Origin of the sequence: Streptomyces sp. NPDC044571 (genome assembly GCF_040647115.1) — a bacterium.
Taxonomy (GTDB): Bacteria; Actinomycetota; Actinomycetes; order Streptomycetales; family Streptomycetaceae; genus Streptomyces.
On sequence record NZ_JBEZBN010000014.1, the window covers coordinates 57,182 to 113,410 of the forward strand.

At 72.9% G+C, this 56,229-nt stretch carries 52 protein-coding genes, 1 tRNA gene and 1 pseudogene (2 of these 54 only partly in view); 30 read left to right on the plus strand and 24 right to left on the minus strand.

The genetic code is table 11. The features are described from left to right. The 8 genes from AB0B01_RS10140 to AB0B01_RS10175 all read left to right on the plus strand — a co-directional run. Window positions 1-1,214: the 3' portion of a right-handed parallel beta-helix repeat-containing protein gene (locus AB0B01_RS10140; RefSeq protein WP_361715202.1), read on the plus strand. The gene continues 865 nt to the left of window position 1, outside the view; only the last 1,214 of its 2,079 coding nucleotides appear in the window; the start codon falls outside the window, past its left edge; the stop codon is at window positions 1,212-1,214. Between the two features lie 128 nt (window positions 1,215-1,342). Further along, on the plus strand, window positions 1,343-2,185 hold the full coding sequence (locus tag AB0B01_RS10145) for a hypothetical protein (protein WP_361715365.1): 843 nt from the start codon (window positions 1,343-1,345) through the stop codon (window positions 2,183-2,185). Window positions 2,186-2,250: 65 nt separating this feature from the next. Further along, on the plus strand, window positions 2,251-3,570 hold the full coding sequence (locus AB0B01_RS10150) for a hypothetical protein (protein ID WP_361715368.1): 1,320 nt from the start codon (window positions 2,251-2,253) through the stop codon (window positions 3,568-3,570). After that, on the plus strand, window positions 3,567-4,226 hold the full coding sequence (locus AB0B01_RS10155) for a TetR/AcrR family transcriptional regulator (protein WP_361715205.1): 660 nt from the start codon (window positions 3,567-3,569) through the stop codon (window positions 4,224-4,226). Before AB0B01_RS10150 ends, AB0B01_RS10155 begins: the two co-directional genes overlap by 4 nt. A gap of 173 nt (window positions 4,227-4,399) precedes the next feature. Continuing rightward, window positions 4,400-6,652 carry a molybdopterin-dependent oxidoreductase gene (locus tag AB0B01_RS10160; protein WP_361715208.1) on the plus strand — a complete coding sequence of 751 codons (2,253 nt, stop codon included), beginning with the start codon at window positions 4,400-4,402 and terminating at the stop codon, window positions 6,650-6,652. 73 nt (window positions 6,653-6,725) lie between these two features. Then, window positions 6,726-8,219 (plus strand): citrate:proton symporter, encoded by a 1,494-nt coding sequence (locus tag AB0B01_RS10165; protein WP_361715211.1) that lies wholly within the window; start codon window positions 6,726-6,728, stop codon window positions 8,217-8,219. A gap of 100 nt (window positions 8,220-8,319) precedes the next feature. Next, on the plus strand, window positions 8,320-9,732 hold the full coding sequence (locus AB0B01_RS10170) for an aldehyde dehydrogenase family protein (RefSeq protein ID WP_361715214.1): 1,413 nt from the start codon (window positions 8,320-8,322) through the stop codon (window positions 9,730-9,732). Between the two features lie 26 nt (window positions 9,733-9,758). Beyond that, window positions 9,759-10,838, plus strand: a complete 1,080-nt coding sequence (locus AB0B01_RS10175; RefSeq protein WP_361715370.1) for a Zn-dependent alcohol dehydrogenase — start codon at window positions 9,759-9,761, stop codon at window positions 10,836-10,838. A gap of 72 nt (window positions 10,839-10,910) precedes the next feature. Here the strand turns inward: AB0B01_RS10175 and AB0B01_RS10180 are convergent, their stop codons facing one another. Continuing rightward, window positions 10,911-11,558, minus strand: coding sequence for a TetR/AcrR family transcriptional regulator C-terminal domain-containing protein (locus tag AB0B01_RS10180; RefSeq protein WP_361715217.1), 648 nt, complete (start codon window positions 11,556-11,558; stop codon window positions 10,911-10,913). Between the two features lie 98 nt (window positions 11,559-11,656). Here AB0B01_RS10180 and AB0B01_RS10185 point away from each other — a divergent pair, with 98 nt between their 5' ends. The 3 genes from AB0B01_RS10185 (at window position 11,657) to AB0B01_RS10195 (ending at window position 13,902) form a co-directional block, all read left to right on the plus strand. Continuing rightward, entirely contained in the window at window positions 11,657-12,808 is a 1,152-nt protein-coding gene (locus AB0B01_RS10185) for an acyl-CoA dehydrogenase family protein (RefSeq protein WP_361715220.1), read from the plus strand. Window positions 12,809-12,868: 60 nt separating this feature from the next. Next, the gene (locus AB0B01_RS10190; RefSeq protein WP_361715223.1) at window positions 12,869-13,159 is read left to right on the plus strand and encodes a YiaA/YiaB family inner membrane protein; all 291 of its coding nucleotides are present in this window, start codon (window positions 12,869-12,871) and stop codon (window positions 13,157-13,159) included. A gap of 86 nt (window positions 13,160-13,245) precedes the next feature. Then, window positions 13,246-13,902: a TetR/AcrR family transcriptional regulator gene (locus AB0B01_RS10195; RefSeq protein WP_361715226.1), complete on the plus strand. Its 657-nt coding sequence runs from the start codon at window positions 13,246-13,248 to the stop codon at window positions 13,900-13,902. 18 nt (window positions 13,903-13,920) lie between these two features. Here the strand turns inward: AB0B01_RS10195 and AB0B01_RS10200 are convergent, their stop codons facing one another. After that, on the minus strand, window positions 13,921-14,382 hold the full coding sequence (locus tag AB0B01_RS10200) for a MaoC family dehydratase (protein WP_361715373.1): 462 nt from the start codon (window positions 14,380-14,382) through the stop codon (window positions 13,921-13,923). 105 nt (window positions 14,383-14,487) lie between these two features. On the opposite strand from AB0B01_RS10200, the gene soxR reads away from it, so the two are divergent. Beyond that, window positions 14,488-14,931, plus strand: a complete 444-nt coding sequence (soxR, locus tag AB0B01_RS10205) for a redox-sensitive transcriptional activator SoxR (protein WP_361715229.1) — start codon at window positions 14,488-14,490, stop codon at window positions 14,929-14,931. Here the strand turns inward: soxR and AB0B01_RS10210 are convergent. The 5 genes and pseudogenes from AB0B01_RS10210 to AB0B01_RS10230 form a co-directional block, all read right to left on the minus strand. Further along, window positions 14,912-15,121, minus strand: a complete 210-nt coding sequence (locus AB0B01_RS10210; RefSeq protein ID WP_361715232.1) for a 3-keto-5-aminohexanoate cleavage protein — start codon at window positions 15,119-15,121, stop codon at window positions 14,912-14,914. The two genes, soxR and AB0B01_RS10210, sit on opposite strands and share 20 nt — an antisense overlap. Before the next feature lie 239 nt (window positions 15,122-15,360). Further along, a pseudogene (locus AB0B01_RS10215) lies at window positions 15,361-15,669 on the minus strand (3-keto-5-aminohexanoate cleavage protein); the annotation flags it as partial. 28 nt (window positions 15,670-15,697) lie between these two features. Then, a complete protein-coding gene (locus AB0B01_RS10220) occupies window positions 15,698-16,321 on the minus strand; it encodes a hypothetical protein (protein ID WP_361715235.1) in 624 nt (207 codons plus the stop codon). 148 nt (window positions 16,322-16,469) lie between these two features. Then, the gene (locus AB0B01_RS10225) at window positions 16,470-17,870 is read right to left on the minus strand and encodes a serine-threonine protein kinase (RefSeq protein ID WP_361715238.1); all 1,401 of its coding nucleotides are present in this window, start codon (window positions 17,868-17,870) and stop codon (window positions 16,470-16,472) included. Between the two features lie 76 nt (window positions 17,871-17,946). Then, on the minus strand, window positions 17,947-19,311 hold the full coding sequence (locus AB0B01_RS10230; protein ID WP_361715241.1) for a DUF1343 domain-containing protein: 1,365 nt from the start codon (window positions 19,309-19,311) through the stop codon (window positions 17,947-17,949). 82 nt (window positions 19,312-19,393) lie between these two features. Between AB0B01_RS10230 and AB0B01_RS10235 the strand changes: the two genes are divergently transcribed. The 3 genes from AB0B01_RS10235 to AB0B01_RS10245 are packed head-to-tail and all read left to right on the plus strand — an operon-like array spanning window position 19,394 to window position 22,479. Then, window positions 19,394-20,167 carry an SDR family NAD(P)-dependent oxidoreductase gene (locus tag AB0B01_RS10235; RefSeq protein WP_361715244.1) on the plus strand — a complete coding sequence of 258 codons (774 nt, stop codon included), beginning with the start codon at window positions 19,394-19,396 and terminating at the stop codon, window positions 20,165-20,167. Beyond that, window positions 20,152-21,825: an AMP-binding protein gene (locus AB0B01_RS10240; RefSeq protein WP_361715247.1), complete on the plus strand. Its 1,674-nt coding sequence runs from the start codon at window positions 20,152-20,154 to the stop codon at window positions 21,823-21,825. The genes AB0B01_RS10235 and AB0B01_RS10240 overlap by 16 nt, the downstream gene beginning before the upstream one ends. A 48-nt stretch (window positions 21,826-21,873) precedes the next feature. Next, window positions 21,874-22,479, plus strand: a complete 606-nt coding sequence (locus AB0B01_RS10245) for a TetR/AcrR family transcriptional regulator (RefSeq protein WP_361715250.1) — start codon at window positions 21,874-21,876, stop codon at window positions 22,477-22,479. Window positions 22,480-22,541: 62 nt separating this feature from the next. Here AB0B01_RS10245 and AB0B01_RS10250 read toward each other — a convergent pair whose 3' ends face one another. The 6 genes from AB0B01_RS10250 to AB0B01_RS10275 form a co-directional block, all read right to left on the minus strand. After that, on the minus strand, window positions 22,542-23,762 hold the full coding sequence (locus AB0B01_RS10250) for an acyl-CoA dehydrogenase family protein (protein ID WP_361715253.1): 1,221 nt from the start codon (window positions 23,760-23,762) through the stop codon (window positions 22,542-22,544). 11 nt (window positions 23,763-23,773) lie between these two features. Continuing rightward, window positions 23,774-24,811, minus strand: coding sequence for a phosphotransferase family protein (locus AB0B01_RS10255; RefSeq protein WP_361715256.1), 1,038 nt, complete (start codon window positions 24,809-24,811; stop codon window positions 23,774-23,776). A 214-nt stretch (window positions 24,812-25,025) separates the two neighbouring features. Beyond that, complete coding sequence (locus AB0B01_RS10260) at window positions 25,026-25,937, minus strand: MBL fold metallo-hydrolase (protein ID WP_361715259.1); 912 nt, start codon at window positions 25,935-25,937, stop codon at window positions 25,026-25,028. Between the two features lie 445 nt (window positions 25,938-26,382). Further along, entirely contained in the window at window positions 26,383-26,703 is a 321-nt protein-coding gene (locus tag AB0B01_RS10265; protein WP_361715262.1) for a DUF202 domain-containing protein, read from the minus strand. Further along, complete coding sequence (locus tag AB0B01_RS10270) at window positions 26,700-27,098, minus strand: DUF202 domain-containing protein (protein ID WP_361715265.1); 399 nt, start codon at window positions 27,096-27,098, stop codon at window positions 26,700-26,702. Before AB0B01_RS10270 ends, AB0B01_RS10265 begins: the two co-directional genes overlap by 4 nt. Further along, window positions 27,095-27,619, minus strand: a complete 525-nt coding sequence (locus tag AB0B01_RS10275; protein WP_361715268.1) for an NUDIX domain-containing protein — start codon at window positions 27,617-27,619, stop codon at window positions 27,095-27,097. The genes AB0B01_RS10270 and AB0B01_RS10275 overlap by 4 nt, the downstream gene beginning before the upstream one ends. Before the next feature lie 86 nt (window positions 27,620-27,705). Here AB0B01_RS10275 and AB0B01_RS10280 point away from each other — a divergent pair, with 86 nt between their 5' ends. Then, entirely contained in the window at window positions 27,706-29,361 is a 1,656-nt protein-coding gene (locus AB0B01_RS10280) for an FAD-binding dehydrogenase (protein WP_361715271.1), read from the plus strand. Between the two features lie 22 nt (window positions 29,362-29,383). Here the strand turns inward: AB0B01_RS10280 and AB0B01_RS10285 are convergent, their stop codons facing one another. Then, complete coding sequence (locus tag AB0B01_RS10285) at window positions 29,384-29,818, minus strand: ASCH domain-containing protein (RefSeq protein ID WP_361715274.1); 435 nt, start codon at window positions 29,816-29,818, stop codon at window positions 29,384-29,386. Window positions 29,819-30,014: 196 nt separating this feature from the next. Here AB0B01_RS10285 and AB0B01_RS10290 point away from each other — a divergent pair, with 196 nt between their 5' ends. The 3 genes from AB0B01_RS10290 to AB0B01_RS10300 all read left to right on the plus strand — a co-directional run bounded on the left by AB0B01_RS10290 (window position 30,015) and on the right by AB0B01_RS10300 (window position 34,220). Beyond that, a complete protein-coding gene (locus tag AB0B01_RS10290; protein ID WP_361715277.1) occupies window positions 30,015-30,962 on the plus strand; it encodes a hypothetical protein in 948 nt (315 codons plus the stop codon). Window positions 30,963-31,021: 59 nt separating this feature from the next. Beyond that, entirely contained in the window at window positions 31,022-32,566 is a 1,545-nt protein-coding gene (locus AB0B01_RS10295) for an APC family permease (protein ID WP_361715280.1), read from the plus strand. Between the two features lie 217 nt (window positions 32,567-32,783). Next, a complete protein-coding gene (locus AB0B01_RS10300) occupies window positions 32,784-34,220 on the plus strand; it encodes an amino acid permease (protein ID WP_361715283.1) in 1,437 nt (478 codons plus the stop codon). 118 nt (window positions 34,221-34,338) lie between these two features. On the opposite strand, the gene AB0B01_RS10305 is transcribed toward AB0B01_RS10300, so the two are convergent. Beyond that, a tRNA-Leu gene (locus tag AB0B01_RS10305) sits at window positions 34,339-34,426 on the minus strand. A gap of 186 nt (window positions 34,427-34,612) precedes the next feature. Between AB0B01_RS10305 and AB0B01_RS10310 the strand changes: the two genes are divergently transcribed. From AB0B01_RS10310 to AB0B01_RS10320, 3 genes are all read left to right on the plus strand, one after another. Beyond that, a complete protein-coding gene (locus AB0B01_RS10310; protein ID WP_361715286.1) occupies window positions 34,613-35,938 on the plus strand; it encodes a M20/M25/M40 family metallo-hydrolase in 1,326 nt (441 codons plus the stop codon). A gap of 129 nt (window positions 35,939-36,067) precedes the next feature. After that, on the plus strand, window positions 36,068-36,301 hold the full coding sequence (locus tag AB0B01_RS10315; protein WP_361715289.1) for a chaplin: 234 nt from the start codon (window positions 36,068-36,070) through the stop codon (window positions 36,299-36,301). Window positions 36,302-36,395: 94 nt separating this feature from the next. Continuing rightward, complete coding sequence (locus tag AB0B01_RS10320) at window positions 36,396-37,223, plus strand: chaplin (protein WP_361715292.1); 828 nt, start codon at window positions 36,396-36,398, stop codon at window positions 37,221-37,223. Window positions 37,224-37,274: 51 nt separating this feature from the next. On the opposite strand, the gene AB0B01_RS10325 is transcribed toward AB0B01_RS10320, so the two are convergent. Then, entirely contained in the window at window positions 37,275-37,463 is a 189-nt protein-coding gene (locus tag AB0B01_RS10325) for a DUF5703 family protein (RefSeq protein WP_031146791.1), read from the minus strand. A 47-nt stretch (window positions 37,464-37,510) separates the two neighbouring features. Here AB0B01_RS10325 and AB0B01_RS10330 point away from each other — a divergent pair, with 47 nt between their 5' ends. Next, window positions 37,511-38,179, plus strand: coding sequence for a hypothetical protein (locus AB0B01_RS10330; RefSeq protein ID WP_361715295.1), 669 nt, complete (start codon window positions 37,511-37,513; stop codon window positions 38,177-38,179). Window positions 38,180-38,252: 73 nt separating this feature from the next. On the opposite strand, the gene AB0B01_RS10335 is transcribed toward AB0B01_RS10330, so the two are convergent. Both AB0B01_RS10335 and AB0B01_RS10340 read right to left on the minus strand, forming a co-directional pair. Further along, window positions 38,253-40,697, minus strand: a complete 2,445-nt coding sequence (locus AB0B01_RS10335; RefSeq protein ID WP_361715298.1) for a helix-hairpin-helix domain-containing protein — start codon at window positions 40,695-40,697, stop codon at window positions 38,253-38,255. After that, entirely contained in the window at window positions 40,694-41,686 is a 993-nt protein-coding gene (locus AB0B01_RS10340; protein WP_361715301.1) for an aldo/keto reductase, read from the minus strand. The genes AB0B01_RS10335 and AB0B01_RS10340 overlap by 4 nt, the downstream gene beginning before the upstream one ends. Window positions 41,687-41,786: 100 nt before the next feature. Between AB0B01_RS10340 and AB0B01_RS10345 the strand changes: the two genes are divergently transcribed. Together AB0B01_RS10345 and AB0B01_RS10350 are read left to right on the plus strand one after the other, a co-directional pair. Next, entirely contained in the window at window positions 41,787-42,836 is a 1,050-nt protein-coding gene (locus AB0B01_RS10345) for an LLM class F420-dependent oxidoreductase (protein ID WP_361715304.1), read from the plus strand. A 240-nt stretch (window positions 42,837-43,076) separates the two neighbouring features. Next, complete coding sequence (locus AB0B01_RS10350) at window positions 43,077-43,865, plus strand: ferritin-like domain-containing protein (protein WP_361715307.1); 789 nt, start codon at window positions 43,077-43,079, stop codon at window positions 43,863-43,865. Window positions 43,866-43,907: 42 nt separating this feature from the next. Here AB0B01_RS10350 and corA read toward each other — a convergent pair whose 3' ends face one another. Next, window positions 43,908-44,900: a magnesium/cobalt transporter CorA gene (corA, locus tag AB0B01_RS10355; protein ID WP_361715310.1), complete on the minus strand. Its 993-nt coding sequence runs from the start codon at window positions 44,898-44,900 to the stop codon at window positions 43,908-43,910. Between the two features lie 54 nt (window positions 44,901-44,954). On the opposite strand from corA, the gene AB0B01_RS10360 reads away from it, so the two are divergent. The 4 genes from AB0B01_RS10360 (at window position 44,955) to mshC (ending at window position 48,485) form a co-directional block, all read left to right on the plus strand. Then, on the plus strand, window positions 44,955-45,692 hold the full coding sequence (locus AB0B01_RS10360; protein WP_361715313.1) for a histidine phosphatase family protein: 738 nt from the start codon (window positions 44,955-44,957) through the stop codon (window positions 45,690-45,692). Window positions 45,693-45,754: 62 nt separating this feature from the next. After that, window positions 45,755-46,345 (plus strand): DUF3090 domain-containing protein, encoded by a 591-nt coding sequence (locus tag AB0B01_RS10365; protein WP_356849691.1) that lies wholly within the window; start codon window positions 45,755-45,757, stop codon window positions 46,343-46,345. After that, entirely contained in the window at window positions 46,309-47,145 is an 837-nt protein-coding gene (locus AB0B01_RS10370) for an SCO1664 family protein (RefSeq protein WP_361715317.1), read from the plus strand. Before AB0B01_RS10365 ends, AB0B01_RS10370 begins: the two co-directional genes overlap by 37 nt. A gap of 110 nt (window positions 47,146-47,255) precedes the next feature. Next, window positions 47,256-48,485, plus strand: a complete 1,230-nt coding sequence (gene mshC / locus AB0B01_RS10375; RefSeq protein ID WP_361715320.1) for a cysteine--1-D-myo-inosityl 2-amino-2-deoxy-alpha-D-glucopyranoside ligase — start codon at window positions 47,256-47,258, stop codon at window positions 48,483-48,485. 79 nt (window positions 48,486-48,564) lie between these two features. Here the strand turns inward: mshC and AB0B01_RS10380 are convergent, their stop codons facing one another. The 5 genes from AB0B01_RS10380 to AB0B01_RS10400 all read right to left on the minus strand — a co-directional run bounded on the left by AB0B01_RS10380 (window position 48,565) and on the right by AB0B01_RS10400 (window position 54,780). Further along, window positions 48,565-49,536, minus strand: coding sequence for a PAC2 family protein (locus AB0B01_RS10380; RefSeq protein WP_361715323.1), 972 nt, complete (start codon window positions 49,534-49,536; stop codon window positions 48,565-48,567). A 126-nt stretch (window positions 49,537-49,662) separates the two neighbouring features. Further along, window positions 49,663-51,270, minus strand: coding sequence for a glycerol-3-phosphate dehydrogenase/oxidase (locus tag AB0B01_RS10385; RefSeq protein ID WP_361715326.1), 1,608 nt, complete (start codon window positions 51,268-51,270; stop codon window positions 49,663-49,665). A gap of 39 nt (window positions 51,271-51,309) precedes the next feature. Then, window positions 51,310-52,836, minus strand: coding sequence for a glycerol kinase GlpK (glpK, locus tag AB0B01_RS10390; RefSeq protein ID WP_361715329.1), 1,527 nt, complete (start codon window positions 52,834-52,836; stop codon window positions 51,310-51,312). A 77-nt stretch (window positions 52,837-52,913) separates the two neighbouring features. Then, entirely contained in the window at window positions 52,914-53,696 is a 783-nt protein-coding gene (locus tag AB0B01_RS10395) for an MIP/aquaporin family protein (protein ID WP_361715332.1), read from the minus strand. Between the two features lie 316 nt (window positions 53,697-54,012). Beyond that, window positions 54,013-54,780: an IclR family transcriptional regulator gene (locus AB0B01_RS10400; RefSeq protein ID WP_361715335.1), complete on the minus strand. Its 768-nt coding sequence runs from the start codon at window positions 54,778-54,780 to the stop codon at window positions 54,013-54,015. A 251-nt stretch (window positions 54,781-55,031) separates the two neighbouring features. Here AB0B01_RS10400 and metH point away from each other — a divergent pair, with 251 nt between their 5' ends. Further along, window positions 55,032-56,229, plus strand: the beginning of a protein-coding gene (gene metH / locus AB0B01_RS10405) for a methionine synthase (RefSeq protein WP_361715338.1). Its footprint extends 2,315 nt past the window's final position; the window shows 1,198 of its 3,513 coding nt (coding positions 1-1,198); its start codon is at window positions 55,032-55,034; the stop codon falls past the right edge of the window.

The window sequence follows — 56,229 nt, forward strand, 5'->3', positions numbered from 1 at the left end:
ACCACAACATGGTCGGCTACTCCGGCACCGCGGGCGACTCCGTGTGGGTCCACGACAACGAGTTCGACCAGAACATGGGCGGCGCCTCGATGGACAGCGCCTTCCCCGGCCACCCCGGACTGCCGCAGAACCACGCCAAGTTCGAACGCAACCTCATCCACGACAACAACGCCGACTACTACCACCACGTCGCCGACGGCACCTGCGCCAAACCGTCGATCGAGCGCGGCTACGAGCAGGGCGTCGTATGCCCGCAGATCTCCATGCCGCCGGGCACCGGCATCATCACCGCGGGCGGCAACTGGAACGTCTACGAGAACAACTGGGTGTACGGGCACCGCCGCGCGGGCTTCTTCCTCTCGGCCGTGCCCGCCTTCATCCGCGGCGAGGAGGACTGGTCCAAGCAGGCGGACACCTCGCACCACAACCGTTACGCGGGCAACGTGCTCGGCAAGGACCGCTCCGGCGCCGCCCGCCCGAACGGCATGGACGTGTGGTGGGACGGCCAGGGCCGCGGAAACTGCTGGCAGGCCGGACCCGACGGCTCCACCCCCGGCACCCTCCCCGAGTGCGGAGCCCGCCGGGGAGCGGTGTCGGGCGGCTCGGCGCGCCTGGTGGGCGAGCCGGTGAAACTGGCCCAGCTGCTGGTCTGCGCGGACTACAACGTGCAGGCCCGCAAGCTCCCGGCCGGCTGTGACTGGTACGGCGCACGCGGTCTTGAGCGGGTGGAGACCCAGATCGCGCTGGCCGTCGCGGCGGTGCTGCTGCTGGTGGGCGGGGTGCTGTGGTGGCGCCGCCTGCGTGGCTCCCGCCTGGGCACGGCGGCGTCGCTGCTGGGCCTGGCCGGACTCGCCCTGGACGTGGGGGGCTCCACCACGCCGCTGACCGCCACCCCGGTCCCGGCGCTGGCCCTGCTCCTGCTCGGCCTGTGGTGGACGGGCGCCGGCCTCGCCCTGCGCCCCACCCGCCCCTGGCTGGCGCGGCTGACCCTGCTGCTGGCCGCCCTGACCCTGCTGGACGCCTTCGACAAGGGGGTGCTGATGATCCCCTGGACCCCGGTCGGCCCCGCCTGGATCCGCGCGGTGGTGGCCGTCGTGTGGACCCTGTGGGCCGTCATCGCTTCGGCCCGCCCCGGCGACCCCTCGGGCGACCGCAGCCCCGTCCCGGCCGACCCCACCCCGCCCCAGCACGCCGAAGCCGGAGGCCCGCAGTGACGAACCGGCCCGCCCCCCGCGCCCCCCGCGAGCCGACCCCGACCCCGCCCGGCCCCGGCGGGCCGGCCCCGGCGCCGCGTCGTGGCCGCCGGAGCGCCGGGTCGCGACGGGCGGCCCGGGCCGCCGCCCTGCTCGGGCTCGTTCTGCTGCTCGTGGGCGGTGCGGCGGCGGGCTGCGGCGGGCGGGCCACCACCCACCACAAACCCGGCACCACCCACGAGCAGGCCACCGGCACCGCGGGCACCCTGCTCGACACCCGCGATGGCGCCGGCCACCGGCTCCGCGAGATTCCGGCCGAGGGCGCACCGGAGATCCAGCTCGCCGCCCGCCCCGACTCCGAGGACGGCTGGAACCTCAGACTGACGGTGAAGAACTTCCGCTTCACCCCCGACAGCACCGGCGGCGCCGCCCTCCCGGGCGCGGGCCACGCGCACCTGGAGCTCGACGGCCGCACCCTGGCCCGGCTGTACGGCCCTTGGTTCCACCTGCCCGCGGCGCAGGTTCCCGAGGGCGCGCACACCCTGACCGTCCGCCTCTACGCGGACGACCACACCGCCTGGGCCGTCGCCGGAATGCCGGTCGAAGCCGCGACCGGACTCACCGCCGCCGCCGGCGCGGGCCCCAGTACCGGCGCGGCCCCGGGGGCGGACCACAGCCCCGCCCCGCCCGCCTCCCCGGAAGCGCAGGTCCCGTCCCCGGAAGCACGGGCCGACCGCAGGGTCACCCTCGCCGTCCGCGACGGCAAGGTCACCCCCGCCCCCGGCCGCACCGAAGTGAAGCGCGGCGAGCGCGTGGCCCTGCGCGTCACCAGCGACCGCGCCGACACCCTGCACGTCCACGGCTACGACAAGGAACTCGCCCTGCCCGCAGGCCAGGAGGCCACCCTGGTCCTGACGGCCGACCGTACGGGTCTCTTCGAGGTCGAGACCCATGAGTCCCACCTCGTCCTGACCCAGCTCCTCGTCCGATGAGCCTGCCGGCGCCGATCCCCGCCGGGGCCGCCCCGGGCGTCGGGGGCGGTGGCGGCGGCCAGGGCGTGGTCCTTCACCCGGCCGATCCGCTCACCGTCCTCGCGCACGGGATCGGCTCCCAGCACGATCTGCCCATCTCTCCCTTCTACGCATTCGCCGGTGCCTTCGCCGCCCTGTTCGTCTCCTTCCTTGCGCTCGGCCTGCTCTGGTCGTCCTCCCGTTTCCGCGGCGACCGCGCCGGTCGCCCCCTGCCCGCCGTCCTCCAGCGCGTGGCCGACGCGCCGGCCACCCGCACCGCCCTGCGCGGCCTGGGCCTGGCCGCCGCGCTCGCCGTCCTCCTCCACCTCCTCCTCGGCCCCGACGACCCCGCACGCAACCCCGCTCCCGGCGCCGTCTACGTCCTCCTCTGGGTCGGTCTCGTCCCCGCCTCCCTTCTGCTCGGCCCTGTGTGGCGGCTGCTCAACCCGCTCCGGACACTGCACCGCCTGTCGTCCCGCCTGGTGCGCCGCCTGCCGTCCCGCCGCCGGCCTGCGGCTGCGCGCCCCCTTCCCCTCCGGCTCGGGCAGTGGCCTGCCGCCGCCGGGCTGTTCGCCTTCACCTGGCTGGAGCTCGTCGCCCCCGATCCCGCATCGACCACCACCCTCCTGATCGCCCTCGCCGTCTACGGAACCGCCCACCTCGCGCTCGCCGCCCGCTTCGGCGAGCGCTGGTTCGCCGAAGCGGACGCCTTCGAGGCGTATTCCGCCCTCTTCGCCCGGCTCTCCCCCCTCGGCCGCCGCAGCGACGGCCGGCTCGCCCTGCGCAACCCCTTCGACGGACTCGACGCGACGCCCGAGCGGCCCGGACTCGTCGCCAGCGTCTGCGTCCTGCTCGGCTCCACCGCCTACGACGGCTACTCCGACAGCCCGTCGTGGATCAACACCATCCAGACCTCCCCTCTCGGCCGCACCCCCACGGCCACGCTCGGGCTCCTCGGCTCCATCGCCCTCGTCGCCACCCTGTACTGCCTGTGCGCGGCGGCCACCCGCCTCGCCTGCGGCCCGCTCCCCGGCCCACTGACCGCCTTCGCGCACTCACTCGTGCCGATCGCGCTCGGCTATCTCACCGCTCACTACTTCTCCCTTCTCGTCACCGAAGGACCACGCACAGTCATCATGGCACTGGGCACTGACAACGCCCCCCAACCCTTGCCCCCACTGGGTCCCGGGGGTCTCGCCACCCTCCAGGTCCTCGCCGTCGTCACCGGTCACGTACTCGGCGTGATCGCCGCCCACGACCGCTGCGTACGCCTCTTCCCACCCGCCAAGGCCGTCGCAGGCCAGCTGCCCCTGCTGGCGCTGATGATCATTTACACCCTCGGAGGCATCGGCCTCCTGCTGAAATGAGACCGGCTGCTGGACCACGACGCCAGGACCGGCATGATGGACCCGTGCCCCCCGCCCACCCCTTGCGCCGTACGCCGATCCAGCAGCGCAGCGCCGACCGGCTCGCCCGGATCCTCGACGCCTGCGCCGAACTCCTCGACGAGACGGGCTACGAGAACCTCAGCACGCGGGCCGTCGCCCTGCGCGCCGGCGTGCCGATCGGCTCCGTCTACCGCTTCTTCGGCAACAAGCGGGCCATGGCACTCGCCCTCGCCCACCGCAACCTCGACCGGTACGTCGAAGGCATCACGGACCGCCTCGCCGCGCTCCCCGCCACCGACTGGCGGCCCGTCGTCGACGCCGTGCTCGACGAGTACCTCGCCATGAAGCGCACCGTCCCCGGCTTCGCCTTCATCGACTTCGGGGTGCCCGCACCGCCCCCCGAAGGCCCCGGCGCCGACCCCAACCGGCTGGTGGCCGTACGCCTCACCGAACTGCTCGCTGCGCACCTCGGGCTGACCCCCGACCCCGCCCTGGAACGCGCCGTCCTGGTCGCCGTCGAGGCCACCGACGCCCTGACGAACCTGGCCTTCCGGGCCGACCCGGCCGGCGATCCCGGCATCGTGGCCGAGACGCGGGCGATGATGCACGCCTATCTCACCCGCGTCCTGGACTGACCGGCCACGTGCCGACCGGCCGCGGACCGACCGTCACCGGCTGACCGGCCACGCTCCCGCCAGGGCCGGCCCCGCGCACTCGGAGGCGCGCACCCCCTCCCCTCCGTGCCTACCGGTCGGTATGCTCAGGGCGCCCGCGTGTCCGTGCCGCAGCCTGCCGCCCTGGAGGGCCCATGCCCCGCACCGCCCTGCGCATCTGCCCCCTTTGCGAAGCCACCTGCGGCCTCACCCTCACCATCGAGGGCAGTGTCGTCACCGGCGCCCGCGGCGACCGGCAGGACGTGTTCAGCCGCGGCTTCATCTGCCCCAAGGGAGCCGCCTTCGGGGCGCTCGACGCCGACCCCGACCGGCTGCGCACCCCCCTCGTCCGCCGCGACGGCGAACTCCGCGAAGCCACTTGGGACGAGGCCTACGAGGCCATCGCCTCCGCCGTCCCCGCCCTCGTGCAGGAGTACGGCAATCAGTCGGTCGGCGTCGTCCTCGGCAACCCGAACGTCCACACCATGGCCGGAGCCCTCTACCCCCCGCTGCTCCTCAAGGCCCTCGGCACCCGCAACCTCTTCACCGCGAGCACCCTCGACCAGATGCCCAAACACGTCTCCAGCGGGCTCCTGTTCGGCGACCCCTTCGCCGTCCCGGTGCCCGACCTCGACCGCACCGACTTCCTGCTCCTCCTCGGCGCCAACCCGGTCGAGTCCAACGGCTCCCTGTGCACGGCCCCCGACTTCCCGGGCCGGCTCAAGGCGCTGCGGGCCCGCGGCGGCACGCTGGTCGTCGTCGATCCGCGCCGCACCCGCACCGCCCGCCTCGCGGACCGCCACCTCGCACCGCGCCCCGGCAGCGACGCCCTGCTGCTGGCCGCCCTGGCACACACCCTGCTCGCCGAGAAGCTCGCCGCCCCCGCGCACCTGGAGGAACAGACCGAAGGGCTGGGGGAACTCGGCCAGGCCCTCGCGCGTTTCACTCCCGAGGCCGTGGCCCCCGCCTGCGACCTCCCGGCCGCCGAGATCCGCGACCTCGCCCGCGCCCTCGCGGCCGCGCCCACCGCCGCCGTCTACGGACGGATCGGCAGTTGCACCGTCGAGTACGGCACCCTCGCCAGCTGGCTCGTCGATGTCCTGAACATCCTCACCGGCAACCTCGACAAGCCGGGCGGAGCCCTCTTCCCGCTGCCCGCCGCCGGTCCGCGGCCACGCCCCGCCGGGCCCGGCAAGGGCTTCGCCCTCGGCCGCTGGCGCAGCCGGGTCGGCGGCCACCCGGAGGCCAAGGCCGAACTGCCCATCACGGCCCTGGCCGAGGAGATCGAGACCTCGGGGGAGGGGCGGATCCGCGCCCTGATCGCGATCGCGGCCAATCCGGTGCTGTCCGCCCCCGACGGCCGACGCCTCGACGCGGCGCTGGCCGGGCTCGACTTCATGGTCAGCGTCGACCCGTACCTCAACGAGACCTCGCGCCACGCCCACGTCGTACTGCCTCCGCCCCCGCCTTCGCAAAGCGCCCACCACGACTTCGCCTTCAACGGCTTCGCCATCCGCAACCAGGCGCGCTACACCCGCGCCGCCGTGCCCCTCGAAGCCGGCCGGCTCGACGAGTGCGAGATCCACGCCCGGCTCCTGCTGGCCGTATCCGGCACGCACGGCACCACCGCCGAGGCGGCCGCCGCCGTCGACGAGTCGGTCATCCGCGCCACCCTCGCCAAGGAGACCGCCGATCCGCACTCCCCGCTGCACGGGCAGGACCCGGCACGCCTCGCCGGGCTCCTCACCGGAGACAGCGGCCCCGAGCGGCGGCTCGACCTGATGCTGCGACTCGGCCCGTACGGAGACCGGTTCGGCGCCGAGCCCGCCGCGGAGGGGGCGGAGGCGGCGCTCAGCCTGGAACAGCTGCTCGCGCACCCGCACGGCATCGACCTGGGCCCGCTGCGGCCCCGGCTCCCGGGCGTGCTGAGGACGCGCAGCGGCAGGATCGAGCTGCTGCCGGACCCGATCGCGGCCGAGCTGCCCAGGCTGCGCGCGGCGCTCGCCGACCGCCCCGCCTCGCTGGTGCTCGTGGGCCGCCGCCACCTGCGGTCCAACAACAGCTGGTTGCACAACGTCCCGGCCCTCACCGGAGGTTCCAACCGCTGCACCCTCCAGGTCCATCCCGAGGACGCGGACCGGATCGGCCTCACCCAGGGCGGCCGGGCCCGGATCACCGCTGACGGCGGCAGCCTGGAGGTCCCCGTCGAGGTGACCGACACCGTCCGGACGGGCGTGGTGAGCCTCCCGCACGGCTGGGGCCACGACCGCGACGGCGCCCGGCTCTCGGTGGCCTCCGCCGACCCCGGAGTCAACGTCAACCAGCTCATCGACGGCTCGCGGCTCGACCCGCTGTCGGGCACGGCGGTGCTCAACGGCTTCCCAGTGGAGCTGACACCCCTCTCCTGAGCTGGGGTTTTGCTCGTATTGCTCATGGCTCGACGTCTTGTTGGCGGGGAACGGAGGCACCTACGTTCCCTGCATGCTGACCTTCCTCGGCTTCGCCATGATCGCCACCTTCCTGGTGCTGATCATGATGAAGAAAATGTCGCCCATCGCGGCGCTCGTCCTGATCCCCGCGCTCTTCTGCGTCTTCGCAGGAAAGGGCGCCCACCTCGGCGACTACGTCATCGACGGGGTCGGCAAACTCGCGCCGACCGCCGCCATGCTGATGTTCGCCATCGTCTACTTCGGCGTGATGATCGACGTCGGTCTCTTCGACCCGATCGTGCGCGGCATCCTGCGCTTCTGCAAGGCCGACCCGGTGCGGGTGGTGGTCGGTACCGCCGTTCTCGCCGCCATCGTCTCCCTCGACGGCGACGGATCGACCACCTTCATGATCACCGTCTCCGCGATGTACCCGCTCTACAAGCGGCTCGGCTTGAGCCTCGTCGTGATGACGGGGGTCGCCGCCACCGCCAACGGTGTCATGAACACCCTGCCCTGGGGCGGCCCCACGGCCCGTGCCGCCACCGCCCTCAAGCTGGATGCCGCCGACATCTTCGTCCCGATGATCCCGGCCCTCGCGGTCGGCCTGGTCTTCGTGTTCGGCCTGGCGTACGTCCTCGGCCTCAAGGAGCGCCGCCGCCTGGGCACGCTGGTGCTCCCGGAGCAGGCCCCGGAGTCGGCGCAGGAGAACCTCGTCGCCGCCGGTTCGGGCACGTCCCCGGCCACTGCCACTGCCACTGCCACTGCCGCGGGTGCCGGGGTCGGGGCCGAGGCCGGTTCGGGTGCCGGGCCGGGCACCGGCGCCCGTGCGGACGCGGGCGCCGGCACCGCACCGGCCGTCCCCGTCCCGGCCCCCGCGGAAGAGGGGTCCCGGGGCGAAGAGGGGTTCCAGGGTCTCGACCCCCGGCGCGCCACGCTCCGGCCCCGGCTCTACTGGTTCAACGCCGCCCTGACCGTCGCCCTCCTGACCGCGATGATCATGGAGCTGCTGCCCATCCCGGTGCTGTTCCTCCTCGGCGCCGCCCTCGCCCTCACCGTGAACTTCCCCCACATGCCGGACCAGAAGGCCCGACTCGCCGCCCACGCCGACAACGTCCTGAACGTCGCCGGCATGGTCTTCGCCGCCGCCGTCTTCACCGGCGTCCTCGGCGGCACCGGCATGGTCAAGCACATGGCCAACTGGCTCGTCGGCGCCATCCCCGACGGCATGGGCCCGCACATGGCCCTGGTCACCGGCCTGCTCAGCCTCCCGCTCACCTACTTCATGTCCAACGACGGCTTCTACTTCGGTGTGCTGCCCGTCCTGGCCGAGGCGGGCGCCGCCCACGGCGTGTCCCCGCTCGAAATCGCCCGCGCCTCCCTCGTCGGGCAGGCCCTGCACATGTCCAGCCCGCTGGTTCCGGCCGTCTACGTCCTGGTCGGCATGGCCAAGGTCGAGTTCGGCGACCACACCCGTTTCACCGTGAAATGGGCGGCTCTCACCTCCCTCGTCGTCCTGGGGGCAGGGATGCTTTTCGGCATCATCTGATGCCCGGGACCCCTGGCGGGCCGAAAACTACCGACGCTAGTTTGTAGGGTGTTCACGCGAGGTCAGGTCTACGCGCTCGTGCGTGCTCGGGAGGAATGCCATGAAGGCCCACGACGGGATGTACATCGGCGGCGCATGGCGGCCCGCCGCCGGACGCGACCGGATCGAGGTCGTCAACCCGGCCGACGAACAGGTCATCGCCGGGGTCCCGGCCGGCAGCGCCGACGACGTGGACGCGGCGGTACGCGCGGCCCGCGCGGCCCTCCCCGGCTGGGCGGCCACCGCCCCGGCCGAGCGGGCCGCCCGGATCGCCGCGCTGCGCGATGTGCTGGTGGCGCGCAAGTCCGAGTTCGCGGAGACCATCACCGCGGAACTCGGCTCCCCGCTGGGCTTCTCGGAGATGGTCCATGTCGGGGCGCCGATCGCGGTGTCCTCCTCCTTCGCCGAGCTGGCCGCAACGTACGCCTTCGAGGAGCGGATCGGGAACTCCACCGTGCTCCTGGAGCCGGTCGGCGTGGTCGGGGCCATCACGCCCTGGAACTACCCGCTGCACCAGATCGTTGCCAAGGTGGCGCCCGCTCTCGCCGCCGGCTGCACCCTCGTCCTCAAGCCGGCCGAGGACACCCCGCTGACCGCACAGCTCTTCGCCGAAGCCGTGCACGAGGCGGGGGTCCCGGCCGGAGTCTTCAACCTGGTGACCGGGACCGGCCCGGTCGCCGGCCAGGCGCTGGCCGCGCACGAAGGCGTCGACCTCGTCTCCTTCACCGGCTCCACCGCGGTCGGCAAGCAGATCGGTGCCACGGCCGGTGCCGCCGTCAAGCGCGTCGCCCTCGAACTGGGCGGCAAATCGGCCAATGTCATCCTGCCCGGCGCCGACCTGCCCAAGGCCGTCGCCGCAGGCGTGGGCCACGTCATGAACAACTGCGGTCAGAGCTGCAACGCGCTCACCCGGATGCTCGTCCACCGCGACCAGTACGAGGAGGCCGTCGAGCTGGCGGCGGCCGCCGTCGCCAAGTACCCCTCCGGCGACCCCCGCGACCCGGGCACCCGCCTCGGCCCGGTCGTCAACGCCAAGCAGCGCGACCGCGTGCGCGGATACATCGCCAAGGGCGTCGAGGAGGGCGCGCGCCTGGTCGCGGGCGGCCCCGACGCACCGCACGAGCGGGGATACTTCATCGCCCCGACCGTGTTCGCCGACGTCACCCCCGACATGGCCATCGCCCAGGAGGAGATCTTCGGCCCCGTGCTGTCGATCCTCCCGTACGAGGACGAGGACGACGCCCTGCGCATCGCCAACGGCACCGTGTACGGGCTCGGCGGCGCGGTCTGGGCGGCGGACGAGGCCACCGCCGTCGCCTTCGCCCGCCGCATGGACACCGGCCAGGTGGACATCAACGGCGGCCGTTTCAACCCGCTCGCCCCCTTCGGCGGGTACAAGCAGTCCGGAGTCGGCCGCGAACTCGGGCCGCACGGCCTCGCCGAGTACCTCCAGACCAAGTCCCTGCAGTTCTGAGTTCCGAGTTGACGGAGACGACGACCATGGTCCGCGCCGCCATTCTGCCCGCCGTCGGAGCACCGCTGGAGATACGGGAGATCGTGCTGCCCGATCCCGGCCCCGGGCAGGTCCGGGTGCGGCTCGCCGCAGCCGGGGTCTGCCACTCCGACCTCTCCCTCACCGACGGCACCATGCGGGTCCCCGTCCCCGCCGTCCTCGGCCACGAGGGCGCCGGCACGGTCCTCGCCGTCGGTGAGGGCGTCACCCACGTCGCCCCCGGCGACGGCGTGGTGCTCAACTGGTCCCCGTCCTGCGGGCAGTGCCACCACTGCTCGATCGGCGAGGTCTGGCTCTGCGCCAACGCCCTCACCGGGGTCGGCGCGGTCTACGCCCACGACACCGAGGGAACGCCCCTGCACCCGGGACTGAACGTGGCAGCGTTCGCCGAGGAGACGGTGGTCGCGGCCAACTGCGTGCTGCCCGCGCCCGCCGGAATCCCGCTGGCCGAGGCCGCCCTCCTCGGCTGCGCGGTCCTCACCGGCTACGGCGCCGTCCACCACAGCGCCCAGGTCCGCCCCGGCGAGTCCGTCGCCGTCTTCGGGGTGGGCGGGGTGGGCCTGGCCGCCCTCCAGGCCGCGCGGATCGCCGGGGCCGGCCCGATCGTGGCCGTCGACGTCTCACCGGCCAAGGAGGACCTCGCCCGCGCGGCCGGGGCGAGCGCGTTCGTGCTCGCCTCCGACACCACCGCCAAGCAGATCCGCGCGCTCACCGGGGGCCACGGCGCGGACGTGGCCGTCGAATGCGTCGGCCGGGCGCAGTCCATCCGCGGAGCCTGGGACTCCACCCGGCGCGGCGGCCGCACCACCGTGGTCGGCATCGGCGGCAAGGACCAGCAGGTCGCCTTCCACGCGCTGGAGATCTTCCACTACGCCCGCACCCTCACCGGCTGCGTGTACGGCAACAGCGACCCCGCCCGCGATCTCCCGGTGCTCGCGGAGCACGCCCGCGCGGGCCGCCTGGACCTCGCCTCGCTGGTCACCGACCGCATCACCCTGGACGGCATCCCGGGCGCCTTCGAGGCCATGCTGGCAGGCAAGGGCGGCCGCTCCCTCGTCGTGTTCTGATCCGCTCCCGGCTCCCGCACGCCCCCGTTCTCCGCGGGGTGCGCGTGGGGGCAGGCGAGCCGCCACGTCTCGTCAGGCCGTTTCCTTCAGGGCCTCGTACTGGAGGGCCAGCCCGTCCAGGAGGGCGGCCAGGCCCGTCTCGAAGGCACCCTCGTCCACCTCGCGCTGACGCTCGGCCAGCAGGTGGGCCTGGCCCAGGTGCGGATAGTCCGAGGGGTCGTACGCCGCTTCGTCGTCCACGAAACCGCGGGCGAACGAGCCCACCGCCGAGCCCAGGATGAAGTACCGCATCAGCGCGCCGATCCGGGTCGCCTGCGCCGGGGGCCACCCGGCCGCCGTCATCGCACCAAACACGGCGTCGGCCAGCCTCAGACCCGCCGGCCGGCGCCCCGGACCCCGCGCCAGCACCGGCACGATGTTCGGGTGGTCGGCCAGCGCGTCCCGGTAGGAGTGCGCCCAGTCGTGCAGGGCACCCCGCCAGTCCCGCCCCGCTCCCGCCTCGAACATCGACAGGTCGACCCGCGCGCTCACCGCGTCCGCGACCGCGTCCAGGATCTCGTCCTTCGTGCGGAAGTGGTTGTACAGGGAGGGCCCGCTGACCCCCAGTGCAGCGGCCAGCCGCCGCGTCGACACCGCCTCCAGCCCCTCCGCGTCCACCAGCGCGCCCGCCGCCTCGACGATGCGGTCTCTGCTCAGGAGGGGCTTGCGCGGTCTGGCCATGCGCCACATAGTAGGGCCTGGCCCGAATAAACTACCGGTGCTAGTTAAAGCGCCCGGCCGCCGCCCGTCCCGTCCCCCGTCCCGCCCGGAGGTGCCCGGTGAATCTGGAGCTCAGCGAGGAGCAGACCGCGGTACGCGACCTGGCCCGCGCGTTCACCGAGCGCGAGGTGGTCCCGTACGTCGCCGCGTGGGACCGCGCCGAGAGCGTGGACCGGGCCATCGTGAGGAAGCTCGGCGCGCTCGGCTTCCTCGGCCTGACCGTCCCCGAGGAGTACGGCGGCTCCGGCGGCGACCACCTGTCCTACGTGCTCGCCACCGAGGAGCTCGGACGAGGCGACTCCGCGGTGCGCGGCATCGTCTCCGTCTCCCTCGGCCTGGTCGCCAAGTCCATCGCGGCCTGGGGTAACGAGGAGCAGAAGCACGGCTGGCTGCCGCGCCTCTGCTCCGGCGACGCGCTCGGCTGCTTCGGCCTCACCGAGCCCGGTACCGGCTCCGACGCCGCCGGCCTCACCACCCGCGCCGTGCGCCGGGGAGACGCGTACGCCCTCAGCGGCAGCAAGATGTTCATCACCAACGGCACCTGGGCCGATGTGGTCCTGCTCTTCGCCCGCACGGGCGAGGAGCCCGGCCACCGCGGCATCTCCGCCTTCCTCGTCCCCACCGACACCCCCGGGCTCACCCGCCGCGAGATCCACGGCAAGCTCGGCCTGCGCGGCCAGGCCACCGCCGAGATCACCCTCGACGACGTGCGCGTCCCCTCCTCCGCCCTGCTCGGTCCTGCGGGCAAGGGCTTCTCGGTGGCCATGTCCGCCCTCGCCAAGGGCCGGATGTCGGTCGCCGCCGGGTGCGTCGGCATCGCGCAGGCGGCACTGGACGCGGCCGTCTCGTACGCCGCCCAGCGCGAGCAGTTCGGCAAGCCCATCGCCCACCACCAACTGGTCCAGGAGCTGATCGCCGACATCGCGGTCGACGTGGACGCGGCCCGGCTGCTGACCTGGCGCGTCGCCGACCTCATCGACCGCGGCAGGCCCTTCGCCACCGAGTCCTCCACCGCCAAGCTCTTCGCCTCGGAGGCCGCCGTGCGCGCCGCGAGCAACGCCCTGCAGGTGCACGGCGGTTACGGCTACATCGACGAGTATCCGGCCGGCAAACTGCTGCGCGACGCCCGCGTCATGACCCTGTACGAGGGCACCAGCCAGATCCAGAAGCTGCTCATCGGCCGCGCCCACACCGGGGTTTCCGCGTTCTGAGTACGCGCCTGAGTACCTGCGCGGATGTGGCGCCGGTCACTGCGGCCCGATGCTGGGGCCATGAACGAGACACCGGTCAAGCAGAAGAACACGGGGGCGTACTACGGCCAGGCCGTGGCCTCCTTCGCCATCGCGATCGGCGCGGTGGCCGTCGGGATCTACCAGTTGGAGGCCGACGGCTGGGTCCGCGCCTTCCTCGGCATCGCCGTCCTCTACCTCACGACCTCGGCCTTCACCCTGGCCAAGGTGATCCGCGACCGCCAGGAGCTCACCCAGATCGTCACCCGTGTCGACCAGGCCCGGATGGAGAAGATCATGGCCGATTACGACCCCTTCCAGCCGAAGGTCTGACCCGAGGGAGCGTCCAGGTCCTCTAAGCGCTTGCTCACCCTCCGGTAAGGTGTGCATTCCTACAGGATGGAGAGGGTGAGCGAGCGATGGACACCGCGGGAGAGGCGACCGGCGGCTACCAGCCGTGGTCGGAGGTCACCCCCGACGCGGCGCGACGGCTGCTCGTCGCCGCGGTCGACGCGTTTGCGGAGCGCGGGTACCACGCCACCACCACACGTGACATTGCAGGGCGCGCCGGTATGAGCCCCGCGGCGCTCTACATCCACTACAAGACCAAGGAAGAGCTGCTCCACCGGATCAGCCGGATCGGCCACGACAAGGCCCTCGACATCCTGGAAAGTGCCGCCTCCGGCCCCGGCGGCGCCGCCGAGCGGCTCGACGCGGCCGTACGGTCCTTCGTGCTCTGGCACGCAGCGCACCACACCACGGCACGGGTGGTCCAGTACGAGCTCGATGCTCTCGCTCCGGAGCACCGCTCCGAAATCGTGGCGCTGCGCCGCCAGAGCGACGCCGCCGTACGCCGCATCCTCGCCGAAGGGGTCGCGGCGGGGGAGTTCGACGTGCCGGACGTGCCCGGCACCACCCTCGCCGTCCTGTCCCTGTGCATCGACGTGGCCCGCTGGTTCAGGGTGGACGGCCGACGCACCCCCGACGAGGTCGCCGCCCTCTACGCCGACCTCGTGCTCCGCATGGTGGGCGCGACTCCCGCCGCCGTACCGGCCCCCGACGTCCCGCAGGGGTAGAGCCCGGGAGGCCCGGGCTCAGAAGTAGTACCGGGACACCGACTCCGCCACGCACACCGGCTTCTCGCCGCCGTCGCGCTCGACGGTCACCGTCGCCGTGACCTGCACGCCGCCACCCGCCTCGGTGACGTCCGTGATCACGGCGGTGGCCCGCAGCCGCGAGCCGACCGGCACCGGAGCCGGGAAACGCACCTTGTTCGTCCCGTAGTTGATGCCCATGCGCATGCCTTCGACCCGCATGATCTGCGGCACCAGACTCGGCAGCAGTGAGAGCGTCAGATAGCCGTGCGCGATGGTGGAACCGAAGGGTCCGCCCGCCGCGCGCTCCGGGTCCACGTGGATCCACTGGTGGTCGCCGGTCGCGTCCGCGAACAGGTCGATCCGCTTCTGGTCCACCTCCAGCCAGTCGCTCGGGCCGAGCCGGGTGCCGATTCCGGCGCGCAGCTCCTCGGCGGATGTGAAGATCCTCGGCTCGGCCATGCGTCTCCCTCTCCCTGGCGCTCCGACGAATAAGCGCTTGCTCAGCATGCTGGGGCCGTATCTATCTGTCAACGGATGTCGGACCGGCCGACTACCCTCGGCCTCGTGCCGCAGATTCCCGAGAACATCCACGAGCTCAGTGTCGGCCAGCTGTCCGCCCGCAGCGGCGCGGCCGTCTCCGCGCTGCACTTCTACGAGGCCAAGGGCCTGATCAGCAGCCGCCGCACCTCCGGCAACCAGCGCCGCTACACCCGCGAGGCGCTGCGCCGGGTCGCCTTCGTACGCGCCGCCCAGCGCGTCGGCATCCCGCTCGCCGCCATCCGCGACGCGCTGGCCCAGCTCCCCGAGGGCCGCACCCCCACCCGCGAGGACTGGGCGAAGCTCTCCGAGGCCTGGCGCACGGAGCTCGACCAGCGGATCAACCAACTGATGAGGCTGCGCGACCACTTGACCGACTGCATCGGCTGCGGCTGCCTCTCGCTGAAGAACTGCGCGCTGTCCAATCCGGACGACGTCTTCGGCGAACAGCTCACCGGCTCCCGGCTGTAGCGGAGCCGGCTCCGGCCGCCTGCGCCGCCGCCTCCCGTACGGCGGCGGCCACCAGCTCCGCATTCGACCGCGCGGGCCGTCCGTCGCGCAGGTGCAGTACGTCGCCCACCCCGATCCGCATCCCGGTACCGCGCCGAGCCGCCAGCCGCAGCACCGGCCAGGCCGCGGCCTCCCGCCCGAACAGCAGCACCTGCCCCGGAGCCCACCGACCCGGGACCGGGACCGGTTCCGGCCCCCGACCCCACCCCGGCCCCCGTCCCGCCCCCGGGCCGGCCGCCGGGACTCCACCACCAGCCGCACCCGCGGATCCCGCGGCACCGGCCCGGCGTCCCACCCCGCCGGAACCACCGCGTCCACCGCCACGCCCCGCTCCAGCAGAGCCCGTACCAGCTCCGTGGCCCCCGGCTCCACCCAGTGCACCGCCGCCCGCTCCGGCAGCACCACCCACGACCGCACCCGCGCCGCTCGCCCCGCCGGATCCGGTTCGGCCGCGATGCTCGCGCACACCGAGAGCGGTACGGGGACCCCCGCGCCCCGCAACGCCTCCAGCACCGGCCCCACCACCCGCGGCGACAGGCTCTCCCGGCCGCACGGAGTCCGCGGATGCACCAGCACCTCCCCGGCCCCCGCGGCGACCGCCCCCAGCGCCGCCTCCGCCAGATCCCGCGGGCTCATGGGCACGGCAGCACCGTCCGCGGCCACCCGCGCCCCGTTCAACGACACCTGGATCAGCCTCACGCGGGCCCCGCCCCGTCCCCGGGCAGCCTCACGCGGCCCCCGCCGAGAGCGACGGGAAGACGGTGGGCTCCGCCAGAGCCGGTCTGGGCACGACGATCCCGCAGCCCGCGCACACCGGCCCGTCCCAGGCCCAGGCCCCCTCCCAGGGCCCGTGTCCCGCCCGGCGCCCCCGTCTCGGGCCCGGCGCCGGCGCCCGCCAGTGCAGCTCCTGCTCCCCGCACACCGGACAGCCCGTCCCCGGCTCGGACTCCAGCGCCGTCACGAGGCGCCGCAACACCTCGCCCAGGGTGCCCTCGGGGCGCACGCCGGGATCCGCGCACCGCACCACCGCGTCCCCGCTGCCGCCCCACGCCCACTCCGGCCGGCGCAGCCCGTGGTGCTTCTCGCGGCGGCGCCGCTCCGCGAACTGGCGCTCGTACTCCAGCCAGACCGCCCGCGCCTCCTCCAGCTCCTCCAACGCCGCGACCAGCCGCTGCGGATCCGCCGCCCGGTCCTCGGGAGCGATCCCGTGCCGGTCGCACAGATGCCACCACGTCGCCCGATGCCCGTACGGAGCGAACCGCTCCAGGCAGCGGCGCAGCGAATGGCGCCGCAGGGCACGGTCATTGCGTGCGTCCCGCACCTGGTAGGCCAGACTCCGAAACCCCGCCATCACACCTTCACCTCCGTCGCGCCACGCCGGCATCAGCGCGTCGTACTGGATCGAACGACGACGCACCGTGAGATGTGCCCAACATGCCCGGCCAGGTGCGGGCGCATGCGGGGGCGGTCGAGGCGTGTGGGTGGCACATGGCCGAAAGTCAGCGCCCCATGCGCCCCGCAGAAACCACGACGCGGGCCAGCTCCTCGTGGCAGACGTCGCTGTGCGCCCCCGAGGGCGGACCCCCGCGCCGCACCACCGATCCGGCGTCCACGCTGACGCAACCGGCCGCCGGGACCCCCTCGCGCAGCGCCGCGTCCAGGGTGAGGCGCGCGGCGCCCGGCACCGCCTGCACCCCGTCGTGGCCGATCGCGCCCCACCGCTCGTCGAAGCCGAGAAGACCGGCTGAATCCCCTGCCATCCGGGAGGCCAGCGGGTAGAAGACCGCGAGCGCGGTGTCGTGCGGGGAGTGGCAGGCCACCACCGGGCCGTCGACCCTGCGCTGCATACCGCGCAGGGCGCCGCCGCTGTTCCCGGCGTGCGGGAGCCGGTCCGCGAAAGCGTAGTGCGAGAAGGCGCCTTGCAGCAGGGTCGCGGACTTCACGTACCGGGAGCCGTCCGGGACCGCACGCAGCGCGAAGGACACCACCCGCGCGCCGAAGCTGTGTCCGACCAGGTGGATCCGCAGCCCCGGCCGGCGTCCGGCCAGATCCGCCAGCACCGGCCCGAGGCCGTGCTCGCCGACGACCCCGGCGCGGCGCTTCATCTGGTAGTACGTGGCCTGGCGCAGCAGTTCCTTGGCGCCGTTCCACAGGGACTGCGGGTCGCCCGCGCCGGAGGAGGGGGCCTGCACGCCGGCGCTGCCCGCGGGGCTCGCGCCGACCGGTGCGCCGGCCCGGGCGAGCGCGTCGGCGAAGGCCCGGCAGACCTCCAGCACGTCCCGCGTGAAGATGGCGGGCACCTCCGCCGAGGGCACCGCGCCCGGCGTCCCGTCGGCGACGGCCACTCCCGCCACCTCCCTGACCAGCGCGCCGAATTCGACCAGGGCCGCCGTCGAACGGGGCCGCTCCCGCAGCAGTTCGGCGATCCGGTCGAGCTCCTCCTCGCGGCCCGGCCAGAACTCCCCGAGAGCCCGCCGGGTTTCGGTGTCCAGTCCCGCCGCGGCGGCGTCCCCGGCCAGTGCGGCGGGAAGCTCGAAGTCCGGGATCGGCTCGTCCGAGAACCGGATCGAGGGCCATACGACCCCGACGTAGCCGAGCCGTATCCGCGGTCCCGCCAGTTGGGGGAAGGGGGCGTAGAAGCGGTCGAAGAGGCGGGTGGAGGTGGACCGGTCGCTGTTCCACCCGTGCGCGAAGACCAGCAGGTCGGTGGCCTCCATCGCGGCCACCGCCTCCCGCGTGGCCCGGTCCGCGTCGCCCTCGGCGTCGAAGGTCAGCTCCGCGTACGGCCGGACGCCGACCCCGGCCGCGGCGGCGGTTCTGCGCCCGCCCCCGCCCCCGCCCCCGGCCCCGCTCCCGTCACCGCTCCCGCTCCCGCCACCCGCAACCGTTCCGTCCGACATGGGGTCCCCCTCCGTGCCGCGCCTCCGGTGCCGTCCAGCATCCTGCTGCGCCCGCCGCCCGGCCAGACCCGTGCGCCTACGGATACAGCAGGTACTTCTCCCGCACCGTCGCGAACCGCGCCAGGCCCGCTGCCCAGTCGGCCGCGATCTCCTCGGCTCCCGCCCCCGCGTCCACCATCCGCCGGACCCGGTCGGAGCCGGTCAGCCGGTCGATCCAGTGGTCGGTACGCCACGCGAAGCCGCTCCACGTCCGCCGCGCGGTGACCAGCAGCCCGACCCCGGTCAGGACCGGATCGAAGGCCTCCGGGTCGTGCACGAGCAGCCGGACGCCGCCGCACACCTTCCCGGCGTGCTTGGAGGAGGTCGGCGTGAAGTACGCCTCCCGGATCCACACCCCCGGCAGCCCCAGGGCGTCGGCCGCCTCCGCCCACCGCCGGTCGATCCCCTCCGCGCCGAGCACCTCGAACGGGGTGGTCGTCCCGCGCCCCTCGGACAGGTTGGTGCCCTCGAACAGGCAGGTCCCGGCGTACGCCAGGGCCGTGTCGGGGGTGGGCATGTTCGGGCTCGGCGGCACCCAGGGCAGGCCCGTCGAGGCATGGAGGCAGCCCCGGCTCCAGCCGGTCATCGCCACCGTGTGCAGCCGCACGGGCCGGGCCGCCAGGAACTCCCCGTTGAACAGCAGCGCCAGCTCGGCGGCCGTCATCCCGTGCGCGAGCGCGATCGGCTCCCGGCCCACGAAACTCGCGTACGGCCGCTCCAGCACCGGCCCGGCGGCCCGCCTGCCGCCCACGGGGTTGGGCCGGTCCAGGACCACCACCGCCTTGCCGGCCAGTGCCGCCGCCTGCATGCAGTCGTACAGGGTCCAGATGTAGGTGTAGAAGCGGGCCCCGACGTCCTGGATGTCGAAGACGACGGTGTCGGCGCCGGCCGCGGTGAACACGTCCGCGAGCTGCTGCCCGCTCTTGCCGTACGTGTCGTACACCGGGAGCCCGGTCGCCGGGTCCCGGCCGGCCCCCTCGGAGCCGCCGGCCTGGGCCGTCCCGCGGAAGCCGTGCTCGGGGCCGAATACGGCGACCAGGTCCACCCGCGGGTCCGCGTGCAGGACGTCCACCAGGTGGCGGGCGTCCGCGGTGATCCCGGTGGGGTTGGTGACCACTCCGATCCGGCGGCCGGCGAGCAGCCCGTACCCGTCCGCCGCGAGCTGCTCGAAACCGGTGCGCACCCGGTCGGCGCGCGGCGCCGCCGAGGCCGGACCCGCGGGGGCCCGCGCCGCCCGGGCCGTGCCCGCGGGGGCCCGCGCCGCCGAGGCCACAGCCCCACCCGACGCAGCCGCACCCGACGCAACAGCATCCGCCGGAACCGCACCCGCCGGGCCCGCTGCCACGCCCAAGGCCCCCGCCGTCCCCACCAGTCCCAGCAGCCCCCGTCGCGACAGACTCATCGCGCCACGCTAGCCGTCGGCCCCCTTCCGCCCCGACATACCGACCGGTTAGTCTGCCCGGATCCGCAGCAGGCCACGAAAGGTGATCCCCGTGAGCGCGTACCAGGACCAGCGAGTCGTCGTCACCGGCGCGGGGGGCGGCATCGGCGCCGCCCTCGCCCACCGCTTCGCCGCCGAGGGTGCCACGGTGGTGGTCAACGACCTGGACCCCGCCAAGGCCGTGGCCGTGGCGGGCGAGATCGGCCACCGCGCGATCCCCGTCCCCGGCGACGCGTCGTCGGTCGTCGAGGCGGCCCGCGAGGCCCTCGGCGGGACGGTGGACGTCTACTGCGCCAATGCGGGCCTGGCCTCGGGCGGCGACGCGTCCGCCGACGAGGCCGTCTGGGAAGCGGCCTGGGACGTCAACGTCATGGCGCACGTACGGGCCGCGCGGCTGCTGTTGCCGGACTGGCTGGAGCGGGAGAGCGGGCGTTTCGTGTCCACCGTCTCGGCCGCCGGGCTGCTGACCATGATCGGGGCCGCGCCGTACAGTGTCACCAAGCACGGTGCGCTCGCCTTCGCGGAGTGGCTCTCGCTGACCTACCGCCACCGCGGCGTCCAGGTCCACGCCATCTGCCCGCAGGGGGTCCGCACCGACATGCTGACGGCCGCGGGCTCGGCGGGCGAACTCGTCCTCGCGCCGACCGCGATCGAGCCGGAAGCGGTTGCTGACGCACTGTTCGACGGCATGGAGAAGGGCCGGTTCTTGATCCTCCCGCACCCCGAGGTGGCGGACTACTACGCGGCCCGCGCCACTGAACCGGACCGCTGGCTGAGCAGCATGAACCACCTCCAGCAGAAATGGGAGACCAGGTGAGCGCGGCCCCCTCCCGCTACGCCGCCCAGCCGTGGCTGGGGCTGCTCAGCCCCGCCCAGCGCACGCCCGTCTCCCCGCCGCCCACCGTGCTCCACTGCTTCCGCGCGGCGGCCGCCCGCGCCCCCGGACGCACGGCGCTGGCCTACTTCGACGGCCGGATCGGCTACGCCGAGGCCGACGCCCTGTCCGACTCCCTCGCCGGCCACCTGGCCGAGCAGGGCGTCGGCCGGGGCGACCGGGTCGCCGTCATGCTCCAGAACACCCCGCACTTCGTGCTCGCCGTCCTGGCCGCGTGGAAGGCCGGCGCGGTCGTCGTCCCGCTCAACCCGATGTACAAGGCCGGCGAGGCCGGGCACATCCTGCGCGACTCCGGCGCCGTCGCGCTCGTCTGCGACGACCGGGCATGGACCGCGTACCTGCGCGAGGCCGCGCGGGGGACCGGCGTACGGGCCACCCTGACCGCCCGCGACACGGACTTCCAGACCCGCAACGACGTACGGGTCCTCCCCGTCGGGCCGGATCCGGACCCGGGCGACACCGCCGACCTCGCCACGGTGGCCCGCCAGGGCCGCCCGGCGCCCCCCGATCCCGCCCTCACCGCCGCCGACACCGCGCTCATCAGCTACACCTCCGGCACCAGCGGCACCCCCAAGGGCGCCATGAACCCGCACGGCGCGCTCACCCACAACGCAGTCCGGCAGGTCACCGCCCACCCGCTCCCCGAGGGGGCCGCCTACTTCGCCCTCGCACCGCTCTTCCACATCACCGGCATGGTCTGCGAACTCGCCGCCTGCTTCACCAACGCCGGCACCCTCGTGCTCGCCCACCGCTTCGAAGCCGGCGTCGTCCTCGACGCCTTCCGCGAGCACCGCCCCGCCTACGCCGTCGGCCCGGCCACCGCCTTCATGGCGCTCGCCGCGCACCCCGAGGCCACCCCGGACCACTTCACCTCGTTCCGCGTGCTCTCCTCGGGCGGGGCCCCGCTGCCGCCCGCACTCGTCGAACGCCTCCGCGCCGGCTTCGGCTTCTACCTGCGCAACGGCTACGGCCTCACCGAGACCACCGCCGCCTGCGCGTCGGTCCCCCCGCACCTGGAGGCGCCGGTCGACCCCGCCTCCGGCACCCTCTCCGTGGGCGTGCCCGGCGCGGACACCGTCGTCCGCATCCTCGACGAGCGCGGCGCCGAAGTGCCCTTCGGCGAGAGCGGTGAGATAGCCGTCCGCGGCCCCCAGGTCGTGCCCGGCTACTGGGGAATGCCCGCGGACACCGCCAAGGCCTTCCCGGACGGCGAACTGCGCACCGGCGACGTCGGGTTCATGGACCCGGACGGCTGGCTCTACGTCGTCGACCGCAAGAAGGACATGATCAACGCCTCCGGCTTCAAGGTGTGGCCGCGCGAGGTCGAGGACGTGCTCTACACCCACCCGGCCGTGCGCGAGGCGGCGGTGGTCGGCGTCCCGGACCCCTACCGCGGGGAGAGCGTGAAAGCGTACGTGAGCCTGCGCCCCGGCGCCCTGGCGGATCCCGGCGAGCTGTCCGCGTACTGCGCCGACCGCCTCGCCGCGTACAAATATCCGCGCCAAGTGGAGATCCTGCCTGTTCTCCCGAAGACGACGAGTGGCAAGATCCTGCGGCGGGAACTGCGCGACCGCGGCTGAAAACGACCGGTCGAGCGATCAGGAAACACGGAAGGGAAGGTCAGCGCCATGGCTGCCAGGACCACGGAGCCCGAGGGCACGCACGAGACCCCGGTGCCGCAGCGGCTGCTGGCCGTCGCCACCCGGCTCTTCGCCGAGCGCGGCTACGACCGCACCTCCGTCCAGGAGATCGTCGAGGCCGCCGGGGTCACCAAGGGCGCGCTCTACCACTACTTCGGCTCCAAGGACGACCTCCTGCACGAGGTGTACGCGCGGATGCTGCGCCTCCAGCAGCAGCGGCTGGACGCGGTCGCCACGTCCGACGCCCCCGTCGAGGAGCGGCTGCGCGCCGCCGCGGCCGACGTCGTGGTCACCACCATCGAGAACCTCGACGACGCGGCGATCTTCTTCCGTTCGATGCACCAGCTCAGCCCGGAGAAGTTCAAGCAGGTCCGGGCGGAGCGCCGGCGCTACCACGAGCGCTTCCGGGCACTGATCGAGGAGGGCCAGCGCGCCGGCGTGTTCTCCACCGCCACCCCCGCCGACCTGGTGGTGGACTACCACTTCGGTTCCGTCCACCACCTGTCCACCTGGTACCGGGAGGACGGTCCGCTCACGCCGCAGCAGGTCGCCGACCACCTCGCCGACCTGCTGCTGCGTGCGCTGCGGCCGTAACGCCCCACCGGTCCCCGGGCCGGGGGCCCCGTTACCCCTGGCGGTGGCGCTTCAGCCGCCGGTTACACCTGGCGATAGCGCTTCAGCTCCCGGTGCGCCAGCGAGCGCTGGTGCACCTCGTCCGGCCCGTCCGCCAGGCGCAGGGTCCGGGCCGCCGCCCACAGTTCGGCCAGCGGGAAGTCCTGGCTCACCCCGCCCGCGCCGTGCAGCTGCACCGCGTCGTCCAGGATGCGCACCACCGCCCGCGGGGTCGCGATCTTGATGGCCTGGATCTCGGTGTGGGCACCCCGGTTGCCGACCGTGTCCATCAGCCAGGCCGTCTTGAGCACCAGCAGCCGCAACTGCTCCACGGTGACCCGGGCGTCCGCGATCCAGTTCTGTACGACGCCCTGCGCGGCCAGCTCCTTGCCGAAGGCCGTACGCCCCACGGCCCGCCGGCACATCAGCTCGATGGCCCGCTCCGCCATGCCGATCAGCCGCATGCAGTGGTGGATCCGGCCCGGGCCGAGCCGGGCCTGGGCGATGGCGAAGCCCGTGCCCTCCTCGCCGATCAGGTTCGCCGCCGGGACCCGGGCCCCGTCGAAGACCACCTCGGCGTGGCCGCCGTGGTCGTGGTCCTCGTACCCGTACACGGTCATGGCCCGGCGGACCTCGACCCCCGGGGTGTCGCGCGGGACCAGGATCATCGACTGCTGGCGGCGCGGATCGGAGCCGTCCGGATCGGTCTTGCCCATCACGATGAAGATCTTGCAGTCCGGGTTCATCGCCCCGGAGATGAACCACTTGCGGCCGGTGACCACGTACCCGTCGCCGTCGCGCTCGATGCGGGTCTCGATGTTCGTCGCGTCCGAGGAGGCCACCTCCGGCTCGGTCATGGCGAACGCGGAGCGGATCTCCCCGGCCAGCAGGGGGTGCAGCCACTGCTTCTTCTGCTCCTCGTTCCCGAACTGGGTCAGGAGCTCCATGTTCCCCGTGTCCGGGGCCGCGCAGTTGGTCGCCGTGGGCGCCAGGTGCGGGCTGCGGCCGGTGATCTCGGCCAGCGGGGCGTACTGGAGGTTGGTCAGGCCGGCGCCGTATTCCGCGTCCGGCAAGAACAGGTTCCACAGACCCTGACGGCGCGCTTCGGCCTTCAGTTCACCGAAGACGGCCGGGGTGTCCCAGGGCGAGGCCAGCCGTGCGCGCTGCTCGGCGGCGAGGGGCTCCGCCGGGTAGACGTACTCCTCCATGAACGCGAGCAGCCGCTCGCGGAGTTCCTCGGTCCGGGCGTCGAATGCGAAGTCCATGCGGGTGTGCCTCAGCCTTCCTGGAGGGTGGTCAGACCGTGCTCGATGAAGACCGGGACCAGTTCGCCGATCCGGTCGAAGCCCGCGCCGACGGTCTGCCGGAGCGTGTAGCGGTAGTGGATGCCTTCGAGGATCACCGCGAGCTTGAACCAGGCGAAGGCGGTGTACCAGGCGATCGCCCCGGTGTCCCGGCCCGAGCGGGCGGCGTACCGCTCGATCAGCTCGGCCGGTGCCGGGTGGCCGGGTGCGGCGCTCGTCGTGCTGACCGGCGAGTCCGTCAGCCCCAGGTCCGAGCTGTACATCACCAGCAGCCCGAGGTCCGTCAGCGGGTCGCCGAGGGTGGACATCTCCCAGTCGAGCACCGCCCGGATGGTGTCGTCCGGGCCGCCGATCAGCACGTTGTCGAGCCGGAAGTCCCCGTGCACCACCGTGGGCGCGGGGGAGTCGGGCAGGGCCCGGCCGAGCGAGCCGTGCAGCTCGTCGATCCCGGCGAGCTCCCGCCCCCGGGAGGCCGCGAGCTGCTTGCCCCAGCGGCGCAACTGCCGGTCGAGGAAGCCCTCGGGCCGGCCGAAGTCGCCCAGACCGACCGCCTGCGGGTCCACCGCGTGCAGGTCGACCAGCGTGTCCACCAGGCCGAACACCGCCCGCCGGGTGCGTTCGGGACCGAGCGCGGCGAGCTGGGCGGCGCTGCGGTACGGGACCCCGTCCACGTACTCCATGACGTAGAACGGCGCCCCGAGCACCGCCTCGTCCTCGCACAGCAGCACCGGCTCCGGGACGGGTACGGCCGTGCCGTGCAGCGCCTCGATGACCCGGTGCTCGCGCCGCATGTCGTGGGCGGTGGCCAGGACGTGGCCGAGGGGCGGGCGGCGCACCACCCAGCGCGCGGACCCGTCGGTGATCTCGTACGTGAGGTTCGACCGGCCGCCCTCGATCAGCCGGCCGCGCAGCGCCCCGGCCACGAGCCCGGGCCGCTCGCGGTCGAGATGGCCGCGCAGCCGCTCCAGGTCGAGGCCCCGGGGGTCGGCTGAAGCTGACGCTGAGGTCATGGTGCGCTCCTCCGTGCGGAGTGGGTGTGGGTGTGGGTGTTTGGGTGTCGGTGTCGGTGTCGGTGTCGGTGTCGGTGTGGGGTGGGGTGGGGGTGGGGGTGGGGAGGGGTGGATGGGCCGGCAACGAGAGACATCATGCCGACCAGTCGGTATGTCGTCCAGTGGGCGGGGCGGTGAATGCGGGCCGATGGGGGAACCCACCGGCCCGCCGGGCTCACGCGTGGCAGAGGATCGGCGTCCCGCCGTTCATCACCGTCATGTCCTGTAGCACTGCCAGGATGTCCAGCGGGGCGCCCTCCGGCTCACCCGCGAGCTCCGCGTACGCCCGGTGCAGGTTCGCCACCAGCCGCTCGCTCTCCCGCCAGGCCGCGAACTCGCCCAGGTCGGCCTGGCGCGCCACCTCCAGCGGGGTCTGCCCCTTCGCCCTGCCGTCGCGGGCGATTTCCTCCACGTACCGCAGGTAGCGCTCGGTGGACGCGTAGGCCGACGGATCCGTCAGGGGCCCGTGGCCGGGCACGACGGTCTCCGCGTCCAGCGAGCGCAGCAGCTCCAGCGCCCGCAGCGACCCCGCCAGGGAGCCCATGGCGAGGAACGGCGTGCCCTCGGCGAAGACGAGGTCGCCCGTGAAGACGACCCGCTGCCCGGGCAGCCACACGATGGAGTCGCCGGTGGTGTGCGCCACGCCCGGGTGGATCACCTGCACCTCCGTGCCACCGAGGTGCAGGGTCATCCGCTCGCTGTACGTGAGGTCCGGGGCGGTGATCTCTATCGCCCCGAAGTCGGTGGCGGGCCAGATCACTTCGAGCTGGTGGCCGGCGGCGAGCTGTTCGGCGCGGGAGTTGTCGTGCCCGAGGATGAGCGCCTCGGGGGCGAACACCCCGTTGCCGTACGTGTGGTCGCCGTGGTGGTGGGTGTTCACCACGATGTGCGGCAGCGGCACCCCGGCGCCCTGGACCGCGGCGCGCAGGGCGAGGGCGCGCCGCTCGGTGGCCGCGGTGTCGACGAGCAGCGTCCGGCCGCCGTCGCTCACGAAGCCCGCGTTGTTGAGGCACCAGCCGCCGTCCGGCTGGACGTAGGCGTAGACCCCGTTCGCGGGCTGGACGAGGTACGGCTCTTCGACGGTCATCTGCGCTCTCCCCGGGTCGCTTTGACGGGCGCTCGGCATCCTGCCAGCCGCGGGGCGCGCGGGGGAGAGTGGGGTGGCGGGGTGGTGTGTTGCGGCGGGGTGGTGGGTTGGCGGGCGTTGCGGGGCCGGTCGTCTGTTTGGTGCGGGGCGGTGATGGTGGTGGTTTCGGTGGGCCGGTACCGGTGGAGTGCGGGGCGTGCCCCCGGCGGGCAGGGCCTGCAGCCGCCCCTGCCTGCCGGGCCCGATGCCGGACGCGGCCTGCGGCGCGTCGTCCCTACCGGTCAAGACGCCCCCACCGTCGTCCCGCTCCCTGTGCCCTTTCCCTGCGGCTCCGGGCCGGCGGTGCGGCACGGCCCGCACGGCTTCCGCCCCCGGACTCCGGGCCTGCGCCGCGGCGGGCTCGCGGGGCTTTCGGCGCGGGCTGCGGGTCCGCGGGGTGGCCGGGTTAGAGGATCACCGCCAGCGCGAACACCGACAGTGCCACCGTGCATGCCACCGCCGCCGCGGCCGCGCGTGGCGCGAGGGCCGGCGGTCTGGGTGAGGCCAGTTGCCGGACCCGCCGGTGCGCCACCCACAGGAAGGCCAGCCAGACCAGCGCGATCGCCGCCGCCCCGCCCACCTCCACCGACGAGCCGGAGCCGCGTGCCGCCTGCCGCAGCGCCAGCACCGCCGCCACCGAGCACGCCAGCGTCGTACGCCGCCACGCGAGCCGGGTCCGCTCCGGCTGGAGCCCCGCGTCGCGCTCGGCCCGGGGGGAGCCGGTCACCGCCCGCGGGTCCAGCCGAACAGGACGACCACCACCATCGCCGCCGCCACCAGCCCCACGCCCAGGCTCAGCACCACGGGGAACCGGGACAGCGGCAGATCGGCCCCTCGCCGCATCGCCCGCTCGCACCGCACCCAGTGGTTGACCGCCCGCAGCGCACACGCCGCCCCCACCGCGAGCAGCGCGAAGGCCATCCCGATGCGCACCCCCCACCGCAGGTCCGGCAGGAACTGGTCCACCGCGAAACCGCCGCCCACCAGCGCGAGCGCGGTGCGGATCCAGGCCAGGAAGGTCCGCTCGTTGGCCAGTGAGAAGCGGTAGTCGGGGGTCTCGCCCTCGTCCCGCAGCCGCTGCGGTGCGAACCAGAGGCGCACGTCCTTGACGAAGTCGATCACCCGGCCAATCTACGGCGGAACTCCCGCAGCCGCCGGTAGGCCTCCAGCCCGTCCGGCACCCACGGCCACTCCCCGCCCGCGACCCGGGCCTCCAGCTCCTCCTCCGCCAGCCACGCGTGCCAGGCCACCTCGGACTCCTGCGGCCGCACCGGCAGCGCGCAGCGCACCTCGTGCACGTACGACCACCACGCCCCGCCGGGGCCCTCGTACAGGAACTTGAACAGTGGCTCCGGCTGCGCCAGCCCGGCCACCCCCAGTTCCTCGCCGGCCTCGCGCAGCGCCGCCTCGGCGTAGCCCTCGCCCGCGCCCAGCACCCCGCCGACGAACATGTCGTAGTGCGAGGGGAAGACCAGCTTCGAGGCCGTCCGCCGGTGGACGAAGATCCGCCCCTGCGCGTCCTTGGCCTGCACGAACACACACCGGTGGATGAGCCCGCGCGCGTACACCTCGCCGCGTGGGGCCTGCCCCGTCACCCGGTCCTCGCGGTCCACCACGTCCAGCACTTCATCAGCAGCACTCACACGGCTCATCCAACCACCGCTGTTGACGGGTTACCGCTCCGTAGCAAAGGATCTGCCCCACCACCGACCCGAGGACGAGGCAGCGCATGACGTACGACGCAGACGTGATCGTGATCGGTGCGGGGCTGGCCGGCCTCGTCGCCACCGCCGAGCTCGTGGACCGCGGCCGCAAGGTCATCCTGATCGACCAGGAGCCCGAGCAGTCGATCGGCGGCCAGGCCCACTGGTCCTTCGGCGGCCTGTTCTTCGTCGACTCGCCCGAACAGCGCCGCATGCGGATCAAGGACAGCCGCGAACTCGCCCTCCAGGACTGGTTCGGTACCGCCGGCTTCGACCGCGAGGAGGACGCCTGGCCGCGCCGTTGGGCCGAGGCGTACGTGGACTTCGCGGCCGGCGAGAAGCGGCCCTGGCTGCACGCCCGGGGCGTCCGCTTCTTCCCGGTGGTCGGCTGGGCCGAGCGCGGTGGCTACGACGCGAACGGCCACGGGAACTCCGTCCCCCGCTTCCACATCACCTGGGGCACCGGCCCGGGCCTCGTCGCCCCCTTCGAGCAGCGGGTGCGCGCCGGGGCGGCCCGCGGCCTGGTCGACCTCCGGTTCCGCCACCGCGTCACCGGCCTCTCCCGCACCGCCGGAGCCCTGGACACGGTGACCGGGGAGATCCTCGCGCCGTCGGACGCCGTACGGGGGACCGCGAGCAGCCGGGAGGCCACCGGCGCCTTCTCCCTGCGCGCCCAGGCGGTGATCGTGACCAGCGGGGGCATCGGCGGCAACCACGACCTCGTGCGCGAGCAGTGGCCGGCCCGGCTCGGTACGCCGCCGCAGCGGATGCTCTCCGGCGTCCCGGCGCACGTGGACGGCCTGATGCTCGGCATCGCGGAGGAGGCGGGCGCCAGCCACATCAACAAGGACCGGATGTGGCACTACACCGAGGGCATCGGGAACTGGAACCCGATCTGGGCCCGGCACGGCATCCGCATCCTGCCCGGCCCGTCCTCGCTCTGGCTGGACGCCACCGGCAAGCGGCTGCCCGTACCGCTCTTCCCCGGCTTCGACACGCTCGGCACCCTCGACCACATCATGAAGACCGGGCACGACCACACCTGGTTCGTGCTCAACCAGCGCATCATCGGCAAGGAGTTCGGCCTCTCGGGATCCGAGCAGAACCCGGACCTGACGGGCAAGTCGATCCGCGACGTCATCGACCGCGCACGACAGGCCGTACCCGGCCCGGTGAAGGCCTTCATGGAGCAGGGCGCGGACTTCGTCGTGGAGCGCGACCTCGCGTCCCTGGTGCGCGGGATGAACGCGGTCACGAAGGAGGACCTGCTGGACGAGGAGACCGTCCGCCGGGAGGTCGTGGCCCGGGACCGGGAGATCGCCAACCCCTTCACCAAGGACCTCCAGGTCACGGCGATCCACGGCGCCCGCAGGTACCTCGGCGACAAGCTGATCCGCACCGCCGCCCCGCACCGGATCCTGGAGCCCAAGGCGGGGCCGCTGATCGCGGTCCGGCTCTCGATCCTCACCCGCAAGTCGCTGGGCGGCCTGGAGACCGACCTGTCCTCCCGGGTCCTGACGGCGGCCGGGGAACCGCTGCCGGGCCTGTACGCGGCGGGTGAGGCGGCCGGTTTCGGCGGCGGCGGCGTCCACGGCTACCGGGCGCTGGAAGGCACCTTCCTGGGCGGCTGCATCTTCTCGGCCCGTACGGCGGCCAGGGCGGCGGCCGGCGCGGTGGGCTGAGGGCCGCCCGGCCGAAGACGGCTTACGACGGCTCGGGCAGAGCGGTCACCACGCGGAACCGCTCCGCGACCACCAGCGTGTCGTCGTCCACCGTGTACTCCGGGTCGCCGAGCGCCGCCCGGACCGGCGGGCTGTGCCAGAACCGCTCGTGCGAGGCGCGCCATTCGGCCACGGAGGCGTACCCCTCGCCCTCGTCCAGCGCATGCTGGAGGTCCACCTCGGCCAGCCTCAGCACCCGGACCTCGGTGACCTCCACCACCGCCACCGCCCGCTCCTGCGAGTCCACCAGCACACTGCGCGCACCCGGCACCCGCAGCGGCTCGCCCTCGGCCTCGTACTCGGGCAACAGCCCCGTCGTCGCGGTCTTCGCGCCGCTCAGCACCGCTGCCACCAGCGTGTCGCGCAGGGGCCCGGGGAAGCCCAGCAGATACGGGGGGAGGTCTTCGTACGTGGTCATCCCGCCACCCTACGGGCCGGGCCGCCACGGCGCCGAACCGGATGAACCCCACCAACTCACCTCACGGTGAGACCAGTTGAAACCCGCCACGCAGTGGACTGGACCTTGACGCGGAGCTGTGCCTACCGCTTTGCTGTGCGTGATCATCCAAGTCGAACCGTCCGCCCGCGCCCGTGTCATGGAGGGAATCCCGCGGATGTCCCCGCCTCCGCCGCCCCTCGGCCGCGCCCGCAAGCGGGACGCCCAGCTCTTCGACCCGGCCCTGTGCGACGTCGAACTCGTCGACGTGCGGTCCCAGTTCACCCAGGGCCGGTGGGCCACGGCCCGGTCCCTCCTCGTCGCCACCGGCGACGACTGGGACCGCCGCGGCCACCGCGTCACCGTCCTCGCCGAAACCCCGGCCGCCACCGCCTGGGCCCGCGAATGGCTGCTGGCCGAACCCGACAGCGCCGACGCCGCCACCCTCCTCGCCTGCGCCGCCGTCTTCACGGCCCTGCGCCGCAAGGGCACGCCCGAGGCGGCCGAGGAGGCCTGCCGTCGGGCCGCCGCCCTGCTCCCCGCCGATCCGACCCCGTGGCTGGGGCTGCTCATGCTCTCCCGCGTCTACGGGACCGAGGAGGAGTTCAGCCGCCACTTCGACCAGGTCCGTGCCCGCCACCGCGAGCACCACCACGCCCACCACCTGATGGTCGCCAAGCTGGCCGAGCACACCCCCGCCGCCGGCCACGACCCGCTCCACGAGGTCTACGACTTCGCCGCCTGGGCCGCCGAGGAGTCCCCGGCCGACTCCCCGCTCGCCGTACTCCCCGTGATCGCCCACGCCGAGCGCTACCGGGTGCTCGCCGCCACCGAGGGCCGTACCCCCGACAGCGCCGCCGCCCACTGGTCCAGCCGCCGGGCCCGCCAGGTCCTGCGCTCAGCCTTCGACTGGTGGCTGGAGTGGGAGCGCGAGGACCACCCCCGCAACCGCGTCGACCTCAACTTCCTCGCCCACGCCAAGCTCTGCGAGGGCCGCCCCGCCGAGGCCGCCGCCCTCTTCCACCGCATCGGCCGCCATGCCACCCGCGCCCCCTGGTCCTACCCGGACCTCGACCCGCACAAGGCCTTCCTCGCCGCGCGCAACGCCGCGCTCGGCACCGCTTGACGCACCGCCCCGCACCCCGCTCGACCCTCCGCTCGCCCTTCCCGAAAGGACCCCCCGCCATGCCGACGGGCAGATCCACCACGCTCACGGACCCGGCCGAGATCCGTACGTACAAGGGCCAGGACCGGGCCCTGCGCGCCGACCGCCTCGGCACCGCCGGCCTGCTGCTCTCCGTCCTCGCCGCCAGCGCCCCCCTGATGGTGGTCGCCGGCGTGATGCCCACCACCTTCGGTGTGATGGGCATCGTCGGCCAGCCCCTGCTCTTCGTCATCCTCGGCGCCGTGCTCGCGCTGTTCAGCATCGGATACGCCGAGATGAGCCGGCACGTCCACAACGCCGGCGCCTTCTACGCGTACATCGCCCGCGGCCTCGGCCCCACGGCGGGCGCCGGCGCCTCGTTCGTCGCCCTCGTCGCGTACAGCGCCATGCAGGCCGGCGTCTACGGCATCCTCGGCTTCGAGATCTCCGGCCTCTTCGCCACCTACCTGGACACCGAGCTCGCCTGGTGGATACCGGCCCTGATCGCGGTCGCCGTCACCGGCGCCCTCGGCTGGCTCAAGATCGACCTCAACGCCCGGGTCCTCGGCGTCCTGCTCCTCATCGAATGCGTGCTCGTCGTCGCCTTCGACGTCGCCGCCCTCGGCGACCCCGGCCCCCAGGGCCTGTCACTGCACGCGTTCAACCCCGCCACCCTCGGCGGCGCCGGCCTCGGCACGGCCCTCTGCTTCTGCATCGCCGCCTTCGTCGGCTTCGAGCAGTCCCCGGTCTACGCCGAGGAGACCAGCAAGCCGCACATCGTCGTCTCCCGCGTGATGTTCCTCGCCGTCGGCTTCGTGGCCCTCTTCTTCGCCCTCAGCGCCTGGGCCCTCACCGTGGCCACCGGCCCCTCCGAGGTCATCAAGACCTCCGCCGAAGCCGGCCCCGGGCTGCTGTTCCAGCTCACCGAAGGGCTCCTCGGCGCCGCCTTCACCGACGTCCTGCACGTCCTGTTCGTGACCGGCATGTTCGCGGCCATGCTCAGCTTCCACAACGTCGTGGCCCGCTACGCCTTCGCCATGGGCCGCGAAGGCCTGCTCCCGGCCGCCTTCGGCCGCACCAGCGCGGGCACCGGGGCCCCCGCCACCGGCTCCCTCCTCCAGACCGTCATCGCCACCCTCGTCGTCCTCGCCTTCGCCCTCACCGACAGCCACCCGGCCGGCGACCCCACGGCGCCCGTCCTGCACCTGTTCACCTGGATGGGCAGCGTCGGCGCCCTCGGCGTGACGCTCCTCATGGCCGCCGCCTCCTTCGCGGTGATCGCCTTCTTCGTCCGCCGCGGCACGGCCGGCGCCCAGGTCTGGCGGTTGCTCGCCGCCGGGGCCGCCGGCGTCGCCCTGCTCGCCATCGCCGTCTACACGGTCAAGGACTTCGGCGTCCTGGTCGGCGCCGAGAAGGGCTCCGCCCTCAGCTGGGTGCTCCCCGGGGTCATCGCCGCCGCCGCGGCCTGCGGCCTGCTCCACGGGGCCCTCCTGCGCCGCAACCGCCCCGAGGTGCACGCCCGCATCGGCCTGGGGAACGAGGCCTTCCGCCTCGATCAGGCGGCGAGCACCACCCCTAGCGACTGAGGCGCGTCCCTCGCTTTCATGCCCCTACGAGGCCCCGGGCGCCCGTTTCCATGGTCGCCGGGGGCCTCTGTGTGCAGAGACCGGGTTTGGGCCGGTGGCGGAGCTCGTGGTCTCCTGTGTCGACAAAACCACCGGCCCACCCGCACAGGTGACACCACCCAGCTCCCCTGCGCGGCGCCCGGACCTGCCTGTCCCACCCACGAAGGCGAAGTCCTACATGAGTGACCGCACCCTGACCGAGGCCACCGCCCCGGCGCCCTCCCGCCATGTCGACGCCGGCGACGAGGGCTACAGCAAGGACCTCAAGTCCCGCCACATCAACATGATCGCGATCGGCGGAGCGATAGGCACCGGCCTGTTCCTCGGCGCGGGCGGACGGCTCGCCAACGCGGGCCCCTCGCTCGCCATCGCCTACGCGGTGTGCGGCATCTTCGCCTTCTTCGTCGTGCGGGCCCTGGGCGAGCTCGTGCTCTACCGCCCGTCCTCCGGCGCGTTCGTCTCGTACGCGCGCGAGTTCATGGGGGAGAAGGGCGCCTACACGGCCGGCTGGCTGTACTTCCTGAACTGGTCGACCACCACTGTGGCCGACATCACGGCCGCCGCGACCTACGCGCACTTCTGGTCGATGTTCACCAGCGTCCCGCAGTGGGTCCTGGCCCTGATCGCCCTCGCCGTCGTCCTCACCGCGAACCTGATCTCGGTGAAGTACTTCGGCGAGATGGAGTTCTGGTTCTCCCTCGTCAAGGTCGCCGCCCTTGCGGTCTTCCTGGTCGTCGCGATCTACCTCGTCGCCACCAGCCACGACATCGGCGGCCACACCCCGGGCCTGTCCACCATCACCGACAACGGCGGCATCTTCCCGTCCGGGGTCCTGCCGATGCTCCTGGTGGTCCAGGGCGTCGTCTTCGCCTACGCCTCCGTCGAGCTGTGCGGCGTCGCCGCGGGTGAGACCGAGAACCCCGAGAAGATCATGCCGAAGGCGATCAACTCGATCATGTGGCGCGTCGGCCTCTTCTACGTCGGCTCCGTCGTCCTGCTCGCGATGCTCCTGCCGTACACCGCCTACTCCGGCGACCAGAGCCCCTTCGTCACCGTCTTCGACAAGCTCGGCATCCCCGGCACCGCCGGCATCATGAACCTGGTCGTGCTGACCGCGGCCCTCTCCAGCCTGAACTCCGGCCTCTACTCCACCGGCCGCATCCTGCGCTCGATGGCCATGTCCGGCTCCGCGCCGAAGTTCACCGCCCGCATGAACAAGGGCAAGGTGCCCTACGGCGGCGTCCTGTTCACCGCCGCCTTCGGCCTCGCCGGCGTCGGGCTGAACTACCTCATGCCGAAGGACGCCTTCGAGCTCGTCCTCAACTTCGCCTCGCTGGGCATCCTGGGCACCTGGGGCATGGTCATGCTCTGTTCCCTCCACTTCTGGCGCCGCGCGCAGCAGGGCAGCCTGGAGCGCCCCGCGTACCGCCTGCCCTGGGCCCCGTACACCCAGATCATCACGCTGGCGTTCCTGCTCACCGTGCTGGTCCTGATGTGGTGCGACGGCGGCGTCGGCCGCACCACGGTGCTGTGCGTCCCCGCCATCGCCGCCGCACTGGTCGGCGGCTGGTTCCTGGTCCGCGGCCGGGTCGCGGAGATCGCCGCCCGCCGCTGACCCCCGCGCTCATGAGAAAGGACCCCGCCACGGCGGGGTCCTTTCCGTCGGCCCGGACGGGCCGGGTCAGGCCTGGGCGCAAACGCAGAAAACCCCACATGATGTGGGGTTCTCTCGCTGGTGTCCGAGGGGGGACTTGAACCCCCACGCCCGATAAAGGGCACTAGCACCTCAAGCTAGCGCGTCTGCCATTCCGCCACCCGGACAAGGTGTCTGTCTCGCGGCCCTGGGCCGTTCCGACGTGGAAAACATTACCAAACATTCCGGGGTCCTCGATCACACCCCCCTCCGGGGCCCGGCAGCCCCCGGCGGCCGGGGAACGCCCTTGGGGTCGGCGGCCCGAAGCGGGAGGATGGGGAGGCAGTCGGCACCGATCAGTGGGAGGAAGCAGCGTGAGCGATTCGAGCGCGGGCAGGACCGTCTCCGGCGAGGACGAGGTCGTCGACCTCTGCCGGGACCTCATCCGGATCGACACCAGCAACTACGGGGACCACTCCGGCCCGGGCGAGCGCAAGGCCGCCGAGTGGGTCGCCGAGAAGCTCGCCGAGGTCGGGCTGGAGCCGCAGATCTTCGAGTCCCACAAGGGGCGCGCGTCGACCGTCGCCCGGATCGAGGGGGAGGACCCCTCGCGCCCGGCGCTGCTGATCCACGGGCACACCGACGTGGTGCCGGCGAACGCGGCCGACTGGACGTACGACCCCTTCGCGGGCGAGATCGCCGACGGCTGCGTGTGGGGCCGCGGCGCCGTCGACATGAAGGACATGGACGCGATGACGCTGGCCGTCGTACGCGACCGGCTGCGCAGCGGGCGCAAGCCACCCCGGGACATCGTGCTGGCCTTCCTCGCCGACGAGGAGGCGGGCGGCATCTACGGCGCCCGGCACCTGGTGGACAAGCACCCGGAGCTGTTCGACGGGGTCACCGAGGCGATCGGCGAGGTGGGCGGCTTCTCGTTCACCGTCAACGAGAACCTGCGGCTCTACCTGGTGGAGACGGCCCAGAAGGGCATGCACTGGATGCGGCTCACGGTGGAGGGCACCGCGGGCCACGGCTCGATGACGAACAACGACAACGCCATCACGGAACTCTGCGAGGCCGTGGGCCGGCTCGGCCGCCACCAGTGGCCGGTGCGCGTGACCAAGACCGTCCGGTCCTTCCTGGACGAGCTCTCGGACGGCCTGGGCACCCCCCTCGACCCGGACGACATGGATGCGACGCTCGCCAAGCTCGGCGGCATCGCCAAGATGGTCGGCGCGACCCTGAGGAACTCGGCCGCCCCGACGATGCTGGGCGCCGGCTACAAGGTCAACGTCATCCCCGGCCAGGCCACCGCGCACGTGGACGGGCGCTTCCTGCCCGGTTACGAGGACGAGTTCTTCGCCGACCTCGACCGGATCCTCGGTCCGCGGGTGAAGCGCGAGGACGTGCACGGGGACAAGGCCCTGGAGACGGACTTCGACGGGAGGCTCGTGGACGCCATGCAGGGCGCCCTCAAGGCGGAGGACCCGATCGCGCGCGCCGTTCCGTACATGCTCTCGGGCGGCACGGACGCCAAGTCCTTCGACGACCTGGGCATCCGCTGCTTCGGTTTCGCGCCGCTGCAGCTGCCACCGGAGCTCGACTTCGCCGGGATGTTCCACGGGGTGGACGAGCGGGTGCCGGTGGACGGCCTCAAGTTCGGCGTGCGGGTGCTCGACCGATTCATCGACAACTGCTGAGATTCGGGAAGGTGTGCGCATTCCACTGAGAAGAGTGAATGCGCTCATACGCTCGTAGCCCTGGTGATCCTTCCTCGTTACAGGTGGTGCGGTCCGCGGCTGGGACCGCATTGCCAACTAGGAGGAACAATGCTCAAGAAGGTTGTCGCTGCTGCGGCCGCCACCGGTGGTCTGGTTCTCGCAGGTGCGGGCATCGCCGCCGCCGACGCGGACGCCTCGGGTGTGGCCGCCGGCTCCCCCGGTGTCCTGTCCGGCAACGTCGTCCAGGTTCCGATCCACATCCCGATCAACGTGTGCGGTAACACGGTGAACGTGGTCGGCCTGCTGAACCCGGCCTTCGGCAACGTCTGCGTCAACCACTGACGTACCTGAAGTCTTCGGCCCCGGAGCGCACTCCAGCGCTCCGGGGCTGCCGGGCTTTGGGGCCCGGTTCTTACACAGCAGGGGGATCACACACATGCGACGACACGCAGCCGGCACCACCAGGAAGACCCTGATCACCATGGCGGCCGCAGGAGGTGTTCTCGCGCTGGGCGGAGGGTACGCACACGCGGATTCCGGCGCCTCCGGCCATGCCGCGAACTCCCCGGGCGTGCTGTCCGGGAACAACGTGCAGGCTCCGGTGGACGCGCCGGTGAACGTCTGCGGCAATTCGGTCACGGTGGTGGGAGGCCTGAACCCGGCCTTCGGGAACCGCTGTTCGAACGGCTCCCACGGCCCGGACCGCACGGACCACCCGGGCAATCCGGGTACCCCCGGTCACCCGGGTACTCCCGGTCACCCGGGTACTCCCGGTCACCCCGGTACTCCCGGTCACCCGGGTACTCCCGGTCACCCCGACACTCCCGGGCACCCGGGTCAGCCGGGCGGGCCCGACGGGCCGGACGAGCCGTGCGACGAGGACCACCCGGGCAACCCGGGCACGCCGGGTCACCCCGAACACCCCGGCAACCCGGAGCACCCCGGCCGGCCCGGCACCCCGGGCCACCCCGGCGGCGGGCAGCACCCCGGCCATCCGGGCACCCCCGGCCAGCCGGGTACTCCGGGTCAGCCGGGTACTCCGGGCACCCCCGGCCAGCCGGGTACTCCCGGCGGGCCCGGTACGCCGGCTACCCCCGCCTCCCCCGGCCAGGGGCCCGGCACGGGGTCCGGGATCGCGCCCGGGCAGCGCGCGGGTCTTGCCGCGACCGGTGCCGGTGACACCCTCGGCGTGGCCGTCCCGCTCGCCGGCGGCTTGCTGCTGGCCGGAGCCGTGCTCTACCGCCGGTCCCGCAACGCGGCCTGACGGACTGTCAGGACAAGTGTCCCCGTACGGCACGTCCGTACGGGGACCGCGTCACCAGGTCGCCCGGACCTGGCGGATGATCCGGCGGCGCAGTCGCACGCGGCGGCTGCCGTCCCGGTGCAGGGTCAGGCGGTCGAGCTCCCAGTTCCCGTACTCGGCATGGTCGGTCAACAGGCGGGTCGCCTCCTTGCGAGGGACGCCGCGGGGCACGTACACGTCGACAAATTCGTATTCCGGCATCGCATCTATTGTGCGGGCACACGCCTGCTACGGATAGCGTCTGCACTATGTCTGATGCCGCTCTGCCCACTGTTGCCGAGGTACGCGCCGCCGCCGAGGCGGTCAAGGCCGCGCTCGACCGTCACCTCGCCGCGGTCGAGAGCAGGATCGGGGACGAGGACCCGGCCGTCTACGCCGCATTCAACGAACTCGCCGCAGCCGCCGAGGAGTACGACGAACTCCTCTACGACCGGTACGACGAGGTCACCCCGTTCGAGATCCCGACGCCCGAGGACGGAGTCCCGTACACCGGCCCCGCCGAGCCCACCGCCTTCAGCGTGCTCATCCGCCGCGACTACGCCGTCGTGGAACCGCAGAGACTGGTCGCCCAGGCCCAGCGGGTGGCTGCGCACGACCGGGACGCCGAGCCCGTGGAGGACTCGGCGGGCGCGCTGGGCGTGCTCTTCGGGGAGTACGAGCCGGACGAGATCGCCTCCCGCTACAAGGAGTTCGGCCTGGAGGAAGGGGATTCCACCCTCTGGATCGCCGCCGCCGAGGACGTCCCGGAACCGGGGGAGTGGCTGGGCTCGCCCTTCGGCGACATCGACCAGGAGGACGTGCTGCACCGCTTCGACATCAGCTCCGTCTTCGACGACGAAGAAGTCGACGAGCACGAGGTGGACGACGAGGAAGAGGACGACGAGGCGACGGAGCTTCCGGGGCTGGCCCCGGCCTGATCCGCCCCGGCCTGAGCGCCCCCGCTGCCGGTCCTGCGGCCCCGTCCCCTCGCGGGACGGGGCCGCAGGCGCGCTACTCCGGCTGCTCCTGCGCCGCCACGAGGGCCCGCAGCAGACCCGTCAGCCGGGTCGTACGCGGCTTCGGCAGCTCCTGCGCGACGGCGTGCGCCAGTGCCTGGTCGACGCCGTGCACCACGGACAGGTGTCGCTCGGCCCGGCCGAACGCGGTGTACACCCAGTCCCGCGACAGGGCCTGGGCCGCGTCACCGGGCAGGACGACGACCACCGCCGGCCAGCGCGCGCCGACGGCCTGGTGCGCCGTCACCGCCCAGCCGTGCCGCACCTGCGACTCCACCTGCTCCCTCGGTACGAGGATCCGCCCGCCCGCGGCGTCCAGGTGGAGCCCCTCCGCGTCGGCCGAGACCACCGTCGCCGGCACGGCCCGCCCGGGCGAGGGCACCTGCACGACCCGGTCGCCGGGGTCGAAACCGCCGAACCGGCCGGGGCCGGGGTTCAGCCGTTCCTTGAGGGCCGCGTTCAGGGCGCGGGTGCCCGCCGAGCCGCCGTGGCCCGGTGTGATCACCTGGACGGCCTCCGCCGGGATCCCGAAGGCGCGTGGCACCGACTCGGCCACGAGCTGCACCGTGCGGTGCACCGCTTCCCCGGCGTCGCGCACGGGCACGATGACGACCTCCTTGCCGGGGGCGTCGACCTGGTTCAGCTCACCGATCCCGATCCCGGAGACGAGCTCCCCGAGGGGGCCGGGGTCGGGGGTGCGGGAGACCGGCTGCGGGAAGGCGCGGGCCGCCAGCACATCGGCGAACACCCGGCCCGGTCCGGCGGATCCCAGGACGCCCGGGTCCCCGGACAGCACCAGGCGGGCCCCGTCGGGCACGGACTCGACGAGCGCGGCCGCGGTCTCCACGTCCAGCTGCGGCGCGTCCAGCACGACGAGCAGGTCCAGTGCGAACTGCCCGTCGGCGTCCCGGCCGGGCCCCTGCGACCCGGCGAGCAGATCCGCCACGGTGACGGACCCGGGCGCGGGCGCGTGCGCGGCGAGGCAGACGCGCAGGCCCAGCTCCCGGGCGGCCGCCACCAGGGCCAGCGGCTCGGCGCGGGCGGCCTCGCCTCCGGTGTGGGTGACCAGGCCGTGGGCGGCGACGGCTCGGATCAGCTCGGCGCCCGGGCCGGTGGCGGCCTCGTCCCAGTCGGCGGGGGCGTCGAAGGTGTTGGCGAGCCGGGCCAGGCCGTCGGCCAGGCTCTCCTCGGCCAGGGCGTATCCCTCAAGGCCCACGAGGATCCGTACGGGCGCTTCCTCACCCTCTGCGGGCGGCGGGCCGAGCGGTTCGTGGAAGACCAGCACCGCGCCGTCGCCGATGGCCTCCTCCAGGGCGTGGTCGGGGTCCGGCACGCCGTACTGGGCGAGGGCCGACCGCAGCACCGGCGCCTCCAGGGCGGTGTGCCCCTTGAGCGCGGCCTGCTCCAGGAGCCAGCCCACAAGGGCGGCGGCGCGCCGCTCGTCCCCGGGCCCGGCCTCGGGGCCGAGGAGGGCGCGGGCGAAGCCGTCGGCCTGCGTGGGGCGGATGCCGGCGAGCGCGAGGAGCCGCCAGGGGTTCTCGGTGAGCTGCTCGGCGGCGTCCTCGCCGAGGGCGGTGGCAGCGGGTCCGGCCAGGGCCTCCGGGGCGCCGCCCCGGGCGAGCACGCTGCGCACGCCCTCGACGGCCGCGGGGCTCGCCGGGGGAGCGGGCCTGGACGGCGCGGGGGGAGCCACCGGGGCGGCGGGGGCGGCCGGGGCCGGCTTGCGGGGTGCGGTCGGGGCCTCGTCGAAGTAGCGCGGGGCCGGCTTCTCGCCGCTCTCCACGGCCCGTACGGCGGCCAGCAGGTCGGCGGCCTTGCCGCTGAGCTTGCCGCCCGCGTCGACCGGGGCCTGCCGCTCCGCCTTGCGCCGGGCGATGCGCTCCCGCTCGATCTTCTGCGCGGCCAGTTCGGCCTCGGCCTCGCTGAGCACCGGTGCCGCGGCCGGGTCCTCCGCGCCTGTGTCCGACCCTGCGGGGCCTTCCCCCACCCCGCCCCTTCCCGAAACCGGGGGCTCCGCCCCCGGCCCCCCGCTTCCGTCCTCGCCGTGCCCGGCGGAGCCCGCGCCTTCGGCCCCCGGGCGGCCCGCTGCCCCGTCCGGGGCCTCGGCCCCCGTGTCCCCGGCTCCGCCGCGCACGGGCTCGTCCCCGTCCCCGGCTTCGCCGTGTGCGGGCTCGGCTTCGCCCGCCGCTTCGTCGTGCGCGGGTTCGGCCTGGGCCCCGGCTTCGCCCGTCAAGGACTCGGCCCCGTCCTCGGCTCCGTCATGTGCGGGCTCGGCTCCCGCGTGCGCGGGCTCCGCCTCGGGCCCCGCTTGGGCGGACGACGGGGCGGGGTCGGGCTGCGGGTCGGGTGCGGCCGCGGGTTCGCCGTGCGGGGCCTTGTGGCCGGCCGCGGCGTCGGGGGCCGGTTGGTCCGCGGCAGCGGCGTGGCGGTCCGTACTCACAGCGTGCTCCAGTCCTGATCGGGATAGCGGTGCACGGGCGCCGACACATCGTCCAGCGCCCGGCAGATCTCCTCCGGAAGACTAAGGGCCTCCACCGACAGAGCCGCCCCGAGCTGCGCGGACGTCCGCGCACCGACGATCGGCGCGACCACCCCCGGCCGGTCTCTGACCCACGCCAGGGCGACCTGCAGGGGGGTCACCGCGAGGCCGTGGGCCGCCGTGGCCACCGCGTCCACGATCCGGCTCGCCGCATCGTCCAGGTACGGGTCCACGAAGCCGCCCATCGCGGCCGAGGCGCCGCGGGAGTCCGCCGGGATGCCGTCCCGGTACTTGCCCGTCAGCACCCCGCGGCCCAGCGGCGAGGAGGGGAGCAGGCCGACACCCAGGTCCAGGGCGGCCGGGAGGACCTCCCGTTCCACGCCCCGCTGGAGGAGGGAGTACTCCATCTGGGTCGAGGCGAGCCGCGTCCGCACCCCCGGCGCCGCCAGTTGCCAGGTCGCCGCCTTCGCCAGCTGCCAGCCGCTGAAGCCGGACACGCCCGCGTACCGGGCCCGGCCGCTGCTCACCGCCAGGTCCAGCGCCTGGAGGGTCTCCTCCAGCGGGGTCGACGGGTCGAAGGCGTGGACCTGCCACAGGTCCACGTGGTCCGTGCCCAGCCGCGCCAGGGAGTCGTCGAGCGCGGCCAGCAGATGGCCGCGCGAACCGTCGAAGCGCCGCTCGGGATCCGGCACGCTGCCCGCCTTGGTCGCGATGACCAGGTCCCGGCGGGGCACGAGCCCGCCGATGAGCTGCCCGAGGATGTACTCCGCCTCCCCGCCCCCGTACACGTCGGCGGTGTCGACGAGCGTCCCGCCCGCCTCCCAGAACGTCTTCAACTGCTCTGCCGCGCCCGACTCGTCCGGTCCCTCCGCGGACCGGCCCCAGGTCAGGGTGCCGAGGCCGAGCCGGGACACGCGCAGTCCGGTGCGGCCGAGATGCCTCTGCTCCATGAACGCTGAGACTACTGGGGCACTGCCGCCCCGGAGCCGGGCACGCTACAGTCCCGGCACACGAACGTTACTGATCGGTAAACCGGTAAGGGGACGACACATGCGGCTCGGCATCAATCTCGGCTACTGGGGCGCTGGCATGGACGCCGACAACCTGGCCGTCGCCCAGGAGGCCGACCGCCTCGGCTATGACGTCTGCTGGGCCGCCGAGGCCTACGGCTCGGACGCCCCCACGGTGCTGGCCTGGGTCGCGGCCCAGACCGAGCGCATCGACGTCGGCTCGGCGATCATGCAGATCCCGGCCCGCCAGCCCGCGATGACGGCCATGACGGCCGCCACCCTGGACTCGCTCACCAAGGGCCGCTTCCGGCTCGGCCTCGGCGTCTCCGGCCCCCAGGTCTCGGAGGGCTGGTACGGCGTGAAGTTCGACAGGCCGCTCGCCCGGACGCGGGAGTACGTGGAGATCGTCCGCAAGGCGATGACCCGTGAGCGGCTGACCTACGAGGGCGAGCACTGGACCCTCCCGCTGCCCGGCGGCCCCGGCAAGCCGATCAAGCTCACCGTGCACCCGGAGCGCGAGCACATCCCGCTCTACATCGCCGCCATCGGCCCGAAGAACCTGGAGCAGACCGGCGAGATCGCCGACGGCGCCCTGCTGATCTTCCCGGCCGCCGAGCACCTGGAGGCCACCGCCCTCACCCACATCCGGGCCGGCCGCGAGAAGGCCGGGCTGACGATGGACGGCTTCGACGTGTGCCCGACGGTGCCGCTGGCCGTCGGCGAGGACGTCGGCGCCCTGGCCGACATGTTCCGCCCGTACACCGCCCTGTACGTCGGCGGCATGGGCAGCCGGAAGCAGAACTTCTACAACCAGCTCGCCCAGCGCATGGGCTACGAGAAGGAAGCCGCCGAGATCCAGGACAAGTACCTGGCGGGCGACAAGACGGGCGCCGCCGCGGCCGTCCCGCATGCGCTGATCGACTCCACCACCCTGCTCGGCTCCGTCGAGCGGATCGCGGACGGCATGCGGGCCTACGCCGAGGCCGGGGTCACCACGCTCACGCTCGCCCCGGCCGGCTTCACCCTGGAGGAGCGGATCACCGCCCTGCGCACCGGATCCGAAGCCCTGGAGCGCGCCGGCCTCGCCTGACCGCCGGCCCGGGCCGACGCGCGGTCTCCGGCCGACCGCCGAGCAGGGCCGGCGCGTGGGCGGGAAGCCTGCGGCCGTGGTGGGGGCTCGGGGGTCTTCCCCGCCACGGCCGACACCCCGCACAACGCGTGCGGGGCCCGCCGGGTTACGCCCCGGGCCCCGTCCGCCGTACTCGCTCATTCGGCCGAGCGGCCCCGCCATCCGGTTGCCCGCTCCCGGAATCGGCCCTTGACTCGATGCATGCTCTCTGCCCGCAGCCTGTTCCAGGAGATCGTCGACCACGACGACTCCTTCCAGCTCTTCTGCTCCATCGCCGCCAGCGGGGAGTCACAGGGTGGCTGGGAGAACGCCAGGATCGCGGCCCTGGTGCCCGACAGCATGCGCGACCTCGCGCCCAAGATCACCCGGCACGGAGCCGACGAGGACAAACACGGCCGGATCTTCCGGGCCCTGCTGCGCAAGAGGGGCCTGCCGGCCGTCCCCGTACCGCCCGAGACCGACTACACCATGCTGCTGGAGCGGCGCGGCATCGGCCTCACGCACGAGAAGCTGCGCCGCGACGAGCCGCTGACCGAGGAGGACATCGTCGTCTACCTCGCGCACAGCCGGGTCACGGAACAGCGCGCCGCCGACCAGATGACCATGCTCGTGAAGCACTTCGGGGACCACCCCGAGGTCGGCAGGGCCATCCGCAAGATCAGCCACGACGAGGACAACCACCTCTCCTACTGCCACGAGGAGTTGCTCCGCCTCGCCCGCGAGGGACACGGGCGGACCATCCACCGGGTGCTGCGCGAGAGCGCCCTCGTCGAGATCGTCGTCTACCGCGACGTCAGCCTCGCCGTCATGGACCACATGGGCCGGCTGCTGCACTGGCCCGCGGCCAAGTCCGCCGCCCTGGCCACCGGCATCCGCGGGACGTACGCGTACGAGCGGTTCGCCGGCTGGCACCGGATGATCAGCCTGCGCCTGCCGGAGCGGCTGGGCGCCCTGGACGGCGCCCCCACCGGCGTTCCCGGACTCGCCTGAGCGGGATTCGCCCCTCGCAGCCATCCCGGGCGGGAGCGGCGCTCAGAGCCAGCCGCGGCTCTTGAACAGCCGGTACAGGCCCAGGCACGCCACGGCCATCACCACCAGCACCCCCGGATACCCCCAGGCGTGCCGGAGCTCCGGCATGTGGTCGAAGTTCATCCCGTAGATCCCCGCCACCATCGTCGGGACCGCCGCTATGGCCGCCCAGGCCGAGATCTTGCGCATGTCGTCGTTCTGCCGGACGCCCATCTGCGCCAGGTGCGCGGCCAGCGCGTCGGAGAGCAGCCGGTCCAGGCCCTCGATGTACTCGTTGGCCTTGGTGAGGTGGTCGGCGACGTCGCGGAAGAACGGCAGCGCGTGCTCGTGCACGAACGGCACGTTCCCGAAGGCCAGCCGGTCCATCGGCTGGAGCAGGGGGCTCGTCGCCCTGCGGAACTCCAGTACCTGCCGCTTGAAGCCGTAGATCCGGGCGGCGGTGTTCTTGGTGTCCGTCGCGTGCGGGGCGAAGACCTCCGCCTCCAGCTCCTCCAGGTCCGCCTGGAGCTCGGCCGCCACCTCGATGTAGTGGTCGACCACCGCGTCCGACACCGCGTACAGCACCGCCGTCGGGCCGTGCCGCAGCACCTCCGGCTCCTGCTCCAGCCGGTGGCGTACGGCGGCCAGCGCCGCCCCTTCGCCGTGCCGGACCGTGACCACGAAGGAGTCGCCGATGAAGACCATCAGCTCGCCGGTGGTCACCGTGGCCGCGTCGTCGTCGTACACCACCGGCTTCAGGACGACGAACAGCGAGTCGTCGTACACCTCCAGCTTGGGGCGCTGATGCGCGGTCAGCGCGTCCTCGACGGCCAGCTTGTGCAGCCCGAACTCGCGGCTGACGTGCTCGAACTCCTCCTCCGTCGGCTCGTGCATGCCGACCCAGAGGAAGGCGTCACCGGTCGCCCGCGCCTCGTCGAGGGCGTCCGAGAAGTCCCCGGGCGCAGGGGAGCGGCGGCCGTCCCGGTACATCGCGCAGTCGACAATCACGCCGGGCATTCTCCCCTGTCCGCGCCCAGCCCGCACAACGGCACCAGCGCTTAGGCTTGCGCCATGGCCACGCTGATCCTCGTACGACACGGGCGGTCCACCGCCAACACCGCAGGGCTGCTCGCCGGATGGACCCCCGGGGTGGCGCTCGACGAGCGCGGCGCCGAGCAGGCCGCCGCACTGCCCGGACGGCTCGCCGAGGTGCCGATCGCCGCCGCAGTCACCAGCCCGCTGCAGCGCTGCCGGGAGACCCTGGCCCCGCTGCTCGCCGCCCGGCCGGAGCTGGCGCTGCACACCGACGAGCGGATCGGCGAGTGCCACTACGGCGACTGGTCGAACCGCAAACTCTCCGAACTCTCCGACGAACCCCTGATGAAGATCGTCCAGCAGCACCCCTCGGCCGCCGCGTTCCCGGGTGGCGAGTCGATGCGCGCCATGCAGGCGCGCGCCGTGGACGCCGTACGGGAGTGGAACGCGCGGGTCGAGGAGCAGCACGGCAGCGACGCCGTCTTCCTGATGTGCTCGCACGGGGACATCATCAAGTCCCTTGTCGCGGACGCCCTCGGCATGCACCTGGACCTCTTCCAGCGCATCCACGTGGACCCCTGCTCGGTCACCGCCGTCCGCTACACGCCGACCCGGCCGTTCCTGCTCCGCCTCGGCGACACGGGGGACTTCGGCTCGCTCACCCCGCGGCCCGCACCCGCGCCGGACGCCGCTGCCGCCGACACCGCCACGTTCGAGAGCGCGACCGAGGACGGCGGGAACGCGGTCGTGGGAGGCGGCGCGGGCGCGGCCTGATCGAACGGCGCAGTAGGGTGGATGGGCCTACACAACCCGCCGCCGAGACTTGGAGACTGGACGTGCCCCGTCAGGTGTTCCTCTACGACCCGCCGGACCGCTTCGTGGCCGGCACGGTCGGTCTGCCGGGACGCCGTACGTTCTTCTTGCAGGCCTCCTCCGGCCCCCGCGTCACGAGCGTCTCCCTGGAGAAGACCCAGGTCGCCGCGCTGGCCGAGCGGATGGACGAGCTGCTGGACGAGGTCGTACGGCGCACCGGCGGCAACGCGCCGGTCCCCGCCGTCGCCCCCGCCGAGGCCACCGACACCGCGCCGCTGGACGTCCCGGTCGACGAGGAGTTCCGCGTCGGCACCATGGCCCTCGCCTGGGACGGCGAGGAGCAGCGGATGATCGTGGAGGCGCAGGCCCTCGTCGAGCTGGAGGTCGACTCGGAGGAGGATCTCGCCGAGGCGGAGGAGCGGCTGCTCCAAGACGAGGAGAACGGCCCGCCGATGCTGCGGGTCCGCCTCACCGGCGCGCAGGCCCGCGCCTTCGCCAAGCGGGCCCTCGACGTGGTCAACGCCGGCCGCCCGCCGTGCCCGCTGTGCAGCCTGCCGCTGGACCCCGAGGGCCACGTGTGCCCCCGGCAGAACGGCTACCGGCGCCAGGTGTGACCGCGACGGGGGAACGCGAGGAGCTGCTCACCAAGGGTGAGCTCACGGTCGTCGGACGCATTCGCGAGGCGTCCAACGCCGTGCTGCTGTGCACGGTGGCGTACGAGGGCGTGAGCACCGACTGCGTCTACAAACCGGTCAAGGGCGAGCGCCCGCTGTGGGACTTCCCCGACGGCAGCCTCGCCCAGCGCGAGGTCGCCGCCTACCTGGTCTCCGAGGCCACCGGCTGGGGCCTGGTGCCCCCCACCGTGCTGCGCGACGGGCCGTACGGGGAGGGCATGGTCCAGCAGTGGATCGAGGCGGGGCAGGCCCCCGGGGCGGAACTGCTCGCACTGGTGGAGGGCGAGGAGGCCGGTGAGGGCTGGAAGACGGTCGCCCTCGCAGAGGTGGGGGACGGCCGCACGGCCCTGCTCGTGCACGCCGACGACCTGCGGCTGCGCAGGCTCGCCGTACTCGACGCCGTGATCAACAACGGCGACCGCAAGGGCGGCCACCTGCTGCCCGCCGCCGACGGCCGGCTCTACGCCATCGACCACGGGGTGACCTTCCACACGGAGGACAAACTGCGGACCCTGCTGTGGGGCTGGGCGGGCGAACCGCTCACGGACGAGGCGCGCGAGGTGCTGGGCTCCCTGCGCTCCCGGCTCGCCGAGGGGGAACCGCTCGCCACCCGGATGGCCCAACTCATCACGCCGGTCGAGCTGGCCGCCGTACGGGCGCGGGTGGAGCGGCTGCTGCTCACCGGAGTGCATCCGCAGCCCTCCGGGCAGTGGCCGTCGATCCCCTGGCCGCCGGTCTGATCCGGCCACGGCCGGGACGCACAGAACCGGCCAGACCGCAAGAGTGCCGATCAAGCCAACAGTGCAGGTCCGGTTCGTTTCCGGAACACGCGTCCGGTTAGGCTCGACACATGCATGCCTGGCCCGCTTCTGAGGTCCCCGCCCTGCCCGGCAAGGGCCGCGACCTCCAGATCCACGACACCGCGACCCAGGGGACGATCACCCTCGACCCCGGTCCCGTCGCCCGTATCTACGTCTGCGGCATCACCCCGTACGACGCGACCCACATCGGTCACGCGGCGACCTACAACGCGTTCGACCTCGTACAGCGCGTGTGGCTCGACACCAAGCGCCAGGTCCACTACGTCCAGAACGTCACGGACGTGGACGATCCGCTGCTGGAGCGGGCGCAGCGCGACGGCCACGACTGGACCGCGCTCGCCGAACGCGAGACGGCCCTGTTCCGCGAGGACATGACCGCCCTGCGGATCCTGCCCCCGCAGCACTACATCGGCGCGGTCGAGGCCATACCGGGCATCGTGCCGCTGGTGGAGCGGCTGCGGGACGCGGGAGCGGCGTACGAGCTGGACGGCGACGTCTACTTCTCGGTGGAGTCCGACCCCCACTTCGGCGCGGTCTCCCGCCTCGACGCCGAGGCGATGCGGCTGCTGTCGGCCGAGCGCGGCGGCGACCCGGAGCGCCCGGGCAAGAAGAACCCGCTGGACCCGATGCTGTGGATGGCCGCCCGCCCGGGCGAGCCGAGCTGGGACGGCGGCACGCTGGGCCGTGGCCGGCCCGGCTGGCACATCGAGTGCGTCGCCATTGCCCTCGACCACCTCGGCATGGGCTTCGACATCCAGGGCGGCGGCTCCGACCTGGCCTTCCCGCACCACGAGATGGGCGCCTCGCACGCCCAGGTCCTGACGGGCGAGTACCCGATGGCCAAGGCGTACGTCCACGCGGGCATGGTCGCCCTGCACGGCCAGAAGATGTCGAAGTCGAAGGGCAACCTGGTCTTCGTCTCGGCGCTGCGCAGGGCCGGGGTCGACCCGGCGGCCATCCGCCTCGCGCTGCTCGCCCACCATTACCGGGCCGACTGGGAATGGACCGACTCCGTGCTGGAGGAGGCGGTGGCCCGCCTGGACCGCTGGCGCGCGGCCGTGTCCCGGCCCGACGGCCTCCCGGCCGACGCCCTGGTCGAGGAGGTCCGGGCGGCGCTGTCGAACGACCTGGACGCCCCGGCGGCGCTCGCGGCCGTGGACCGCTGGGTCGAGCAGCAGCTCGCCTCCGGCGGCGAGGACGAATCCGCCCCGGGCCTGGTCTCCCGCACGGTCGACGCCCTGCTGGGCGTGGCCCTCTAGCGCCTTCCGCCCGCTGCACCGATGCCCCCGCGGCCCCTTCTTCGGGCCCGGGGGCATCGGCGTGCCGTCCTGCTGCGTCCTACTGCTCGGGGGTGTCGTCCTCGTCCGGGGCGGCGGGCTCTTCCCCGGAGGGGTCCGGCTTGCGCTTCGGAGGGCGCGTCAGACCGCTCGCCGTGTCCCGCAGGTACGAGCCGTCGCCGGCTTCCGCGGCCGGGTCGCGCCGGCGCAAGTACCGTTCGAACTCCCGGGCGATGGCGTCCCCGGAAGCCTCCGGAAGGTCGGCCGTGTCCCGCGCCTCCTCCAGCGTCTGGACGTACTCCGCCACCTCGCTGTCCTCGGCGGCGAGTTGGTCCACGCCCAACTGCCACGCCCGTGCGTCCTCCGGCAGTTCGCCCAGCGGGATCCTGAGGTCGATCAGATCCTCCAGCCGGTTCAGGAGGGCCAGCGTCGCCTTCGGGTTCGGCGGCTGCGAGACGTAGTGGGGGACCGCCGCCCACAGCGACACCGCCGGGACACCCGCATGCGTACAGGCCTCCTGGAGGATGCCCACGATGCCCGTCGGGCCCTCGTACTTGGTCTCCTCCAGGTCCATGGTCCGCGCCAGGTCCGGATCCGAGGTCACCCCGCTCACCGGCACCGGCCGGGTGTGCGGCGTGTCGCCCAGCAGCGCCCCCAGGATCACCACCATCTCCACGCCCAGCTCGTGCGCGAAGCCCAGGATCTCGTTGCAGAACGACCGCCACCGCATGGAGGGTTCGATGCCCCGTACGAGCACGAGGTCACGCGGCTTGGAGCCGCCGATCCGGACCACCGACAGGCGCGTCGTCGGCCACGTGATCTTCCGTACCCCGTTGTCCAGCCACACCGTCGGCCGGTTGACCTGGAAGTCGTAGTAGTCCTCGGCGTCCAGCGCAGCGAAGACCTCTCCCTTCCATTCCCGGTCCAGGTGCGCGACCGCACCGGAGGCCGCGTCACCCGCGTCGTTCCAGCCCTCGAACGCGGCCACCATGACCGGGTCGATCAGCTCGGGCACGCCCTCAAGCTCGATCACCCAGGTCTCCTTCCGAAGTTCCCTTGTGTACGTGGCTCAGCCTAATCCTTGTGGGGACACCAGCCACAGCCCACGACAGAGGGGCGGTTCCCCCGGAACCGCCCCTCTTCCCCACCTGCGGGAGAGCTATGCCTTACGGCTCAGCATCTCTTCGACCCGGGCCCGCACGGAGGCGTCGTCCAGGCCGCGGACCACCACCGTCGTCCGGCGGCGCAGCACGTCGTCGACCGTCTCGGCCCACTCGTTGTCCCGGGCGTACGCGACCTGCGCCCAGATCTCCGGCCCGTCCGGGTGGATCCGCTCGGCCAGCGCCGGGTCCTCGTTCGCCAGGCGCGCGATGTCGAAGGCGAGGGAGCCGTAGTGCGAGGCCAGGTGGCGCGCGGTCAGCGGGTCCATCCGGGTGCCCGGCTCGCGGTCCACCAGCAGTCGGTGCGCCACCGCGTTCGGGTTGGCGACACCGGGCAGCGGCACCCGGCGTACCAGCGACTTCACCGGCTCCATGTCCTCGGTCAGCGGGCTGCCCGGGAGCTTGGCGAGCTTGTCCATGACCACGCGGCCGATGTGGCGGTACGTCGTCCACTTGCCGCCGGCCACCGACAGCATGCCGCCGGCGCCCTCGGAGACGACCGTCTCCCGCTTGGCCTTCTCGACCCCGCCGGGACCGCCGGGCAGCACCCGCAGGCCCGCGAAGGCGTACGTCATCAGCGAACGGTCGAGGTCGGGGTCCTTGATGGAGAACGCGGCCTCGTCCAGGATCTGCTGGATGTCCTTCTCGGTGGCGCGCACGTCCGCCGGGTCGCCCTCGTAGACCTCGTCGGTGGTGCCGAGCAGGAGCTGGTCCTCCCACGGCAGGGCGAAGGTGATGCGGTACTTGTCGATCGGGGTGGCCATGGCGGCCTTCCAGGGCGACTTGCGCTTCATGACGATGTGCGCGCCCTTGGACAGGCGGATCGACGGCATGCAGTGCTTGTCTTCCATGCGCCGCAGGTGGTCCACCCACGGGCCGGTGGCGTTGAGCACGACGCGCGCGTCCACCCCGAACTCGGTGCCGTCCAGGCGGTCCTTGAGCTCGGCTCCGCTGACCCGGCCGCGCGTGGTGCGCAGTCCGGTGACCTCGGCGTGGTTGAGGACGACGGCACCCGACTCGACGGCCGCGCGGACCGTCATGACGGCGACGCGGGAGTCGTTCATCTGGTGGTCGTAGTAGACCGCGACGGCCTTCAGGTTGTCCGTCTTCAGGCCGGGGTTGTCGGCGACGGCACGGGCCGGGGATATGACCTTGCCCATGCCGTCGCCGAAGGCCGAGAGGGCGGAGTAGGCGAAGACGCCCGCGCCCAGCTTGGCCGCACCCACCGGACCGCCCTTGTAGACCGGCAGGTAGAAGGTGAGCGGGTTGACCAGGTGCGGGGCCACGTCCTTGGCCAGCACCCGCCGCTCGTGGTGGTTCTCGGCGACCAGCTTGACCGCGCCGGTCTGCAGGTAGCGCAGGCCGCCGTGGACCAGCTTGGAAGAGGCCGAGGAGGTGGCGCCGGCGAAGTCGCCGGCGTCCACCATGGCAACCCGCAGACCCGACTGCGCGGCGTGCCAGGCCACCGAGGTGCCCAGGATTCCACCGCCGATGACCAGCAGGTCGTACGTGGCCTTCGCCAGCTGCTCACGGGTCTCGGCACGGCTCGCGTTCGAGCCGGCGGTCGGGTGCGAACCCAGTGCGGGAACGCTCTGCAGGGTGCTCATATCTTTTAGCTCCTCGTCGATTGACTCAGCTGAATGCGGTCAGCTGGCGTCTTCGTCGTCGATCCAGCCCATGGACCGCTCGACGGCCTTGAGCCAGTTCTTGTACTCGCGGTCCCGCTGCTCTGCGGGCATCCGCGGGGTCCACTCCGCCGCGCGGCGCCAGTTGGCGCGCAGGGCGTCGGTGTCGGGCCAGAAGCCGACGGCCAGGCCGGCGGCGTAGGCGGCGCCGAGGCAGGTGGTCTCGGCGACCATCGGGCGCACCACGGGGGCGTCCAGGAAGTCCGAGAGGGTCTGCATCAGCAGGTTGTTGGAGGTCATGCCGCCGTCGACCTTGAGGGCCGTGAGCTCGACGCCCGAGTCCTTGGTCATGGCGTCGGTGATCTCGCGGGTCTGCCAGGCGGTGGCCTCCAGCACGGCACGGGCGATGTGCGCCTTGGTGACGTACCGGGTCAGGCCGGCGATCACACCGCGGGCGTCGGAGCGCCAGTACGGGGCGAACAGGCCGGAGAAGGCGGGCACGAAGTAGGCGCCGCCGTTGTCCTCGACGGAGGAGGCCAGCGTCTCGATCTCGGCCGCGGACTTGATCAGGCCCATCTGGTCGCGCATCCACTGGACGAGCGAGCCGGTGACGGCGATGGAGCCCTCCAGGGCGTAGACCGGCTTCTCGTCGCCGATCTGGTAGCCGACCGTGGTCAGCAGCCCGCTGTAGGAGTTGATGATCTTGTCGCCGGTGTTCATCAGCATGAACGTGCCGGTGCCGTACGTGGACTTCGCCTCGCCCTCGGAGAAGCAGGTCTGGCCGAACAGGGCGGCCTGCTGGTCACCGAGCGCCGAGGCGACCGGGACACCGGCGAGCACGCCTTCCTTGACGTGGCCGTAGACCTCGGCGGAGGACCGGATCTCGGGGAGGACGTTGAGCGGGACCTCCATGGACTCGGCGATGCGCTCGTCCCACTCCCGCGTGTGGAGGTTCATCAGCATGGTGCGCGAGGCGTTGGTGACGTCGGTGACGTGCACACCGCCCTGGACGCCGCCGGTCAGGTTCCAGATGACCCAGGAGTCCATGGTTCCGAAGAGGATGTCGCCGGCCTCGGCCCGCTCGCGCAGGCCCTCGACGTTGTCGAGCAGCCAGCGGACCTTCGGACCCGCGAAGTAGCTCGCCAGCGGCAGGCCGGTCTCGCGGCGGAAGCGGTCCTGGCCGACGTTGCGGCCGAGCTCCTTGCACAGGGTGTCGGTGCGGGTGTCCTGCCAGACCAGCGCGTTGTGCACCGGCTCGCCGGTGTTCTTGTCCCACAGGAGCGTGGTCTCGCGCTGGTTGGTGATGCCGACGGCCTTGACGTCGGCCGCGGTGATCTCGGCCTTGGCGATGGCCCCGGCGACGACCTCCTGGACGTTGGTCCAGATCTCGGTGGCGTCGTGCTCGACCCAGCCCGGCTTCGGGAAGATCTGCTCGTGCTCCTTCTGGTCGACGGCGACGATGCGGCCGTCGCGGTCGAAGACGATGCAGCGGGAGGACGTGGTGCCCTGGTCGATCGCGGCGATGAAGGGGCCGGTGCTGCTGGTCATGGTGGCTGCTCCTGGCAGGTGTCGAAGTAGGCGGAATCAGTGTGACGGTGCGGATCTTGCGATCGTGCCGGTTCTGATCAGGCGAACGCGATGTTGTACAGACCGCCGGCGACGACGGCACCGACGAGCGGGCCGACGACCGGGATCCAGGAGTATCCCCAGTCCGAGCCACCCTTGTGGGGCAGCGGCAGCAGGGCGTGGACGATGCGGGGGCCGAGGTCGCGCACCGGGTTGATGGCGTAACCGGTCGGTCCGCCGAGGGAGAGGCCGATGCCGACGACCACGAAGGAGGTGATCAGGACGCCGATGACGCCGAGGCCCTTGCCGTCGTCCTGGAGCCCCTGGGTGAGGATCGCCAGGATCAGGACGGCGGTGCCGATGATCTCGGTGAGCAGGTTCTGGACGACGTTGCGGATCTCGGGTCCGGTGGAGAAGATCCCGAGCACCGGGCCGGCCACGTCGTGCGGGTGCGGGTCTTCGGGGCCGAGCTTGGCGTCACGGATGTGCTCCGGGTCCGCCAGGTGCACCCGGAACTGTCCGTAGTACGTGGCCCACATCAGGACCGCGCCGATCATGGCGCCGAGCAGCTGGGCCGCGAGGTAGACCGGCACGTCGCCCCACTCGCCGGTCTTGACGGCTATGCCGACGGTGACCGCGGGGTTGAGGTGGGCGCCGGAGAGGGGCGCGGACACGTACGCGGCGATCAGGACGGCGAAACCCCAGCCGAAGGTGATCGCGAGCCATCCCGCGTTGCGGGCCTTGGAGCTCTTGAGCGTGACGGCGGCGCAGACGCCACCGCCGAGCAGGGTGAGCAGGGCGGTACCGATGGTCTCGCCGATGAAGATGTCGGAGCTGGACACCCGCGACTCCTTTGTCTTACGTCCAGGGGGTGGGCGGACACCGGGTCCCTCCGGTGGTCCACCGCACTCGGTGAGTGCTGCACCGGTCCTTGGCTTGTCACACCCTAGCGCGTATTGCCGGTAGGTGTTCGACAATGCCGACCGATGAACGGCAGTTTTCCGCCCTGGTGAAGAACGCGTCAAGGGTTGGGCAGGTCACAGATCCGGATCGTTACCGCTCGGTGCGATCGCCCAAATTCAGCCAATTGCCGATCGAAAAATGGCCAAGTGCAACCAGATGGCGACCAGAGTCGCCCTGGATGCACTCAAAGCAAGGTCAGAACCGGCCTGCACCGAGGTCGCGCGAAACCGACCGCGCACAATCCCGCACCGACGCGACCAGGCTCGCCCGGGGCTCCCCGCCCTCCCCGCAGACCCGCTCCACGGCCCCCGCGACCGCCACCGCGCCGACCGGCATCCGCCGCCGGTCGTGGATGGGGGCCGCCACCGAGGCGACGCCCTCCCACGTCTCCTCCACGTCGGAGGCCCAGCCGCGCGCCCGGGTCAGGTCCAGGATCTCTTCGAAGCCGGCGGCGTCCGTCACCGTGCGGGGCGTGAACGCCTCCCGCTCCACCTCGACCGCCTCCGTGTGGGCGACGGGATCGTACGCCGACAGCACCTTGCCCAGGGCCGTGGAGTGCAGCGGCTGCATGGCGCCCACCTCCAGCACTTGGCGGCTGTCGTCCGGCCGGAAGACGTGGTGCATGATCAGCACCCCGCTCTTGTGGAGCACCCCCACGTACACGCTCTCGCCGCTCGCCCGCGCCAGGTCGTCCGTCCACACCAGCGCCCGGGCCCGCAGCTCGTGCACGTCGAGGTAGCTGTTGCCCAGGCGCAGCAGCTCCGCGCCCAGCTGATAGCGGCCGGAGGCCGGGTCCTGCTCCACGAAGCCCTCGGCCTGGAGGGTGCGCAGGATCCCGTGCGCCGTCCCCTTGGCGAGCCCCAGCGCGCCGGCCACGTCCGACAGACCCAAGCGGCGCTCACCGCCCGCCAGGAGCCGCAGCATCGCAGCGGCTCGTTCGAGCGACTGGATGTTCCGTGCCATCGTGCAGCCTCCTGCTGACGTAGTTCGACAATGCTGAACACTATCGGCCGATGTCGACTCTGTGCATGGTTGGGCGCGCGTTCAGCCCGCCGACGGCCGGGAGACCTCTTGCGGACCCCGCGCACAGAATGCAGTCCGCCACGTGGGACGCCCCCACCGGGGCCGGGGCCGCGCGGTTACCCTGACCGCGTGCACCCTTGACACAGCGGGGGTGCAAAGCCGACAGCCGTCGCATCCCAGGGAGCTCAACCATGGCCTCGTTGCCGAACCCGCCCGCAGACACCCAGACCCGGGCCGATGCCCTCCGAGAGGCGCTCGCCACCCGAGTGGTCGTGGCCGACGGGGCGATGGGGACGATGCTCCAGGCGCAGGACCCCACGCTGGAGGACTTCCAGCAGTTGGAGGGCTGCAACGAGGTCCTGAACGTGACGCGCCCCGACATCGTGGCCAACGTGCACCGGGAGTACTTCGCGGCCGGCGTCGACTGCGTGGAGACCAATACGTTCGGCGCGAACTTCGCCGCGTTGGCCGAGTACGACATCTCCGACCGCAACTTCGAGCTGTCGCAGTCCGGTGCGCGGATCGCGCGTGAGGTGGCGGACGAGTTCACGGTGTCGACGGGGCAGCAGCGGTGGGTGCTGGGTTCGATGGGTCCGGGCACGAAGCTGCCGACGCTGGGTCACATCGACTACGCGACGATCCGGGATGCCTACCAGGTCAACGCCGAGGGGCTGCTGGCGGGTGGTGCGGATGCGCTGCTGGTGGAGACCACGCAGGACCTGCTGCAGACGAAGTCGTCGATCATCGGTGCCCGGCGGGCGATGGAGGCGCTGGGTGTCTCGGTGCCGCTGATCTGCTCGGTGACGGTGGAGACGACCGGCACGATGCTGCTGGGCTCGGAGATCGGTGCGGCGCTGACGGCGTTGGAGCCGCTGGGCATCGACATGATCGGTCTGAACTGCGCGACCGGCCCGGCGGAGATGAGCGAGCACCTGCGCTACCTCGCCCGCAACGCCCGGATCCCGCTGTCCTGCATGCCCAACGCGGGCCTGCCCGTCCTGGGCAAGAACGGCGCGCACTACCCGCTGTCCGCGCCGGAGCTGGCCGACGCCCAGGAGACCTTCGTGCGGGAGTACGGGCTCTCGCTGGTGGGCGGCTGCTGCGGCACCACGCCCGAGCACCTGCGCCAGGTCGTGGAGCGGGTCCGGGGCCTGAGCCCGGCCGTCCGGGACCCGCGCCCCGAGCCGGGTGCCGCCTCGCTCTATCAGACGGTGCCGTTCCGGCAGGACACCGCCTACATGGCGATCGGTGAGCGGACGAACGCGAACGGATCGAAGAAGTTCCGTGAGGCGATGCTGGAGGGCCGCTGGGACGACTGTGTGGAGATGGCCCGCGACCAGATCCGCGAGGGCGCGCACATGCTCGACCTGTGCGTGGACTACGTGGGCC

Bases quoted from the DNA above. Each gene is read 5' to 3' on its own strand.
- AB0B01_RS10155 (WP_361715205.1), top strand. From the start codon at position 3,567: ATGAGACCGGCTGCTGGACCACGACGCCAGGACCGGCATGATGGACCC.
- AB0B01_RS10160 (WP_361715208.1), top strand. From the start codon at position 4,400: ATGCCCCGCACCGCCCTGCGCATCTGCCCCCTTTGCGAAGCCACCTGC.
- AB0B01_RS10165 (WP_361715211.1), top strand. From the start codon at position 6,726: ATGCTGACCTTCCTCGGCTTCGCCATGATCGCCACCTTCCTGGTGCTG.
- AB0B01_RS10170 (WP_361715214.1), top strand. From the start codon at position 8,320: ATGAAGGCCCACGACGGGATGTACATCGGCGGCGCATGGCGGCCCGCC.
- AB0B01_RS10175 (WP_361715370.1), top strand. From the start codon at position 9,759: ATGGTCCGCGCCGCCATTCTGCCCGCCGTCGGAGCACCGCTGGAGATA.
- AB0B01_RS10180 (WP_361715217.1), bottom strand. From the start codon at position 11,558: ATGGCCAGACCGCGCAAGCCCCTCCTGAGCAGAGACCGCATCGTCGAG.
- AB0B01_RS10190 (WP_361715223.1), top strand. From the start codon at position 12,869: ATGAACGAGACACCGGTCAAGCAGAAGAACACGGGGGCGTACTACGGC.
- AB0B01_RS10195 (WP_361715226.1), top strand. From the start codon at position 13,246: ATGGACACCGCGGGAGAGGCGACCGGCGGCTACCAGCCGTGGTCGGAG.
- AB0B01_RS10200 (WP_361715373.1), bottom strand. From the start codon at position 14,382: ATGGCCGAGCCGAGGATCTTCACATCCGCCGAGGAGCTGCGCGCCGGA.
- AB0B01_RS10220 (WP_361715235.1), bottom strand. From the start codon at position 16,321: ATGGCGGGGTTTCGGAGTCTGGCCTACCAGGTGCGGGACGCACGCAAT.
- AB0B01_RS10225 (WP_361715238.1), bottom strand. From the start codon at position 17,870: ATGTCGGACGGAACGGTTGCGGGTGGCGGGAGCGGGAGCGGTGACGGG.
- AB0B01_RS10230 (WP_361715241.1), bottom strand. From the start codon at position 19,311: ATGAGTCTGTCGCGACGGGGGCTGCTGGGACTGGTGGGGACGGCGGGG.
- AB0B01_RS10240 (WP_361715247.1), top strand. From the start codon at position 20,152: ATGGGAGACCAGGTGAGCGCGGCCCCCTCCCGCTACGCCGCCCAGCCG.
- AB0B01_RS10245 (WP_361715250.1), top strand. From the start codon at position 21,874: ATGGCTGCCAGGACCACGGAGCCCGAGGGCACGCACGAGACCCCGGTG.
- AB0B01_RS10250 (WP_361715253.1), bottom strand. From the start codon at position 23,762: ATGGACTTCGCATTCGACGCCCGGACCGAGGAACTCCGCGAGCGGCTG.
- AB0B01_RS10255 (WP_361715256.1), bottom strand. From the start codon at position 24,811: ATGACCTCAGCGTCAGCTTCAGCCGACCCCCGGGGCCTCGACCTGGAG.
- AB0B01_RS10260 (WP_361715259.1), bottom strand. From the start codon at position 25,937: ATGACCGTCGAAGAGCCGTACCTCGTCCAGCCCGCGAACGGGGTCTAC.
- AB0B01_RS10280 (WP_361715271.1), top strand. From the start codon at position 27,706: ATGACGTACGACGCAGACGTGATCGTGATCGGTGCGGGGCTGGCCGGC.
- AB0B01_RS10285 (WP_361715274.1), bottom strand. From the start codon at position 29,818: ATGACCACGTACGAAGACCTCCCCCCGTATCTGCTGGGCTTCCCCGGG.
- AB0B01_RS10290 (WP_361715277.1), top strand. From the start codon at position 30,015: ATGTCCCCGCCTCCGCCGCCCCTCGGCCGCGCCCGCAAGCGGGACGCC.
- AB0B01_RS10295 (WP_361715280.1), top strand. From the start codon at position 31,022: ATGCCGACGGGCAGATCCACCACGCTCACGGACCCGGCCGAGATCCGT.
- AB0B01_RS10300 (WP_361715283.1), top strand. From the start codon at position 32,784: ATGAGTGACCGCACCCTGACCGAGGCCACCGCCCCGGCGCCCTCCCGC.
- AB0B01_RS10315 (WP_361715289.1), top strand. From the start codon at position 36,068: ATGCTCAAGAAGGTTGTCGCTGCTGCGGCCGCCACCGGTGGTCTGGTT.
- AB0B01_RS10320 (WP_361715292.1), top strand. From the start codon at position 36,396: ATGCGACGACACGCAGCCGGCACCACCAGGAAGACCCTGATCACCATG.
- AB0B01_RS10325 (WP_031146791.1), bottom strand. From the start codon at position 37,463: ATGCCGGAATACGAATTTGTCGACGTGTACGTGCCCCGCGGCGTCCCT.
- AB0B01_RS10330 (WP_361715295.1), top strand. From the start codon at position 37,511: ATGTCTGATGCCGCTCTGCCCACTGTTGCCGAGGTACGCGCCGCCGCC.
- AB0B01_RS10340 (WP_361715301.1), bottom strand. From the start codon at position 41,686: ATGGAGCAGAGGCATCTCGGCCGCACCGGACTGCGCGTGTCCCGGCTC.
- AB0B01_RS10345 (WP_361715304.1), top strand. From the start codon at position 41,787: ATGCGGCTCGGCATCAATCTCGGCTACTGGGGCGCTGGCATGGACGCC.
- AB0B01_RS10350 (WP_361715307.1), top strand. From the start codon at position 43,077: ATGCTCTCTGCCCGCAGCCTGTTCCAGGAGATCGTCGACCACGACGAC.
- corA (WP_361715310.1), bottom strand. From the start codon at position 44,900: ATGCCCGGCGTGATTGTCGACTGCGCGATGTACCGGGACGGCCGCCGC.
- AB0B01_RS10360 (WP_361715313.1), top strand. From the start codon at position 44,955: ATGGCCACGCTGATCCTCGTACGACACGGGCGGTCCACCGCCAACACC.
- mshC (WP_361715320.1), top strand. From the start codon at position 47,256: ATGCATGCCTGGCCCGCTTCTGAGGTCCCCGCCCTGCCCGGCAAGGGC.
- AB0B01_RS10385 (WP_361715326.1), bottom strand. From the start codon at position 51,270: ATGAGCACCCTGCAGAGCGTTCCCGCACTGGGTTCGCACCCGACCGCC.
- glpK (WP_361715329.1), bottom strand. From the start codon at position 52,836: ATGACCAGCAGCACCGGCCCCTTCATCGCCGCGATCGACCAGGGCACC.
- AB0B01_RS10400 (WP_361715335.1), bottom strand. From the start codon at position 54,780: ATGGCACGGAACATCCAGTCGCTCGAACGAGCCGCTGCGATGCTGCGG.